General features: G+C 35.8%; 33 protein-coding genes (1 of these 33 running past the window's edge). 27 read left to right on the top strand and 6 right to left on the bottom strand.

The features are described from left to right. From BLR27_RS01315 to BLR27_RS01345, 6 genes are all read left to right on the top strand, one after another. Positions 1 to 1,458 carry the 3' portion of a TonB-dependent receptor gene (locus BLR27_RS01315; protein WP_090698150.1) on the top strand. 1,320 nt of this gene lie to the left of the window's left edge, so 1,458 of the gene's 2,778 nt are visible here — the last part of the coding sequence; its start codon lies off the left edge, out of view; its stop codon occupies positions 1,456 to 1,458. 4 nt (positions 1,459 to 1,462) lie between these two features. Next, positions 1,463 to 2,602 (top strand): DUF4249 domain-containing protein, encoded by a 1,140-nt coding sequence (locus tag BLR27_RS01320; RefSeq protein ID WP_176767574.1) that lies wholly within the window; start codon positions 1,463 to 1,465, stop codon positions 2,600 to 2,602. A 26-nt stretch (positions 2,603 to 2,628) separates the two neighbouring features. Next, on the top strand, positions 2,629 to 5,046 hold the full coding sequence (locus BLR27_RS01325) for a hypothetical protein (protein ID WP_090698159.1): 2,418 nt from the start codon (positions 2,629 to 2,631) through the stop codon (positions 5,044 to 5,046). Between the two features lie 82 nt (positions 5,047 to 5,128). Further along, a complete protein-coding gene (locus BLR27_RS01330; protein ID WP_090698163.1) occupies positions 5,129 to 7,684 on the top strand; it encodes a family 20 glycosylhydrolase in 2,556 nt (851 codons plus the stop codon). 269 nt (positions 7,685 to 7,953) lie between these two features. Continuing rightward, complete coding sequence (locus BLR27_RS01335) at positions 7,954 to 8,139, top strand: hypothetical protein (protein ID WP_090698166.1); 186 nt, start codon at positions 7,954 to 7,956, stop codon at positions 8,137 to 8,139. A 101-nt stretch (positions 8,140 to 8,240) separates the two neighbouring features. After that, entirely contained in the window at positions 8,241 to 8,795 is a 555-nt protein-coding gene (locus BLR27_RS01345) for a hypothetical protein (RefSeq protein ID WP_143007676.1), read from the top strand. Positions 8,796 to 8,808: 13 nt separating this feature from the next. Here BLR27_RS01345 and BLR27_RS01350 read toward each other — a convergent pair whose 3' ends face one another. The 3 genes from BLR27_RS01350 to BLR27_RS01360 form a co-directional block, all read right to left on the bottom strand. After that, complete coding sequence (locus tag BLR27_RS01350; protein WP_143007677.1) at positions 8,809 to 9,300, bottom strand: GNAT family N-acetyltransferase; 492 nt, start codon at positions 9,298 to 9,300, stop codon at positions 8,809 to 8,811. Between the two features lie 160 nt (positions 9,301 to 9,460). Further along, a complete protein-coding gene (locus BLR27_RS01355) occupies positions 9,461 to 11,653 on the bottom strand; it encodes a M28 family metallopeptidase (protein WP_090698181.1) in 2,193 nt (730 codons plus the stop codon). Positions 11,654 to 11,796: 143 nt separating this feature from the next. Continuing rightward, positions 11,797 to 12,210, bottom strand: coding sequence for an OsmC family protein (locus BLR27_RS01360; protein WP_090698184.1), 414 nt, complete (start codon positions 12,208 to 12,210; stop codon positions 11,797 to 11,799). 119 nt (positions 12,211 to 12,329) lie between these two features. Here BLR27_RS01360 and mnmE point away from each other — a divergent pair, with 119 nt between their 5' ends. The 11 genes from mnmE (at position 12,330) to BLR27_RS01415 (ending at position 22,229) form a co-directional block, all read left to right on the top strand. Beyond that, entirely contained in the window at positions 12,330 to 13,814 is a 1,485-nt protein-coding gene (mnmE, locus tag BLR27_RS01365; RefSeq protein WP_090698187.1) for a tRNA uridine-5-carboxymethylaminomethyl(34) synthesis GTPase MnmE, read from the top strand. Positions 13,815 to 14,361: 547 nt separating this feature from the next. After that, positions 14,362 to 15,468: a tyrosine-type recombinase/integrase gene (locus BLR27_RS01370; protein ID WP_090698191.1), complete on the top strand. Its 1,107-nt coding sequence runs from the start codon at positions 14,362 to 14,364 to the stop codon at positions 15,466 to 15,468. A gap of 130 nt (positions 15,469 to 15,598) precedes the next feature. After that, positions 15,599 to 16,417 carry a hypothetical protein gene (locus BLR27_RS01375; protein WP_143007678.1) on the top strand — a complete coding sequence of 273 codons (819 nt, stop codon included), beginning with the start codon at positions 15,599 to 15,601 and terminating at the stop codon, positions 16,415 to 16,417. Positions 16,418 to 16,588: 171 nt separating this feature from the next. Then, entirely contained in the window at positions 16,589 to 16,885 is a 297-nt protein-coding gene (locus tag BLR27_RS01380) for a helix-turn-helix domain-containing protein (protein ID WP_090698199.1), read from the top strand. Continuing rightward, positions 16,870 to 17,337: a hypothetical protein gene (locus BLR27_RS01385; RefSeq protein WP_090698201.1), complete on the top strand. Its 468-nt coding sequence runs from the start codon at positions 16,870 to 16,872 to the stop codon at positions 17,335 to 17,337. The genes BLR27_RS01380 and BLR27_RS01385 overlap by 16 nt, the downstream gene beginning before the upstream one ends. A gap of 82 nt (positions 17,338 to 17,419) precedes the next feature. Next, positions 17,420 to 18,418, top strand: coding sequence for a hypothetical protein (locus tag BLR27_RS01390; RefSeq protein ID WP_090698204.1), 999 nt, complete (start codon positions 17,420 to 17,422; stop codon positions 18,416 to 18,418). A 255-nt stretch (positions 18,419 to 18,673) separates the two neighbouring features. Next, positions 18,674 to 19,693 carry a hypothetical protein gene (locus BLR27_RS01395; RefSeq protein WP_090698208.1) on the top strand — a complete coding sequence of 340 codons (1,020 nt, stop codon included), beginning with the start codon at positions 18,674 to 18,676 and terminating at the stop codon, positions 19,691 to 19,693. Positions 19,694 to 19,870: 177 nt separating this feature from the next. Continuing rightward, positions 19,871 to 20,395 carry a hypothetical protein gene (locus tag BLR27_RS01400; RefSeq protein WP_090698214.1) on the top strand — a complete coding sequence of 175 codons (525 nt, stop codon included), beginning with the start codon at positions 19,871 to 19,873 and terminating at the stop codon, positions 20,393 to 20,395. A gap of 236 nt (positions 20,396 to 20,631) precedes the next feature. Next, positions 20,632 to 21,249 carry a hypothetical protein gene (locus tag BLR27_RS01405; protein WP_143007679.1) on the top strand — a complete coding sequence of 206 codons (618 nt, stop codon included), beginning with the start codon at positions 20,632 to 20,634 and terminating at the stop codon, positions 21,247 to 21,249. 102 nt (positions 21,250 to 21,351) lie between these two features. Beyond that, entirely contained in the window at positions 21,352 to 21,798 is a 447-nt protein-coding gene (locus tag BLR27_RS01410; protein ID WP_090698221.1) for a JAB domain-containing protein, read from the top strand. Between the two features lie 56 nt (positions 21,799 to 21,854). Beyond that, positions 21,855 to 22,229 (top strand): hypothetical protein, encoded by a 375-nt coding sequence (locus BLR27_RS01415; protein ID WP_090698224.1) that lies wholly within the window; start codon positions 21,855 to 21,857, stop codon positions 22,227 to 22,229. A 71-nt stretch (positions 22,230 to 22,300) separates the two neighbouring features. On the opposite strand, the gene BLR27_RS01420 is transcribed toward BLR27_RS01415, so the two are convergent. Continuing rightward, positions 22,301 to 22,546: a helix-turn-helix domain-containing protein gene (locus BLR27_RS01420; protein ID WP_090698229.1), complete on the bottom strand. Its 246-nt coding sequence runs from the start codon at positions 22,544 to 22,546 to the stop codon at positions 22,301 to 22,303. A 433-nt stretch (positions 22,547 to 22,979) separates the two neighbouring features. On the opposite strand from BLR27_RS01420, the gene BLR27_RS01425 reads away from it, so the two are divergent. Both BLR27_RS01425 and BLR27_RS01430 read left to right on the top strand, forming a co-directional pair. Then, a complete protein-coding gene (locus BLR27_RS01425) occupies positions 22,980 to 23,576 on the top strand; it encodes a hypothetical protein (protein WP_090698233.1) in 597 nt (198 codons plus the stop codon). A 99-nt stretch (positions 23,577 to 23,675) separates the two neighbouring features. Next, positions 23,676 to 24,566, top strand: coding sequence for an FKBP-type peptidyl-prolyl cis-trans isomerase (locus tag BLR27_RS01430; RefSeq protein WP_176767575.1), 891 nt, complete (start codon positions 23,676 to 23,678; stop codon positions 24,564 to 24,566). A 30-nt stretch (positions 24,567 to 24,596) separates the two neighbouring features. Here the strand turns inward: BLR27_RS01430 and BLR27_RS01435 are convergent, their stop codons facing one another. Next, positions 24,597 to 25,040 carry a JAB domain-containing protein gene (locus BLR27_RS01435; protein WP_090698239.1) on the bottom strand — a complete coding sequence of 148 codons (444 nt, stop codon included), beginning with the start codon at positions 25,038 to 25,040 and terminating at the stop codon, positions 24,597 to 24,599. Between the two features lie 96 nt (positions 25,041 to 25,136). Between BLR27_RS01435 and BLR27_RS01440 the strand changes: the two genes are divergently transcribed. The 8 genes from BLR27_RS01440 to BLR27_RS01475 all read left to right on the top strand — a co-directional run bounded on the left by BLR27_RS01440 (position 25,137) and on the right by BLR27_RS01475 (position 42,527). Beyond that, positions 25,137 to 26,330 (top strand): hypothetical protein, encoded by a 1,194-nt coding sequence (locus BLR27_RS01440; RefSeq protein WP_143007680.1) that lies wholly within the window; start codon positions 25,137 to 25,139, stop codon positions 26,328 to 26,330. A 625-nt stretch (positions 26,331 to 26,955) separates the two neighbouring features. Beyond that, entirely contained in the window at positions 26,956 to 27,555 is a 600-nt protein-coding gene (locus tag BLR27_RS01445) for a BrxA family protein (protein ID WP_176767576.1), read from the top strand. Between the two features lie 4 nt (positions 27,556 to 27,559). Continuing rightward, positions 27,560 to 28,147 (top strand): BREX protein BrxB domain-containing protein, encoded by a 588-nt coding sequence (locus BLR27_RS01450; protein ID WP_090698250.1) that lies wholly within the window; start codon positions 27,560 to 27,562, stop codon positions 28,145 to 28,147. Further along, a complete protein-coding gene (gene brxC, locus BLR27_RS01455; RefSeq protein ID WP_090698254.1) occupies positions 28,147 to 31,656 on the top strand; it encodes a BREX system P-loop protein BrxC in 3,510 nt (1,169 codons plus the stop codon). Before BLR27_RS01450 ends, brxC begins: the two co-directional genes overlap by 1 nt. Further along, a complete protein-coding gene (gene pglX, locus BLR27_RS01460) occupies positions 31,657 to 35,178 on the top strand; it encodes a BREX-1 system adenine-specific DNA-methyltransferase PglX (protein WP_090698258.1) in 3,522 nt (1,173 codons plus the stop codon). Position 35,179: 1 nt separating this feature from the next. After that, positions 35,180 to 37,720, top strand: a complete 2,541-nt coding sequence (pglZ, locus tag BLR27_RS01465) for a BREX-1 system phosphatase PglZ type A (protein ID WP_090698263.1) — start codon at positions 35,180 to 35,182, stop codon at positions 37,718 to 37,720. Further along, complete coding sequence (gene brxL / locus BLR27_RS01470; protein WP_090698266.1) at positions 37,720 to 39,729, top strand: BREX system Lon protease-like protein BrxL; 2,010 nt, start codon at positions 37,720 to 37,722, stop codon at positions 39,727 to 39,729. The genes pglZ and brxL overlap by 1 nt, the downstream gene beginning before the upstream one ends. 158 nt (positions 39,730 to 39,887) lie before the next feature. After that, positions 39,888 to 42,527, top strand: a complete 2,640-nt coding sequence (locus tag BLR27_RS01475; RefSeq protein WP_090698270.1) for an NB-ARC domain-containing protein — start codon at positions 39,888 to 39,890, stop codon at positions 42,525 to 42,527. Between the two features lie 312 nt (positions 42,528 to 42,839). Here BLR27_RS01475 and BLR27_RS01480 read toward each other — a convergent pair whose 3' ends face one another. Continuing rightward, the gene (locus BLR27_RS01480; protein WP_090698274.1) at positions 42,840 to 44,129 is read right to left on the bottom strand and encodes an AAA family ATPase; all 1,290 of its coding nucleotides are present in this window, start codon (positions 44,127 to 44,129) and stop codon (positions 42,840 to 42,842) included. Positions 44,130 to 44,324: the final 195 nt, after the last annotated feature.

The raw sequence follows: 44,324 nt of genomic DNA on the forward strand, positions 1-44,324 counted from the left end.
ATCAATGAAAAGAATAATCTGTACTTAACCGGATATATTAGCGATGATAACTCAAATTTAAGCAGTGATACTACTTATGCTTACAGCAACAAGAATATGTCCATGAAATGGAAGCATATTTTCAGCAATAAGCTGACTGCAGTATTTGTGGGAGGTTTTAGCAGGTATCAATATGATAATCAGAGCGATGCAAATCCTGTAAATGCTTATAAAATGGCTTTTGATATTAATCAGACCAATGGGAAAGCCAATTTTAATTATTATCTCAGCTCAAAACATACCATTGATTTTGGCTTGAGCACAACCCGTTACAACCTTCACCCGGGCTCATTTCAGCCATTAGGGTCTAAATCTCTGGTGAAGCCGGATGTACTGGCATCTGAACAGGCTCTTGAAAGTGCCGCTTATATCGGCGATCGCTTTGATCTGACATCAAACCTATCCCTTGATCTTGGTCTTCGATACTCTATGTATAATTACCTGGGACCAAACAGTGTTAATTTATATGCTCCCGGTTTGCCTAAGGAAGAAATCAATACTACTGGGACAAAATTATATGAAAAGGGAGATCTGATCAAAACGTATCATGGTCCTGAGCTTCGCTTATCAGCGCGTTATCAGATCAGTGAGGATCTTTCTGTGAAGACAGGGTACAATACCTTAAGGCAATATATTCACTTATTAACCAATAGTACAGCTATTTCACCAACCGATATCTGGAAACTCAGTGATCCGAATATCAAACCTCAGTATGGTGATCAGGTGTCTTTGGGTATTTATAAGAATTTTAAGTCGAATACCATAGAAACCTCCATTGAAGGATATTACAAGAGGTTGAAGGATTACCTGGATTATAAGAGCGGCGCTTCTCTGGTTCTTAACCATCATATTGAAACAGATGTGATCAATACAAAAGGTAAAGCCTATGGGGTTGAATTTTTGGTTAAGAAATTAAGTGGAAAGCTTAATGGCTGGTTAGGTTATACCTATTCCAGGACCTTATTGAAATCGGATGATCCAAATGCCGGGCAAATCGTTAATCAGGGAGATTATTATCCATCTAATTTTGATAAACCCCATGATTTCAGTTTAGTTGGCAACTACCGCTTTTCGCATAGAGTTAGTGCCTCACTTAACACAACATATAGCACTGGAAGGCCAATAACTGTACCTGTTGGTAAATACTATTACGCAGGATCATTGAGAGCAAGTTATTCCGGAAGAAATGAATTCCGGGCTCCCGATTATTTCAGAACCGATTTTTCACTCAATATTGAAGGCAACCATAAGATCCATCAGCTAACTCATAGTTCATGGACAATCGGAGTTTACAATGTTACTGGCAGGGATAATGCCTACTCAACGTATTTTGTTTCAGAAAAAGGGGTAATTAAGGGGTATCAGCTTTCCATTTTTGGAAATGCCATTCCTTTTGTTAACTATAATATCAGGTTTTAATGTGATGAAAAGAAATTATATAACAGCGGTATTTATTTTTGTTTTCCTCCTCAGTTTGGCTTGTAAAAAGCCTTTTGTACATGATGGGATAACAGAATCACCGAGTTTGCTTGTAGTTGAAGGGGTTATTAATACTGCCGGTCAGACAAATATCTATTTAAGCAGGACACTTAAACTGGCGGATAAGTTAAAGGCAAGCAGTGAAACAAAGGCAAAAGTACAGGTAGAGGGACAGAATAATGTTGTTTTCCCGCTTACTGAGAATATTGCTGGTACATATTCTGCTGCCCAGATGAATCTGAATCCTAATCAGCAATACCGACTGAGAATAAAGACGGCTACAGGCAAGGAATATCTATCTGATCTCATGACTGTACGTACCACACCTGCTATTGACAGTGTTAATTGGGAAAAAACAGCTGAAGGAGTTAAGATCTACGTCAATGCCCATGATAATACTAATAACACAAAATATTATCAATGGAACTATGAAGAGACCTGGGAGATCCGATCTTCCGCCTACTCTGAAAATATTTACAAGGATGGTGCGATGCAGGGAAGAAACCAGAATGAAATGCTTTCCATGTATACCTGCTATGTAAATGATAGATCGACCGGATTATTGATTGCTTCTACTGCAAAGCTTAGTTCAGATGTAGTGCATCGTTTTCCATTGGTAACTATTCAAAATCGTGCTGAAAAACTAGATGTGAGATACAGCATTCTTACCAGACAATATGCCATAGGAAAAGAGGCATTTGATTATTTGAGCATCATGAAGAAAAATTCTGAGCAGCTGGGTTCATTCTTTGATATTCAACCTTCAGAGATAAACGGTAATATTAAATGTTTGACAGACCCAAATGAATTGGTAATAGGGTTTATGACCATTTCCGGGATAGTGGAGAAACGAATTTTTATCAACTATACTCAGGTTCCCGGATGGAATTTTAATATGAATTGTACTACCCTTACGGTGCCAAATCGAAAAGACAGTTTAGATGCCTACTTCAAGGATGGAAAAAATCTGGTTACTATCTCTAATTTGGGTCTTAGCGGTTTAATAGAGTCTTACAGTGGAAGTACTGCAAATTGTCTTGATTGCAGATTAAAAGGGAGCAGTATTAAGCCTGCTTTTTGGTAGATCGAAAAAATTATCAGCTATAAAAAATGCGAAAACCAATAAATATTTCTTTCTCATTGACATTCAAAATCACATGGATAATTTTTTTGTTGGCTGTAATTTCTAATGTTCAGGCGCAACAGACAAATCCGGATAGCATTGCCTCCCGGTTTGAAGATTTTAATGCTAATAACCTTCAGGAAAAAATATTTGTTCACACAGATAAGGAAATGTACCTCGCAGGGGAGATCATTTGGTTTAAACTTTATTATACCTCAGCCGGCACAAATAAACTCTTAGACCTGAGTAAGATAGCCTATGTAGAGGTAATAGATAAAAATCAAAAGCCAGTTTTGCAGGCGAAGATTTCAATTGAAAAAGGCACAGGAAGTGGTTCATTGTATTTGCCAGTATCACTGACTTCCGGAAATTATCAATTCAGGGCCTATACTAACTGGATGAAAAATTTCAGTCCCGATTACTTTTTCAATAAAAACATAAGCATCATCAATTCATTGTTAAAACCTGAGAAACTTCAGTCGGATGCTGTTTCTGCCAAATACGATGTACAGTTCTTCCCGGAAGGAGGTCAGATCATCGAGAACCTTCCCGGAAAAGTTGCCTATAGGGCAATCGATGATCAGGGTAAAGGAGTCAATTTTACGGGTACTCTGGTTGATCAGGATAATACCGTCCTTGTGAGGTTTAAACCACTGAAATTTGGGATCGGTAGTTTTTCTTTCACCCCGGTAGCAGGAAAAACATACAGAGCAGTGGTTGAAATGCCTGGTGAAACTATCGTCAGGGAAATTCCAATTGCAAAAACAGGTTATGTTATTCAATTGTTGGATGATCAGGATGATAAATTAAGACTAAGTGTACAGTCAAATGGAGTTCCTGCCAATCAGGAGGTGCATCTTTTTGCACATACAAGGCAGATGACAAAAATTAAGGCATCCGCTAATCTGAGTATGGGAAAAACGGAGTTCCTGATTGATAAACGAACACTGGGTGAAGGGGTTTCTCATTTTACTGTTTTCAATGCCTCAGGACAGGCAGTTGCCGAGCGTTTGTTTTTTAAGAGACCTTCGGGCAAGCTCCTGATCAAGGCCAGTGCTGACCAGCAGAAGTATTCACCAAGGAAAAAGGTGACCATAAGTTTGGATGCAAAAGATGAAAAAGGTCTTTCTATGGCAGCAGATGCATCAGTATCTGTATACGCAGCCGATAGTCTGGAATCTGATAATGGAGATATTTTCAATTACTTATGGCTTAAATCAGATTTGAAAGGAAATGTTGAATCACCCGCTTATTATTTCACTAATAATGATGCCCTAACTAACGAAGCTCTGGATAACCTGATGCTGACACATGGCTGGAGGAGGTTTGTATGGCAGGAAATTATGAAGAATACAATGCCCTCATTTGAATTTCTTCCTGAAATTGAAGGTCATATAATCAACGGAAAAATAGTTGATACACGAACCAATGCACCGGCAAAAAATATTATGACTTATTTAGCTGTGCCGGGCAGAAAGCTTCATATTTACGGTTCAAAGAGCAATAGCTTTGGCCAGATAAGGTTTTATACCAGAGATATATTTGGACCCTCCGAAATAGTTGTACAAACTAAATTTCAGCAGGATTCAACATACAGAATAGATATTTCAAATCCATTTTTAGAAAAATACTCTTCCTCAGGACCATTTGAATTGAATTTGTCCGAAAAATCCAGATCCAGGATCCTTAACCAAAGTGTCAGCAGTCAGGTGCAGAATGTTTTTGCAGGTGATAAGCTCAGGACCTTTTATCCAGCATTGACAGACAGCAGTGCTTTTTACATTAAGTCCGACAAAACATACCTGCTTGACAATTTCGTGAGATTCAATACCATGGAAGAGGTTTTGAGAGAATATGTCACTGAAGTTCCTTTAATGCGTCAGAAGGATGATTATACCATATTGGTAAGAGTTAAGCCTCACCCCAATGATTTTCCCAGAAATGTTGAGCCACTGATACTTTTGGATGGAGTACCGGTTTTCGACCGTGGTAATAAGATCATTAAATATGATCCCAAGAAAGTGCGTGAACTGGAAGTGGTTGCAAAGAGGTATTACCTTGGACCGCTTATGTTCAATAGTATCATAAACTTTAAAACATTTAAAGGGAATCTTCCTGATTTTCAGCTTGATACCAGGGCAACTGTGATGGATTATGAAGGTATGCAATTGAAAAGAGAGTTCTATTCACCGCTATACGAGACTGAGGCGAGTGTTTCTGCCAGACTTCCTGATTTCAGAAATGTTCTATATTGGTCGCCTGATGTTAAAATTGACTCAAACGGAAAGAAAACGATCAGCTTCTATACCTCCGACCAGGAAAATAAATACACAGTTGTACTTCAGGGAATCAGTCCGGAAGGTAAAGTTGGTGCCTCTAAAATTGAGATCCTGGTAAAGAAGTAAAATTCCTGAATCTGTAAAGTTATTGGGGTATTTACCTGTGAGTATAAATTTGTAATTTCGGTTAGAATAAATAAATAATATCATGCGTTTAAAGCCCCTTAAAAAACAGCTAATTCTGTCAGTAATAGCTGTTATATTTAGTATTCTTACAGGTTTTTCTCAGGTTAAGGACTACAAGATCAGTGTTCAATGGCAGCCTGTTCAGAATAATTTTGAAGGCAAGAATCAATCATTATCGGTATTGACGATAATCAATGCATCTGAACATGACCTTCCGCCTCATGGATGGAGTTTATATTTCAACTATGGCGCAGATATTCCGAAGCCTGATAGCAGAGGCCTGACCATGTCATTCATTAATGGTGATCTGTATAAAATAGAGCCAAATGCAGCTTCTGACGGGATCTCAGCAGGAGCTAAGATCAATTTCCAGATGATCAAAACCGGGAGTACAGATAATGTTACCCAATCACCACAGGGGTTTTATATCGTATTTGACGATGCACCGAATAAGGCTGTACCTGTTAAGTGCATCTATCCGGAGCCTTCACCTGAATTTATAAACTCCCTTCCTGCATCAAAAACTTGGATGGATCCAGCCTTTGTCTATTCAAAAAACAGGGACATTCAGGATATTCCTGCTTCGAAATTACCACTGATATTCCCCAGTCCTTCAGAAATGAAGGTAACTAATGGAGAGTTTAGAATTACTCAGAGTACAGCCATTTCTGCAGATCCATTGTTTACGAAAGAGGCAAATTATCTGGCAGATGAACTTGCAAAAGTACTTACAGCTAAGCCTGCGATCAGTAAACAAGGCGGAATTGTTTTAAAAAGAGATTCTAAACTGGCTTTGGAAGAATATGAACTTCAGGTTACTGATAAAGGAGTTCAAATATCTGCCTCGAGCCCTACCGGTGCATTCTATGCAATTCAATCGCTGAAGAGTCTTATTCCCCCCTTAAGCTGGAAAACTAAGCAGGCATCTGTCACAGTTCAATCGGTAGAGGTTAAAGATCAGCCACGATTTGGCTACCGCAGTTTTATGCTGGATGTTGCCAGAAATTTTCAGACGAAAGAACAGATATTAAAGATTCTGGATCTGATGAGCTTGTATAAGCTGAACGTCTTTCATTTTCATTTTTCTGAAGATGAAGGCTGGCGGGTTGAAATCCAATCACTTCCGGAGTTAACTCAGGTTGGAAGTGTGAGAGGACATACTCAGGATAACAAAAATAATATTCAGCCCTCATTTGCCTCCGGAGGCGTTCCAAATCAATTGCCGGGAAGTGGTTTTTTGAGCAGAAAGGAATTTATTGAGGTTCTGAAATATGCCACAGCACGACATATACAGGTTATACCTGAGATCGAATCTCCGGGGCATGCCCGTGCAGCGATCAAAGCAATGGAAAACCGTTATGCCAAGTTAATGAAGGCCGGTAAAGCTGCGGAGGCTTCCAGATATCGTTTGATCGATCCTCAGGATAAATCCAAGTATCGTTCGGTTCAAGGCTGGGAAGATAATGTGATGGATGTAGCTCTGCCTTCTGTTTATAATTTTGTGGAAAAGGTGACTGATGATCTGATCCTGATGTATAAGGAGGCAGGAGCGCCCTTAAAAACCATTCATTATGGCGGTGATGAAGTCCCCGCAGGAGTTTGGGAAAAGTCGCCTGCCTATGAGAAACTAAAAAGATCTAACCCGGCAATAAAGAATACGGATGATCTCTGGTATTATTACTTCGGCCGTTTGAATGAAATGGCAAAAAAACGAGGACTATTTATTTCTGGATGGGAAGAAGCAGGGATGCGGAAGACCATGCTGGACGGCAAGCCAACTTATATTGCCAATCCTGATTTTGGAAACCAGCATTTTCAATTGCATGTTTGGAATAATGTGATCGGCTGGGGTGCTGAAGATCTGGCCTACAAATTAGCGAATGGCGGTTATAAAGTGGTTTTATCTCCGGTATCCAACCAATATTTCGATCTGGCCTATAATAGTTCTTATTTTGAGCCTGGTTTAAAGTGGGGAGGATTTGTAGATATTGATAAACCATTTTATTTTCTGCCTTTTGATTTTCTGAAAAATATAAAGGAAGATGGGCAAGGAAGGCCGATCAAAAATCTGGATCAGACTAAGATGATCAGACTGACAGATTATGGTAAATCCAATATCGTCGGATTACAGGGTTTATTATGGTCTGAAAACAATGTGACTTCCGAGCGTCTTGAATATATGATGCTTCCAAAATTATTGGGTTTAGCTGAGCGTGCCTGGGCAAAAGAGCCTGAATGGGCCATGGGAGAAGTTTCTGCACTGAATGGTCTGTATTACACAAATGCGTGGACAACTTTTGTAAATATTGTTGGAAAACGTGAATTACCCCGTTTGAATTATTATCATGGCGGATATACTTATCGCATTCCTGATATAGGTTTAAAGGCTGATAATGGTAAAGTTCATGCTAATATTCAGCTTCCCGGTTTAGACATAAGGTACACGGTTGATGGATCGGATCCAGTAGCCGGAAGCACAATTTATACCGGTCCGGTTTCAGAAAAAGGAAAATTAAGATTCGCGGCATTTGATGCGGCAGACAGGCGGGGAAAGATCATGGAGATTGTCAATAAATAGTGCCTTAACTCAATCGATATAAAATATCGATTGAGTTAATTTTCAATAATTTGAAGGAATCAGCTATTCTAAACTTGTTTAGTTTAGCGTTTGGCTGCCGGAAATTGTACAGATTTTTTTCTTTTGAATTCTTAAAAAAAATGTTTTTTCATTGAAAATCAATGATATAAGTCATTATTAATACTGATGAGTGTCAGTTCATGCGCTCCATTAATCTGTAATTTTATCCCTTTAGATTATCTATTAAAAAACCACTAATTTTTTTGATCATGGGAAGCGGTTTTAAAAAGAATGCGAGCAGCGAATCGGCTATTTATGGAATTGGATTTATAGGTGCACTGATTTATTTTATTCAACATGCTACAAGCTTTGGAATGGGTGTTTTAGGCTTCCTGAAAGCCTTGGTTTGGCCGGCAGTACTGGTTTATAAACTTCTTGAATTTCTAAAAATGTAAGTTGATGGAAATTATTCCGGGAAGCAGGAAAAAAAATAAATCTACCCTGTTTGCTTTTGCCAAAAATTATAAATTTGCCACATCTCAAAAATCCTATAAAAATGAAAACTATAAAATCCCTTTTTATATTATTTACCTGCTTCTTTTGTTTCAATTCAAATCTCTTTGCTCAGGAACATGCTACTCAAACTGCAGGATCGGAGCATTCTTTTAAGCATTTCAGGGCTAGTGCAGCCATGTATCATACCTATATCAATACAGAATCAGCAGAGGGAAAGAAATACCTTATTGTTCCTTCATTAGGCTTTGATCTTGAATATTGGTTTAATGAGAAGTTTGGCCTGGGATCGCATAATGACCTTGAATTGATCAGTTTTGAGGTTGAAAAGGAAGGCCATACCACACTGGAAAGAGAAAAACCTTTGTTATTAACTATGGATGCATTGTGGAAACCTTATAAAGGATTGGTATTGCTTTTGGGACCGGGGGTGGAATTTGAAAAAGCAGAGAATTTGTTTGTTGTGAGGGGCGGAATTGAATATGAATTTGAGTTAAAAAGTTCACATTGGGATATTTCTCCTACAATCTTTTATGATAGCAGAAGACATGCCTATGATACTTTTTCTTTTGGAATAGGTGTTGGAAAGCGATTTTAATTAAGCTGCTTATTTACTGCTGTTTTAATTTCTTTGACAGAAAATACCCGGTTTTTTCAAATCCTTCTTTCTCATAGAAACGATGTGCATCTTCCCTGTGGAAGGCTGATTCCAGCTCAAGAAATGGACAATTCTTATCTCTGGCAATTGATGTAACATCGTCCAGCATCAATTTACCAATACCTTTTCCACGATATTTTTCATCGATCACCAGTTCATCAATATTGGCCAGTGTACCCTGTGCATAAAGATTATTACGAAGGCTTAGCGCACATAAACCGATCACTTCATTTCCAGAACAAGCCAGGCGGATGATATGGCCTTCAATATCGAATGAGTTCAGAAAAGCCTTCCCAAATAATTCTTTATTAAGTTGACGATTAGGCCATAATTGCTGTAGTAGTGAAAAAACTTCATCCAGGTCTTCTGGTGTGCTATTTCTGATTAGTATTGAATCGGCATTGGCTTTTTTGGACATGGTTTGATGATGGAGTATTTTATCCAAATTTAAAAATTCCCTAAAACTTTCGACTTACGAAATCACCTCTGTGTTTATAAAGTAGATTTCGTTACCCGATAGCTATCGGGTCGCTTAGTTGGTATGTGACTGACGAATTTTCCGCGCATGATGCACGGAAAATTCGTAACCCGATAGTTATCGGGTCCTACTGAGCCAGTTTTGTTGTATTATTCAAATGTTCAGCCAGTCTGTTGATTGCATCAGCGGAAATTCTTATCTGATCCTGAGCTTCTTTCCAATCGCGTTGTTCGATCGCCTCACGCACTCCAGGCATCGTTTTTACACCATATCCGGTATAAAATCCGGGAGCATAAATGGTGTGTTTATACCAGGGACGGCGTGGCAGACCGTCTTTGGTCAGAAGGCTTTGTTCTGCCTGGTAAAGAGCTTCATTCAGCGCCTTCAAAGATGTGCCCGGTATGTTTCCTTTGGCTATCCTTTCTGATAAGGCTAATGCTGAAGACTCCAGTTTAACCAATGAATTTTGAAGCACTGAGAAATCAATGTAAGGTACTTCAGCTTTGGGTATTGGCAGCTTTTCTGGCTTTGCCGGATCAGCAGCAAGCTGATGATTATTCCCTGATATTACCTGGTTATACACCGCAGTTGATTCTCTCATCTGATCAGTCATACTGATCATTTCCGTCACATAGGAAGATATGGTTTTATGGAGATTTTTAAATTCGAAAGGGAGAGTGTCGGCATTGGCCATTCGCAGCACTGCACGGCCAATTGTTTGAGAAAGTGCACGACCATAATTGAATCCGGGATCACCAAATCTGCTGTAATAATCATAAGAATCATAGGCAGTATGATATTCGCCACCGGCATTCTCTCCGCCAAATCCTATGTTTAGTGATGGCACGCCTGCATGCTGCAGGAAGGCAGAATAATCAGAACCAGAGCCTAATGCACTGATGCTCATAGATTTTTTGGCCATATTATCTTTTCTCGCTTTATCAGAACCTGCTGAAACTATTTCTCTTGCTTTAAGTCGGTCGTAAATACTGACATTGGTTTGTGGGTCGATCACATCTTTTGCGATTCCGTCGACCATAGATTCCAGTCCGTGGGAGCCCCCGGCAGATAGAAAACCGCGTCCGTTTCCGTCAGAATTGATATAAACTACTGCTTTTTGCTTTAATTCGGCCACATGATCCTCCACCCATTCGGTAGATCCTATTAATCCCGGTTCTTCTGCATCCCATGCACAATAAACCAGTGTCCGTTTTGGTTTATAGCCATTCTTGACCAGCTCACCAATTGATTTTGCCTCCTCCATCATAGACGCGATACCACTGATCGGATCATTAGCGCCGGGGTTCCAGGCATCATGATGATTACCCCTGACTATCCACTGATCAGGGTAGTCTGTACCTTTGATCTTCGCGATCACATTATAGGCAGGCACTATTTTCCAGTCGAATTCCAGTTTTAAACGGACAGATGTTTTACCCGGACCGATATGATAGGTGAAAGGCAATGCTCCGCGCCAGTCTTCAGGTGCTACCGGTCCGCCTAAGGATTCAAGCAGCGGCTGTGCATCATGATAGCTGATAGGTAAAACAGGGATCTTTAATAAATTTTCAGCGTCCTCACGGGCTAATCGTTTAGCGTTTGGCGTCGCTCCGATGAATGGAGTCAATGGATCGCCGGGATAGATGACCATATCCATGATCGATCCCCGCTGAACACCAAATTCGTTTTTGAAACTTCCCTTGGGATAAACATCACCCTGATAGTATCCGTCTTCTTTAGGATCAGAGTAAATGATACACCCGATTGCTCCATGTTCCTGCGCTACTTTTGGTTTAATTCCCCTCCATGATCTGCCGTAACGAGCGATAACGATCTTACCTTTAACATCGATCCCTAATTTTTCCAGCGTTAAATAATCCTCTGGCAAGCCAAAATTCACGAAAACGAGTTCCGCACTCACATCACCATCTGCACTCCATGCATTATACGATGGAAGCTGATCAGGGTGACCCGAGGTGGCATCTTCTTTGTAAGCAGGCTCTTTCAGTACGGCCTTATATTTGGTGGGCGCTGTCATTTCAAGGATCCGAACTTTCGGACTTGGGAAAAGTACCTGATAGGTAGCGATCTCTGCATCCCAGCCATAGCTTTTGAATTTGGCCAGAAGATTTTCTGCAACTTCCTTACTTCCCGGAGAACCTAAATAATGAGGCCTTAATGTAAGCTCTTTGATAGTTTTGCCAATATTTTCACTGCTCAGATGGCTATCAAATGTTTTTTCGAGCTGCTGCTGGTTTTGTGCTGAAGCCGTACCAAGAACTATTAAAAAGGCAGATAGGGAAAGTAAGTGTTTTTTCATTATTTTTTTATGATTAGGTGGTTAGTAGTTAGGTGGTTAAGGGTTTTCTGTTATCTGTTATCAGTTATCAGTTATCAGTTGTCTGTTGTCAGTTTTCAGACTTCATACCTCATACCTCAGTCCTCAGTCCTCAGTCCTCATCCCTAATTATTCAATTTCGCCTCCACACTGATCGTTAAATTCAATGCTTTCGACACAGGGCAGTTTTTTTCAGCTTCAGCAACGGCTGCATCAAAAGCTTCCTGACCTATACCTGGGATCTTTGCCACTAAGGTTATGTGTGAGTTGGTAATCACTCCATTATCAAGCGTGATATCGCATTTACTGGTAAGTTCCTCTGCGGTAAATCCGGCAGCATCCACAAGGAAGGATAGCTTCATGGTAAAGCAACCTGCATGGGCTGCGGCAATGAGTTCTTCGGGATTGGTACCTGTACCTTCTTCGAAGCGTGACAAGTAAGAGTATTGCGTTTTACTGAGTATTCCACTTTGGGTGCTCAGATCACCTTTTCCTGTTTTTCCTGATCCTTGCCATACGGCTGTTGCACTTCTTTTCATAATTTGCTGTTTATGTTAATTGAGACAGAATAGCTGTTTTTACTTCTGTAAAGCAAGATAGTAAATTCTCTTTTATCCTGACCTGAGAATCACGATATTTGCACTAAAACCAATTCTCTATGTCTGATTCACCTGTATACAATTCCGATACGATCATTGCGCTGGCAACGCCTTCTGGAATAGGCGCAATTGGAGTGATCAGGCTCTCGGGTCCCGATGCGATCGCTTTGGTGAATGAAGTTTTTGGAGGGAAGGACCTTAGTATTCAGCATACCCATACCATTCATTTCGGTACGATTCGCGATGGGAATCTTATCATCGATGAGGTCTTGGTTTCCTTGTTTATCGGCCCTAAATCCTATACCCGCGAAAACGTGGTGGAGATCTCTACCCATGGTTCCGCATTTATTATTGAAAGTATCATCAAGCTGCTTATTCGTAAAGGTGCCAGACCTGCCAATCCCGGTGAATTTACCCTGAGGGCTTTTTTAAACGGACAACTGGACCTTTCACAGGCAGAGGCTGTTGCCGATCTGATCGCTTCCAATTCGCAGGCGTCGCACCAGGTTGCCATGCAGCAGATGCGGGGTGGATTTTCAGGAGAACTGCATCATTTGCGTGATCAGCTCATCCATTTTGCAGCCATGATCGAGCTGGAACTTGATTTTGGTGAGGAGGATGTAGAATTTGCAAATCGCGAAGATCTCAAAGGACTGATCTATCAGATCCAGCGAATATTACACCGCCTGATCCAATCATTTGAGCAGGGTAATGTGATGAAGAACGGGGTGCCTGTAGTGATTGCAGGTAAACCTAATGTGGGTAAATCAACCCTGCTGAATGCCCTTCTGAATGAAGAACGTGCCATTGTTTCAGAGATTGCCGGCACTACGCGTGATACGGTTGAGGACGAAATGATTATCGGCGGACTCCGTTTTCGGTTTATTGATACTGCAGGCATCCGTGAAACTGTGGATATCATCGAAGCAAAAGGAGTGGAGCGTACCCATGAAAAGATCAAACAAGCGAAATTGATCATCTATCTGGTTGATCCTGAGCAGGATGTGAAGGAAATACAGTCTCAGGTTAATTATTTAGAGCAGCTTAGTATTCCATTTCTGACTGTGGTTAATAAGAAGGATCTGGTTAACGATGATTTTATAGTACAACTGGAGGGTGTTAATTTGAAGTCTGAAGTCGGAAGTCGGAAGTCGGAAGTCGGAAGTCAGAAGTCTGACGATCGGACCTCAGACCTCAAACCTCAGACCTCGGACCTCAGAACTCAGTCCCCAAACCTTATTTTCATCTCTGCACGTGAAAAACAAGGAATTGACTTTCTAAAACAAGAAATTCTACGCAAAGTAAATCTGCACAATATCAACACGGATGATGTGCTGATATCAAATATCCGTCACCTGGAGGCTTTGCAAAAGACCGAAGAATCCCTGAACCGGGTACTTGTAAATATTGATAATCCCATTACTTCAGATTTCCTGGCTTCTGATATCAAGCAGGCTCTTTATTATCTTGGTGAGATCACCGGGCAGGTTACTACTGATGATTTGCTGGAGACGATATTTAGTAAGTTTTGTATTGGAAAATAACCTCATTGCTCATAGAAGCAGAATCCCGGTTCTTTATAGCATAAACGCAGTTTTCGTTTCTCTTAGAAGTTGATAAAAGCCTATGTTAGCCACCTTTTTCCTACGATTTTCAGACTATTTATTTTTAGTATGAAATTGTATTAAAAAAATCTCGAATTTTTACTCCACTCCACACCCGGTTATCCGTTAGATGATTTTGGAAATTCTTTTCTCCAGTAACTAAATATACTTCGTTTAAATACGCATATCCTTTGATCTAACACATGATCTCATGTTGAGAAGGTAAATGTTCAGGGTTGTAGTTTATAACTTTTTATAACTTGTTTTTACAGTTTGGAGAAGGGGTAAAAAACAGCGTATTTCCAACCTCGTTTTTGAGTGTTTTTCCAGAGTTTTCATACAATTTTCCCAACTAATTGCTTTTGACTGCCTTTTGATTTCTTTTGCCGGAATTTTTAAAAAAACTGTGACAAAGGTTTGACCCCTGAGAAGTAATTATAATTTTTAGTAAGAATTAAATTTGTAATCAACTAAACAACAAATCGTTATGGGCGTAAAAGTCAGGGAGACAACACTAAAAAATGACCGTGTAAGATTATCACTTGATATCTATAAAGACGGTAAAAGCAGGTTTGAAAACTTACAGCTTTATCTTTTCGGGAAGCCGAAAACTATTGTTGAAAAGGATCACAACAAACGAACAAGACAGATAGCGGAGAACATCCGTTTGAAGCGAGAGGAGGAAATGCAGGATGACAAATTCAATATTTACACGGGTTTTAAGAGTCAGGGGAGCTTCATCGACTACTTTAAAAAGATGACTCGTGAAAAGCGGGGAAGTGGTGGAAACTACGGAAACTGGTATTCAACATGCAAGCATCTGGTCAATTTTGTAAATGGTAAGGAATTAACTTTTGAACAATGCGATGATAAGTTTCTCAATCTCTTTAAAAACTACTTATTGACTGGAAACATCACCAAAGGCCATCTGACTCTGTCAAAAGCTTCTGCATCGTCATACTTAAACAAAATCAAGGCAGCTCTTACGCAAGCTCACATTGATAATATCATATCAGATAATCCGGGAAGGAAAGTACGGGGTATTAAGGTAGAAGAAAGCAGGAGAGAATATTTACTACTTGAAGAGATTAAACTTCTAACAAAAGAGGAATGTAAGATTCCAATAATGAAGAACGCTTTCCTATTTAGTTGTCTGACCGGACTGAGATGGTCTGATATCAATAAGCTAACATGGGGCGAGATTACATTTTCGGAGGCGGAAAGTAAGTGGAAAATCCTATTCAGTCAGCAAAAGACTAAACAACTTCAATGGCATCCGATATCAGAACAGGCTTATAGCATCCTAGGGAAAAGGGGAGAGAATGACGAACGTGTTTTTAAAGGACTGAAGTATTCCGCATGGCATAATTTTATTCTGGCGGAATGGGTGTTACTGGCTGGTATTAAGAAACATATCACATTTCACTCAGGGCGACACACATACGCTACGTTATTATTGACTCATGGTGCTGATATATTCACAGTATCAAAACTTTTGGGTCACAAGGATATTGCCACAACACAGATTTATGGAAAGATAATTGATAGTCGGAAGAATGAGGTAATTGAACTCTTGCCAGATATTGGCATTTAAATGTATTTTTGAATTTGACACGAATTTTTCTTACTGAATACTATGGTAATTTTGTATACCAATGGACGAATGCCTTAAAGAAATAGATCTTGCTTTCATGTATAGCATTAGGAAAGTTAAGTCCTTTTCAATGCGCGAAAATATAGAAGGTTTGTACTGGCCAATACCAGATATCGAAGCCGACGGGCGTTGTAATTTTTCAGAAACAATATTAATTTCACAATTATACCGGAGGTGTGTAGCATATTTAACCTTAAAGCAGGAGATAAATTCCAATATCTTAGAACGGAATGTAGGTTACTTTGACTTGCTTAGGCATATATTCGAAGTGCATTTTTTTAGTCTGATAAAAGTATTTAATGATATTATTCCAGATTATTTTATTCAGAATAATCTGGATAGGGATATAAAAGTAGCGCTTCGAAATTCAAATCTTACTGTCGCTGAAGCACAAAAAGTTGTAATTCTAACTCTAATTCACCACTTTTTTTTATTTGAGGAGTTACTGGAAAGTTGTTACCCAAAATATGACAGGCTTCTGAAAACGGACCATTATGATAGTAACCTTTTGGATCTTGAATCAAATTTTATTAAATTAAAATACACAAATAATGTTATTGAAATCATCTATTCTGCTCTAAAAGATAGCCAGTTCATAAATTTAACTTTTTTTGAGTTCAAGAGTTACTTCGGCCCTCGGAACTCAGTTGAGAAAATTTTCTGGTATGGTAGTGAGGTTGCTATAGTCATCCTGTTTATGGGGCATGAAAACGTTAAGGGTCTTAATGTTTTATCAAAAGATTCACTACAGCTAATTCCACGATACTTTTTAAAAGCTGATGGAACTGAATTTAAAATTACACAATTGAGGGTTGTTTATCAAAAGGTCCGACAGAAACCCCGTGGAACCCAATCCATTCTGAAACTTCTTTCGACATTAAACAGTTAATATTAGTTATTAATAGTTTTCATTAACGCAATATTATTAAAAGTATTCTCAATTGGGGCTATTTCTGGATTAACTAATAGACTAACCTTTACAAACCATTCCCCATTTTGGTTAATATAGTTTTGTATAACGCTTCTGATCAGGGCATTTTACAAATTAAATATTAATCAGATGAACAAAATCTACATGATCCTGGAGCGGATCGAGCAGCTCTTACTGAGCAATAAAACAACTTTTACCGTAGCTGAATTCTCAGCGTATTCTGGTCTAAGTAAATCAGCAATTCATAAACTTACCCAACGAAAACGGATCCGGTATAGCCGGCCTAATGGGAAACTCATCTATATTTCTAAGGAGGCCGCTGACGCTTATCTCCAAAGTAATCCGGTTATTCCCGATGCGGATATCGAAAAGATGGCTATTGATTATACTATTAATAATCCAAGAAAACGGTGGGACGCAGCTTAATATCCGCATATTATAAATTTCAACTCATCAAGGAGGAGTTTGGAATTATTAAACTGAAACCTTTATTCCGGTATTTGAACGAAGATTCTTTCAACCTCATTTTTGAAAGCCCCGATGCGTGTAAAATATCCGTAATTGGTCCATGCCCTGAGGTAAATGGTTACATCTGTTATTCCTTTAAGTTCAAAGATTATGATCAGAACGATGGTATGATATTATTGAGTACTTCTGCTGGCTTGCTGCCTCTGGGTGTTGGTCGGGCTCTGGAATCAAACGACTGCTTTATTTGGCGTATGACTGAGGAAAATATTTTTGAAGTCTTCGTCTGCATGGGGATGTGTGACCAATCTTATCAGTTGCTTTCGAGTGTACAGGATGGAACGGGGGGTACCCGTGAGGAAATAGATTGGCTGTTTGAGCGAATTGAGGCGCTTGATATTGAGAACGATTAGTGTCTGGGGAGGAGGTTCGCCTCTTCCCTTCTCTTAACCTAAATCCTTTTTAACCTAAAAAAATATAAAAGAACCTTATAAAATGATCGATACAATAAAACTAATACTCTTCATAATACACATCTCTAACCTAGATCAACTTATCACACATCTCAAAAGTACACTTGAAAACATAACTGAGATCCACAACATAAAAAGAGGAACAACTTACAAAGGAAAATTAAAAAATATGACAGTGAGTGTATCCAGTGGATGCATAATGATAGAAGGTTCAATTACAAAATATTGGAAGGAAAACAATCAGGTAAACTTAAGAGCTTCAGAATTTATGGAAGCAATTCAAGATATAGGTGAAAAACTTCAAATTCCAATCCTTTTGGCTAAGGTAGTTCGATTAGATCTTGGAGTCAACATTACGTTTCTACGTCCTGAACTTGAATACTATGATGTATTGGGATACTTGAGAGGTTTTAATCGTCATCAGCAGAAATTTGGATTGAATTATCTGAACATAAGTAAAGGAGGGAAAAAATACATCTCTATTTATGAAAAGTTGAGGAACATAATAAGTCCTGAAGAAGTGACGAGATTGTTTATGGGTCAATATGTTTTGAGACTCGAGTATAGATTTCAGAAGCCGTCAGACCTTACCGGATTTCTCAAGGTGGATTTTGTAACACCATTGGAGATTTACAATGGATACTCTCAATTAATAAAAAAGTGGGAAGAGGTGTTCCTTTCGATTGAGAAAAAGAGTGACCTGATTGAATTTGCTCCCGAGGCCTTTAAAGAACGGGGTGCATTTGATAACCAACTAAAGTTAATGGGGTTGAACGCCCTTGGCGGTATGGAAGGGCTAATACGGATGTTAAACAAAGCCAAAAAGAGTAAGGTATTTACTTACCCGAACCAGTCTTCAAATATTCTTGCTAAGTATAGGAAATTGACTCAGACTCCTGATATGACCATTAAGACTGAATTAGCGGTGGAGTTTGAGAGAAAGGTGAGGTTGATGGCTGAATTAATGATGAATGAACAAATGGAAGATAAAATTTTAGAAGAGGAGGTAGAGCAAAAATAACTTTAAAAAGTACCAAACGTGATCCAGGATCATTTTTGGAATGATTAATAATGGGTAGGAAGCTTATGATTACTATGTTTTCTCATTTCTCCTGCATTCTTTACCTGTTGTTAGCTCTTCATACCTTCCGAATAAAATAATGCGGGAGAAATTAATTAATTAACATGATAATAAGTCTTTAATCAATCTCAGGAATGGGGCAGGAAGACTTTAGTACTTACTTCACCATTTATAGGTGATCAAAAAACAAAGAAAATGAAAAATGACGAAAATTTAAAAAGTAGCATAATGAAGTATGCCAAAATTCGCGTGGAAAAAGATTCTTACACAGACAAATGTTATCCAATTGTACTCTGCAATTATGGCGATCATGAATTGTTAGATTCTATCTTATCACGCATGGGAACTATTGAATTTACCGTAGATGAGGGTTATCCTTCTTATTGGATCACACTTAAAAACCAGAATAAATTCATTCAAATTGATCAAAGAGACCAATTTGGTTTTATTTATAAGTCATTACAAGGTGTTGACCAGCTTCCAATAGTAGATAGTATCCTTGTATTTGTAGAAGCCCATTTTAAGGTTTTACATTTCTTTGTAATCGAAGGTGCGTATCATAATACATCGGTACTGTTCGAAGATTTTAGAACCAACCAACTTAATGAAGCCATCGCATTATTTCTGGGTCAGGATCAGGATGTAATCTGTAAGATTCAACACGCTGTCCTTGATGAAAAGGAGTCTGAAAGAATAGAGAAATTCAAATTGTTCAATCACTATTTAAAGCTTGCTCCAATTGCTTCTGGACCAAATTTATATACCAACGGCTTGGATTCAGAAGGGGACGGTTTTATGGGTCGATTCTTTGGTAGGGAAAGTTGTGGATTTTCATATAAGAAAGAACACCCATATTCAATGGATTATACTTTACTGCTTTCGAATCACTCAACGATATGCGAATTTACAATGAAAGGGGTTTACGGAATACTTTCCGATATAGAACCTAAAGTTGATTACAATGGAACTGTCCTCGTTTATCATAGTCTTTCAGAAAATACTTTCGAATTTTTTAGCACTAGGGATCTCACTTATGAGAGTTCTCAAAACTTATTAGACCAGTTTGAAAAGGGGAATTTAAGTATGGAAGTCGATAGGATAATGCAGAAAGAAGGTTCCAGACGCTTCAATAGTTGGAATGACCAATATTTCCAATTGTTAAAAAAGGCCAGAGAAACTACAACCTACCATGAAAATTGTAGCCTGGAGTTATAAGTTTTCCATGTCTCATTCATCCATTTTAGTCGTTTTTTTTGGTCTAAAAGCTAGGAATATGGGACCACTCAACTAATTAACAATCACGATTACAGTCTTTTAAAAAAATCTCAGAGATGAGACTGGAAGACTATTGCCTTTACATTCCGAAATAGGCGCGGACTAAACTAATAAAAAATGAAAAAATCAACAAGAAACAATGCAGACATGTTTAAGGCATATTATAAATTCCTTATTACTGTACGGGACGACAATGGATACATGATAGATGGGGTAAGAGCAACCAGTCTGGTGCCTTTTCTAATTGAGCATATCGGAAGGGACAAAGTTTTTAATATTCTATCCAGGCAGAAAGTTAGTTCTGTTTGGCGAACAACTAAGCAAGGAGGCAGATTAGAGAAATTTATAGTGTATAATGTTTACGGTCCTGAGACGACGCCTCTGGAACTAGAGTTTAAACCTCCATATAAAGATTGGCCATTAGTAAGTGTTGCAGTATGCCAGAGATCAAAAAGAGCAATCGTCGTATTGCAATTTGATTGTGAGAATCATGTATTCGTATCAACCTTAAGGAGGCCTCAAGCTGATAAGTTGATATCTGATCTATTAAAAGGGAAACTAACTAACGAATTGACACAGCTGTTGGGACCGGGACATGACTTCTTGAGTCAATTACGAATCTACACAGCACCTGAGGAATAAATGGAGACGCAAGTGAGCGGAATCGTAATTCGGGCGGGACCCGATATAGGTTAAAGTACTGTTGAAAAAAGCCCGAGGTAGATTAATCTCCGCTTTATGTAAACCAAGGAGGGCGCTGTGCGATAATGATACGAACCTGTTATCGCACCGCACTTTCATTTAATTCACAAATAATAAATAGAAACTTTTATGCTTTTAGTAATTATATATAAAGGCATATTCAATAACCAATTTAAATGACAAGAGATTATACAAGTATGAAGGAGCTTCGGGAAAGCTATATGCTCGATGCTTTAAATAAGCTTGAGGAAAAGATGAAAAAAATGAAGCATTACCTCAAGCTTGAATTTGGACTAGATATTACAGATTTCGCGGAAATTGAAGTCCTATCCAGTTTTTGTAGCGAGTTGTATATGCACAAGCTTCCGATTTCCGATGAGGTAGTGAGAATATTACTAAGGAAGCTCAGGAAATGTCAGGATATCTTACGCAAATTGAGGGAAGTAAGTGCACAAAAGAAAGAGGATTTAGCCTTTATAAGTGTTCAGTTAAATACTATATCCGAGGCACTAACCAATATTAAGAAAAATGCTACTCATTTGAAGTATTTAACCAAAGACGTGTGTGCAATCGTTAGTGTATCTCAAAGTGCTAATTTGCCTGATTTAATGGTATTTGATTCAGCAACGTTGAATCAACTTCTTCTAGAGGAAGAAACAACTGATCAAGAAGATGAAGAAATTGTGAACCCAGATATCTACTTGGAGGCTGAGCCAATAGAAGATTGGGGCAAAATGGAAAACTTTCATTTTCTTGACTTCACACCGTTACCTCCTCGGCCTGAATCAACCTAATTGACTTTGACGTCGACAGGGAAGATTTTTTAAATCTTCCCTGTTTTTAAGTTGATTGTCTAATATTTTTTTATTAATATTAGATTGAAAATCAATTAGTTAATGAAAAAAGTATCAGATATAAAGATTATTTACACTCCCAAAATAAAACATTCAAAACTTCCTGAGATTTTTAGTGCCCATGAAGCACATTTGCTGTTTAGAAAATCATGGGATATTGGTAAACTCTACCTTGTGGAACAGTTTAAAGCGATGTACCTGAATAGTAACGGTAAAGTGTTGGGCATTTATGAGATATCAAGCGGAGGATTGACATATACTCAGGTGGATACCAGGCTCATCTTCCTTGGAGCAATTAAGTGCTGTGCGACATCTATCATTTTAGCTCACAATCATCCAAGCGGGAATCGGGAACCAAGTGATAGTGATTTGAGAATTACAAGGCGTCTAAAGGAAGCAGGCAGGTTACTGGAGATAAATATATGGGATCACTTGATCATTACCCCAGAAGGGTATACAAGTATGAGAGTAAGTAAAATTATTCGTTAACATGAGTGCAGTTGACCCTCTGCCAGTAATTTATTATTTTAAGGTAAATTCTAAAGATGATTACACTAAAAGAAAAAGATGCTATTCAGCACCAAATATTAAACGCCCTTGAAACTGCGTACTGTAAAATAGATGAAGCCATTTTGTGGTTTAATGGTGCTAGTGGGAAAGAAATAAGCCGTCTCTGTGATGTCAGAGACTTAAGTAGGGTATGTAAGGAGCTTTTCCTTTACAATTCCCGTTCTACTAAATTGATACTTCCGCTGTTGATAACAGAGTTGGAGCAGAGTCCGGAAGATATTGTTAAAATTCAGACTTCTGAAGGAGCAAAGCCGAAGATCCCTGATGTAATTAAGGAGTTGTTGAGTAAACTGAAAAATCAAACCCAAATACTGAAGAACCTATCAGTAAAGTATGAAAGATATCAGTAAAAGATGCCTACATTAATGTAGGGGACAATCAATAATATTTTGAATGTGCAAAAGAGTAAGCTAATTGATACTTAATTAAATGGCTTTTCAGGAAAGAAATCACTGAAGTTGCAATTAAATACCTTTGCTAATTTATTCAAGTGGTTAACATTGTATTTAGCTCTGTGATTTGGACTTTCAACATTACCAACGAATCCGATAGAAATATCCATTTTAATGGCCAACTGAGATTGTGACAGACCAGATTGTATGCGCATCTCCTTCACTCTATTTATTATGAATAGCTCAATTTCTGTTTTATTAACTCGCTTCGCCATTGTGTTGACAATAACGAGATAGAAAAAATTAAAAACACCTGCACATGTATATGTAAATTTTTATATATTTAGGAAATGTATTTTATGTTAGAAGAAAATAAAACCAATTCGAATTCTGGATTAATCATTACCGGCTATTTGTTTTCTGTCTTATCAATTGCATTCTTTCCTTTATTGTTTGCTATGGTTGGAGTAATAATAGGGGTTATAAATATTACGAAGAACAATATTGGCATGGCATTTTCCAGATAATATTCTCAGCTGTTTTTGGATTTTTAGGGGCAATTATAGGATTTCGGGTTGGTTTAGGATTATCACCATTTTGACTTTATTAGACTTATAAAATCTCAATATCATTTAACCATATTTCTTCTGGTATTTTAATTAGTTAAATGCAAATAACTTATTGTAACACATTAAAATATAACCATAGATGAAAATAAAATTTCTGCATCAAGGATTAATTATTCTTACTGTTACATTATGTAGCTGTACATCAAAAGTAAACTTCAATTTTAATTCTAAAGAAACGATAAAGAGCAAAATATTTGATAAGAATCCAACAGAAGCTGCTAAAGGTGCCGTTGAATTGTCGTATCAGATATTCAATATAATTGATGAGTACTGCGAAAGACCTATTGGAGATGAATTCTACAGAATGCAGATTTACAATGTTAGTTCAGATGGGAGTACTAAAGAATATTCGGTTATTGGTGAAATCAAGCTCCATATGATTAACGGTAAAACCAAAATTCTGACAGTAGAGGGTGACTTTCCCATTCCCTACTTTATGAAGAATAGTAAGGATGTTGGTCAGTACAAAAATAAAATCATAAAGGAGTTTGAAGTTGATGGAGAAATTTGGTTTGGGATTTATTCTGCTAAAGAAAATACCATAATCGATTATACTGATTGCTCAAACGTGAAGGTGTCAAATAGCATTCTAACATCTCGGATGGCAGTAACAAATAGTAAGGAAGCCTTAAATACATTGATTAACGATAATATAACAGCCTTAATGTTTTTATAAGAATTTATGATTAAATATTTTAAAGTCACAATTACAATTTCAATCTTTTCTTTCACCCTGAATGCATGTTCATCAAATGGGACTTCTAAAAAAAGTAATTTGGAAACCTCAACTGAAATTTTGAAAGATACTACACCTGTATTTCAAAAGGGAGAAGGTGACATGTTGTATATAATTCATACTGACAAATTAGGCGAAACGATTAAAGAAGGTGATTTTTTATCGTTTAAATCTATTGAAAGGACTGAAGGTGATTCAGTATTGTACAGTTCATACGATTATGACCGTCCCTCATTATTGGTAAAAGAAAAATCTGTCTTCAAAGGAGATCTTTTTGCTGCTCTTGGTCTTTTAAGTGAAGGGGATAGTGCAACATTTAAAATTAACCTCGATTCAATGGTTCAAAAAATGGGCCGTCCTCAACCCTCAGATACCCAAAGTAAATATCTTATTTACACAATTAAAATTGACAAAGTACTTCCAAAAGGTAAATTGACCGAAAGCCTTTTCCGCGGAAAGATCGATCAGTTCCTGAAGGCTGAAATGGAAGTAGCTAAGACTGGTGAAGTAAAGAAGGTAAAAGCTTATATTTCGGCAAAAACTTTAAAACCAACAGTAACAGCATCAGGCTTGAACTATGTTATTACCACTCAGGGAAGTGGTCCAAGAGCTAATCCAGGTGATACTGTAATAGTAAATTACACAGGAATGTTCTTAAGCGGTAAAGTTTTTGACAGTAGCCTGGCAGATGTAGCTAAAAAGAATGGAACATATAATCCACAGCGTCCTTATGAGCCACTTAAACTTCCGGTTGGAATGAATGGTTCTATCGCAGGATTTGAAGAAGGATTAATGTTATTACCAAAAGGTGCTAAAGCCACTTTGATCTTACCTTCAAGCCTGGCTTATGGTGAGCAGGGAAATCAGGGAATTCCTCCATTTACTCCTCTTATTTTTGAAATAGAGTTGATTGATATAATTAATAATTAAATTAGAAGTCTTCAGCTATAAAAATATTTCTTACAACAAACCTTCTTCCGCAAAGCTTAAATATCCATCTTCTGTTACTATAAGGTGATCCACCACAGGGAGATCAAGTATACGTCCAGCTTCAATCAGCCGTTTTGTAATACTGATATCAGATTGACTGGGCTTTAAATTCCCACTTGGGTGATTATGAGCCAAGATTATTGTACTGGCACATCCTTTCAATGCTGCAATAAAGATGATTTTCGGATCAACTACTGTTCCAGCAAACCCTCCTTTTGAAACTTCATATATTCCAAGGAGCTTGTTACTTCGACTTAATAAGAGTACATAAAAATGCTCAATTAGATTGATGGTTTTCATATCCCAATGCTCCAATAATACATTATAAGCATCTCGGGCTTCAGAAATTATTGGCAGTTCTGATCGTTTGAATTTGGGAGTATAGCTTAATTGGACTTCACTGATACAAAACATTGTAATTGAGGCTTCTATCTAATTATAATGAATATTCAGCGGCTTCAATGATTTTTATTTTAATTGATGTTAAATTTACTGAAAACAGCTTTTAAGATGAACAGAATTACTTTTACCCGGGAACAACTTTATGACTTAATATGGTCTGAATCACTTTTGACTCTTTCGAAAAAATACAACATATCTGATGTTGGATTACGCAAAATTTGTATTCGGATGGATATTCCATTACCAATGGTTGGTTACTGGAATAAAGTAAAAGCAGGTAAATCGGTTGAGGTGAAAAAGCTGTCCAGCGTTTATAAGGGAGAGAAGGAAATTTCTTTAACACTGAGAGTTGAGGGTGAAAATCAAATTGAGGATGGACTTTCCCCTCAAATGGCACTGCAAAAGGAGATTGAAATTGATCCAAATACTAATTTAAGAATTCCTAATGTGCTTTCAGATCCAGATCCAATCGTAGAAAATGCACAGAAGGTTCTAAATGAAATTTTAAAAAGGACGAAGGAGGAAAAGTTAGAGGTTGTAAGTCTAAATGCTTACATTAAAGTGACCCTAAAGAATATGAACAGATCTTTATTGATCATGGATACTTTTGTAAAGGCTATGAGAAAGAGGGGGCATGAGTTCAATATTGAAAATGGCGAATGTTATGTTCTTCTGAATGGAAAGGAAAGGATGAAGATGACATTAAAAGAAAATCAGACTATTGTTGAATCACAAGATCGATGGAGAAGCCGGGAATATATACCTACAGGAATATTATCATTTATGTTCGAACACTATGGAACTACTGCAAGCTGTAAGGATGGCAAAGAGATTATTGAAAACCAATTAGCTAAAATCATTGCTAAACTGGAAATATTGAGTAAACGTCTTGAAAAGGAAAGACTTGCTAATGAAGAGTGGCACAGAAAGTATAAGGAAGAACGAAAAAAGCAACAGGAGTTTGAAGAACGTAAGCAATTGGAATTGAAAACTTTCAAACAAACACTGAGTGAGGCTGAGCGATATCATGAGGCAACTTTAGTTCGTATATATGCTGACCAAATTGAGCAGAAGGCAATAAATGATGGAAAGTTAACTGAAGAGGTAACTATACGGCTTAATTGGATTAGAAGAAAGGCAGACTGGTATGATCCCTTAATGAATGGTCATGATGATTGGTTGGATGCAGGAGATATAAGGAAAATGCATCAAAATGATACTAATTCATATCAAACCTCATATTATCAAAGAACCGCTGAAGTAAATGAGTGGCCCTTAGCTCCATGGTACATTAAAAAGTAGAATTAACACAAAAAGGAACCGAAATTTTTCTCTAAGAAAGGAAGCGATTTTACCACGAAATTAACCTGAAAACAACCATTTTCATATTGGTTTTCTTACTAATCTTGGTTTAAATGGTCAAAAACCTTGATAATTACTTTTTACTTGTAAAAGTAACCATAAAAATAGGCACTTAATAAAATTAATATTTCCATTCAAAAGTCGTTTTGGGTAAAAATAATGGTAAAAATGTTCGAGTGTATTTATAATTATTTACCCTAATTTGAATGGTCGATGTTCTGGTTAGCCTCCATGTTTGACAGAAATTCTTAACTTCATAAATTATTATCTTTTATTTTAAGCCTTTTTTTAGGGGGATGTACTTATTGATTAGTTGAAATTCTTTTTAGGGAGATATCACTATTTAATTAAATCTATGTATAAGATTTAATTGTTTGTCTTGAGTCGCCTATTACCTGATTTTATTTAGTTTGATATTAAATGGCCGAATATTTTACATATTGGCCGAGAGTGGTTTTAAACCTTGAAAGAGGATAAAGATTAGTAGAAATTAATATTGATTAGAATATTTTAAAATAAGCAATTGAACTTGATTTTTAATATAATATGTATATAGATGTTGATCATGATGAAAGTAGAATCTAAAACATATGATGCAAATTTCACTGCCGGGGGCTTACTTCTTAATGAATTCAAAGCGTTAGAGTCTATAATATTAGGAACTGAGTTTGAAAGTAGATTACAAGAAGAAGTAGAAAGCAATAGTGTAATTGGAATTGCTACTATGTCTGCTCGTAAACGAATTATACCACAAATAAAGCGCAGACACTCCATTGCACCTATTGGTTTTTGGGATCATTTTTTTCAATGGAATCAGCAGGAAATGAAATTCGGATTATTGTATTTGTGCTTTAAAACTTACGCGATAGTCTTAGATATACATATTGAGGTTGCACTGAAAAAATTCAAAACGGGAAATACATTGAACGCATATGATGTTCAAATGCGTTTGGATGAAATTGCATCTAAAGATGATCACGTTTCTAAATGGTCAGTTAGCACCATGGTAAAAATCAATGCTCAATATAGAAGGGTATTAAAAGATGTTGGCTTATATGATGGTACTCATCTAATGCGACCCCTTAAAATATCTTCAACATTTTGGCAATACTTCGAAGACATAAATGAAAGCTGGTTTCTTACTGCTTGTTTTATAAAAAACTAGGGAAATGACAATAACTGAATTATACGATCAATTATCTGATAAAGGATTTCAAGATCACCAAACAGGTAATTTATTTTTTCCTGCTTACATGTTCATGTACAATCCAGAGCTGGAGTATGAAGTGGAAAAAGAAATTTTGGATATCAAGAATAGATTACACAGACCAAACAATTATTTGGATGTGATGGTGCTTGATATTTTTGAAGAGTTTATCAGTTTTTTGAAAAATGAAAAATTTGGCAACTCAACGAAATATAATTTCTATTTAGAGCATGAATCCAATAAGAAAGATGCTGTTGATAAAGCGCTCAAACAAGATGCTTACACAGAAAAATTCATGAATTATTTACGAGATAAAATTGCTGACCATCAAAATGATGCAGACTATGAAATTGCTTATGTTTTTATTAAAGGATTTGGCAATTCATACCCTTATATAAGAGCCAGTAGATTCATGAGTAATTTCGAAAAACATATAAAAGGATACAAATTAATTATGTTCTACCCTGGAGTTGCAAAAGGATACTACAGTTTGTTTGGACTTTTACAAGACGAAAACCTATATAGAGCTATTAAACTAATAAACGAATAATGATGAAATTAAATGAAATTTTCGCAAGAGACATTTATAGGGATATTAACCCTGCAGTAGTTGTTAGTGCAAAAGACCCTAAAACAATTGAGGCAGAGATAAAGGAATACGTTTTTACTCCTGAGATTATAGAAAAGTTGTTTACTATAATCGATACTATAATTAATAAGAAATCAGGCAAAAGTGGTATTTGGATTAATGGCTATTATGGCTCTGGAAAGTCGCATTTTATAAAATTTGTTCATTATTTAATGAACAGAGAAACTTCTGCTGATGCTTTTGAAGCATTGGAAAATGGAGTGAATGATAATTATGACAATACCAAACCAAATACCAATGATAAAATCACAATAAGTAATTTGAGACTCTTGAAAAAGAAAATTACTGATACACAATGTGATGATATCATGTTTAATGTTGAAGATGAAACTGATGACGGAAGTCAGGAACGTTTAACGCGTATTTTCCTCAACATGTTCAACAAGTTTAGAGGTTATAATTCTAATGATATTCCATTGGCAATATTGTTAGAAAAAACAATTGACGAAAAAGGGAAATTTGCTGAGTTTAAAAAATTAATAGAATCTGAATTAGGATTCAATTGGGATACAGATGCTGCAAAAGTAGCTTCATTTTCTTTAGACAGTGTATTGGATATTGCAAAAAAAGTTTGTCCCGATATTGATATAGTTTCACTTCATTCTAAACTATCAAATCCGGAAAGCTATAAAGTTGGAATTAATGCAGTTCTAATTCCAGAGTTAAAAGAATATCTCAAAGGCAAGGATAAAGATTATCGCCTATTATTTTTAGTGGATGAAGTTTCGCAGTATGTTGGTTCAAACAAAGAAATTCTTTTAAACTTTCAAAATATCATTGAAAGAATCAGCGAAGATTGTAATAACCAAGTTTGGATTGCTTGTACAGCGCAGCAAACATTGGATGAAGTTTCCTTTGGTGCTGATGGTGTTCAGGATGTTCAGGAGGAATTCGGGAAAATCCTTGGTCGCTTTGATACTAGAATATCACTTCAAAGCAATGATGCTTCTTACATCACTCAACGCAGGGTATTGGATAAAAACAGTAATGGTGTTGCTGAATTATCGAAGATATATACTGCAAATAAAGATTACATCGAGAACCAATTTAAAATCAGTCATGATTTATATAAGGGTTATAAAAATGAAGGGGAGTTTCTATTTGGATATCCGTTTGTTCCTTATCAGTTTAAATTGATTGCACATGTTTTTGAAGCATTTCAACAATTGAAATTTGTTATTAAGGAAGTAAAAGACAACGAACGTTCAGTATTAGGAATCACACACTTTACGGCTAAACAACATGCAAATGATGAAGTTGGTGGTTTTATACCATTTGATGGGTTTTATAATCAACAATTCCACACGAACCTCACAAACAGAGGTGCAAAGGCAATTGAAAATGGTTTAGAATTACCTTATGTCAAAAGTAATCCATTTGCAGCTAGAGTTGTAAAAGTGTTGTTTATGATTTCAAATCTCCTTGAAAACAGAAGACAAACCTTTCCTTCAACTGTAGATAATTTAACCGTGCTTTTAATGGATAAACTGGATCAAAATAAGATGCAGTTGCAAAAAGAGATCACTGATGTTTTAACTAAATTAATTGAAGGAAGTATTATTCGTGAAGAAAAAGGAAGTTACTTCTTCTTCAATGAAGACGAAATGGATGTTCAAAACATCATCAAGAACCAAATTATTGGTTTGGATGATCGATTGACTGCATTTGATGACTTTTTTAGACCAATTATTAAATTACAACCTAAGGTGGCTTTTGGTCAAAATGATTTCAAAATCAGTTATAACATTGAATCTAAAGAATTCTTGAGAGGTGGTGATATTAATCTTGTTGTTTTACTTACGGATAAAACACCAATCATTCAAAAAATGCTTGACGTAGGTTCAAAAGATTTAGTCATTTGTATTAATGAATGGTATAACAATGATGCTGCATTAAGGCATGATTTTGAATGGTATTGTAAAACTAATAAATACCTGCTTAATGGATCTGGCAGTGCCTCTGGTGAAAGAGCTAAGACTAATGAGAACTTCAAGATTAGAAATAGACAGCTAAGTGAAGATATTATCAGAGTAATAGAAAGAAAATTTATTGAAAGTAGGTTTATTGCTCAAAATGCAATCCTGGAGGCTGATCAAATTAATGGTATAAGCCCATCTGATAGAGTAAAAAATCTTATTGAATATCACTTAGGTAATATTTATAGATTCCATAAGCTATCCGATGGATATGCTCGTAACCAAATTGAATTGAAGAATGCCGCTGCCAGCACTCAAACAGAAATGCCTCATCTTACACCTGCCGAGCAATCTGTTAACGATTTTATTACCAGTAACAATAATCAAATAACCATTACTGATTTAATCAAACAATATGGTGATGCCCCATTTGGTTGGCGCTTTGAAGCAGTTTTAGAAGTCGCTTTAAAATTAGTCAAAAAGAAAAAAAGAGAATTCAAATACAAAGGTGCTCCTAGATACCCTATTGTTGATTTTATCAATAAAGCAGTTTCTACAGCCGAAAGAATGTCTTGCGAAATTGTAACTGGTGAAGATATAGATCAAGTTTTATTAGATGATGTGGTTTCTACTTACAAATTTGTATTCAATGAAAATATTGCCACGACATCTGATGGGAATGAAATGTTTGAAACACTTTCTAATGTGCTTTCAACTAAAATGAGATGTATGCAGCCATTTGAATCGGACTATTTTGGAAAATATCCTTTTGGTGGTAGTTTTCAAAAGTCAATTCATCAATTGACTACTTGGACAACCATTAGAGATCCGAAAAGATTATTTCAGGATTTCATTGGTTCAAAAGATTTTGCCAAAGAATTATTTGATATTGAAAAAGGAATTGAGGACTTTATCAATAACAACTTTAAGGATTATGCAACCTTGAGTTCATTTTGCGAGAATAACAAAGAAAATTTCAAAGAATTTTCAGTCGACAATCAAGATAAAGCAAAAATAGTAACGGACTTTCTATTGCTTGAAGACCCAAGAAAGGACTTTAGACATGCTAAAAAAGCACACGAAGAATTAAGTCAGGCACTAAAAGATTTAACTGCGGAATTAAAGAAAGAAGTGAAATTAACTTACAGTTTCATTTTTGACGAATTAGAACAGGAAGCAATAAAATTGAATGTAAGCATTTCAGTTTTTGACAGTCGCGATACAGTATTGAACGCCATTGATGCAAATAATTCAATTGCACTATTGAAAAACAAAAAGCTGAGTGCTGCAAATTTCAAGAGTGATCAATTAGAAAAAATAATTGCTGCAATACCAGTTCCACCAGGAGGTAGCGGTGCAACTTCGGCATCATATCATATTACCAAAGGTGTTTCAACTATTTCAAATGAAGCAGAAATGGATACTTTTTTGAAAAAGGTAAAAGATGACATGCTAAAACTATTAAACGCAAATAAGACCATAATTTTGAAATAGATGAATACAAAAACATTTGCACAACAATCACGTGTCCTATTAATGGATGGAGTTGCCAATAAATTAATGTATTGGGGCTTTAATGCTGAGGGTTCTACTATTGAGGAACCTAACCCAGTTGCAGGTGGTTACATTTTTAGAGGCAAAGTATTTGATGATGAAACAGTGCCTAAATTATGGAAGTCTTTACAGCAGGCAGTTAAGGCAAAGGGAATTGATTTAGTAAAAGAGGAAGCAGCATATACCTGGTTTAACAGGATGATGGCACTTCAAATAATGGCTAAAAACGAATATCTAGATGCTCAATTAGCCTATGTGCCGGGTATGGCAAATACACCTCAGATTTTGCAAAAAGCAAGGCAAGGTCAATATATATTTTTAAACAGCAAAGAACAGGAACGGTTAAAAAGGATTGTCACTGATTTTAGCAAAGAACAAGAAACCTTTGCATTGTTGTTGGTAGGTTATTGCCACAGCAACGAAATGCTGAATAATGTTTTTGGCAAACTAGACGATTATACTGAATTGCTTCTGCCCGACAACATGCTTCAGGACACTGGATTTTTACACTTGCTCAATACAACTGATGCAATATCTGATGAACAATATAAAGAGGTAGAATTAATAGGCTGGTTGTATCAGTTTTATATATCTGAACGAAAGGATGAAGTGTTTGCTTCTTTCAAGAAAAAGAAGAAAGCAGAAGCAAAGGATATTCCTGCTGCTACCCAAATTTTTACCCCCAACTGGATTGTTAAGTACATGGTGCAAAACACTGTGGGTAAAATCTGGTTGGATAAAAATCCTAATAGTAAAATAAGACCGAGTTTAAAATACTTGGTGGATAATGAATATGACTCTAAATCTGAACCAATTATATCAGAAATAAATCAATTAACATTGATAGATCCTGCGGTAGGTTCTGGTCATATATTGGTTGAGGGATTTGATCTTCTCTATCAAATGTATATGGAAGAGTACTATACACCTGAGGAAGCTGTTGAATCTATATTAATGAATAACCTTTTTGGTTTGGATCTTGACGACCGAGCGGCACAGCTTGCTACTTTTGCTATACTTCTAAAAGCAGCAAAAAAATACCGAGATGTTTTTGCCAAAGGCTGGTTGCCAAATGTTTATGCGATGCCTGGGTATGCCACGTTTAATAGTCAAGAAATAAAGGACTTTATGGGTACTGACGGAACAGCTTTTGAAATGGAGTTGGAAGCTGCGTTGCATGTAATGGAACAAGCCAAAAATTTAGGTTCAGTTATGAAGTTGAGTTTGAGTGATGATGCCAGAACCTTTATTAAGAAACGATTTTTTAACCTTAAAAATACTGACTACAGAGATATTAATACGGAGCTCGTTTTCCAAAAGATTAAATCTTTTATTTCTGTATTGCTTATTCTTTCAAACAAATACACTTCAGTTGCTGCGAATCCTCCATACATGGGTAAGAAAAACATGAATTCTAAGTTGAAAGATTATTTGTGTGAAGTTTACCCTGATTCTTGGAATGATTTGATGACTACTTTCATGGATGTGAATTATGGGTTATTACTGGAAAATGGACTTTCTAGTATGATTAATATTCCATCATGGATGTTTTTAAGTACTAATGAGTCTTTAAGAATTAAATTCTTAAAAACAACATATTTAAGTTCTGTCTTGCATTTTGGCAGAGGTATTTTTGGATCCGATTTTGGATCAGTGGCTTTTTGTTTTAAAAAATCTTTAAGTGAAGTCAATCGAATTGGAATCTATAGAGGGTTGTATGATAAAATAGGAAATGTAGAATCAAATGATATAAAAGAAAAATATTTTTTTGATAAAAACTTCAAAAGTTTTGATCATTCTCAATCAGAATTTTTGAATATACCCCAAAAAACTATTTCTTATTGGCTTTCTTCACATGCGTTAAATGTTTTTTCTAATAATGAGAGTATCAAAGATTTGTGCCCACCAGTAGTAGGGATGATGACTGCAGATAATGATAAGTTTGTTAGAAATTGGCAAGAAGTATCATTAAAAACAATCGGATTTGATTTTGGTAACAAAGAACAGGCAATAATAAGCTCTTATAAATGGTTTCCGTATAATAAAGGAGGTGATTTAAGGAGGTGGTATGGTAACAATGAATATATCGTAAATTGGAAAAATGGGGGGTATGAAATATACAAGAGTGGTATGACTAGTTTTCGTGGGAAAAATTACTATTTTAAGAAGGGAATTACTTGGTCATTTTTCGGTTTTAACGCTTTTGGAGTAAGATATAAGCCAGAGGGCTTTATCTTTGATATTTCAGGAATGTCATGCTTTCCAAAAGAAGATAAAATTTACTATTACACTTCATTATTAAATTCTAAAGTTGGATTTCTTTTTTTGCAAGCAGTAGCTCCTACGGTAAATTTCCAAGCTAATGACATTGGTGCAGTACCAGTTATTTTTCCAGATGATTTAGTAGGTATTAATCATATTGCAAGAAACAATATTCAAATCTCAAAAGTTGACTGGGATTCAAAAGAAATTTCTTGGGATTTTATAAAAAGTCCATTGTTGAATAATGAATGTTCTATAAAGGATGCATATAATAAATGGCTAAAAAATGTAAGCTTTGATTTTTTTCAATTGCATAAAAACGAAGAAGAGCTAAACCGTATTTTTATTGATATTTATTCTTTAAGAAATGATTTAGAACCTGAGACATCTTTGAAGGACATTACTATATTACAACAAGAATTAAAGAAAAATGATCTTGAAGAATTAGAAGATAAATTCAGAACCAATGGTAAAGATGCTGTAGAACTGCCTATTAACCGTGACGAAGTGATCAGTCAATTCGTCAGCTATGCAATAGGATTATTTATGGGTCGTTACCGCTTGGATATACCAGGTTTAAATATTGCACATCCAAATCCTACCAAAGAGGAATTAGCCAGGTACTCATACAATCATGGAGAAGTAAGCATTGATCAAGATGCCATTCTGCCTTTAATGGGTAAAAATTGCAATTTTACCGATGATGTGGTGAAGCAATTTAACCAATTGCTCGATACCATTTGGGGGCATGATCAGCGAACAGAAAACATCAACTTTATTCAGGAGTGTTTGGATAAGGAATTGGACAAATTCCTGGTCAATGATTTTTGGAGCTACCACTGTAGTATGTATAAAAAAATACCAATTTATTGGTTGTTTAGTTCAAAGAAAGGATCATTCCAGGTATTGGTGTACATGCATCGTATGAATGAGTTTACGGTTGAAAAAATTAGAGCTAATTATTTATTGGAGCACTTGAAATATCTAAGATCCGAAATCGCCCAAAAAGAAGCAAATGCAAGCAGCTTAAGTACAACCGAAGCAAAGCAATTAGACAAACTAAGAGCCGACTTAATTGAATGTGAGCAATATGATATGGCTTTAAAAAATGTAGCAGACCAACAAATCAAATTTGATTTAGATGATGGAGTTGCCAAGAATTTCGAATTGTTTGAAACAGTAGTTGCAAAAATAAAATAGAATGATTCAAGAAAAAGTAAGCAGTTATTTTGAACGATATCCTGATTTGAAAATTCTTTTTTTCTTTGATGAAAATCAGGAATTTTTAGAAGAGGTAAAATCGCTGGCTATACCTCATATACATTTAGAATTTTATACTGATAGTGCATTTACCACTAAATGTAAATTACTCAACGAATTAATAGATACTAAAGTGCTACTGTACTTGCCAATGGCACATCCAAATACACAGGATGAATACCATCGATTTCCATTGTTAGGTCTATTGCTTGCCAATAAAGAATTGAAACTAGATAATGTTGGGGAGTTTATGGAGAATTATGGTTTGCAACGCCACCAAAAAGCGTTAGTTACCAAGTACATGAAGGAACTAAAGTATTCGGGTGTTCAAATGGTTTGCGATCCAATTTTAACCCCTTATGGATTTGAAGAACCAGCATTACAAAGAGGACTCATTTCTTCATTTTTGAAATTAAAAATTATCGAGAGTTGGACCCTGATCATTTCTAAAATATTAACGCTGCTTGTTGCAAAAGATGATTCAGAATTAAACAAAGTGCTTGCAAAAATTGCTGATTTGAAAATGCAGGATATCATTATTCAGCAAGTTTTTGAAAATACTAGCTATGCGATGAAATCTCTAAGCCGTCAAGAGTTAATGCAAGCTGCAAGATGTATTTTCTACAACAAAATAACACAAACCATTACCACCGTGTCCAATCTTGACCCTTATGTATCATTTAAAATTAAGGATCAAACGCAAATAGTTCGCTTGAATCAATTGTTAAACGAAACAGAAATAAATACCCATTTAAGCAGTTCGTTTAATGATGTTTTGAAATTGGTCAGCAACGATATCAAAGGCGATAAGCTTATTGATATTTATGGTTTAGATGCCAACTTTGCTGAATTTAGTCCATCAATGATTTGGGCAGTAATAAACAGTTTACAGAACCAAATCGCTGATGCACCTGAAGCAGTGATTAAGAAGTTGGATAACATTAGCATTCAGCAAACATTGGATGAAGGAATGCGGAATTTTTTGAAGTATTTAACTCATTTGGCAAAACTTCATCAAATGGTAAATGGCATATCCAGCTACATTCTTAATAGCCCAGAAGACTATTTAAAGGCCTATTCAGAAGAATTTTATCTTATCGATACTTTGTATCGTAAGGCTATCAAGGCATACAAATTAATTGATTATTCTGAGCTAAATTCTAACATTTTATTGGATGATTTGCATCTTGCTTTGAATAATCGATACGAGGCACATACAGATAAGTTGAACAGGGAATGGCTAAAGTGCTTAGATCAATTTGAGTTTGATTATTCCAAAATTCCAGTTGCAAAGCAATTTGACTTTTTCCAAAATGAAATAGAATCATTAAATCAGAAAGTAGTTGTTTTCATATCCGATGCGCTTCGTTATGAAGTAGCTCATGAATTATTGTCAGAATTGCACGGGGATGTAAATAATACGGCTAAAATGAAGTATATGATTGCTTCTATTCCATCAAAAACAAATATTGGTATGGCACAGCTTTTACCAGCTGGTGAACTTGTTTATAATAATGGCGATATCAGTAATTCAACTATTTCAACGGAGGGTTTACCTAACAGAAATACTATTCTTCAAAAGTTTAAGACAGATTCTTTGGCAGTTCAATACTCAGACATCATTGGTAATTCACAAGAGAAAAATAGAGCAATATTTAAAAACTCCGTTGTTTATCTATATCACGACATCATTGATTCTACAGGAGATAAAAGAGCCTCTGAGAGAAGGATATTTGATGCAGTTACTGATGCTATAGATGAAATTAAACGTTTAGTAAAAAAATTGCACGGAAGCCTGAACGTTGCAAAAGTTATTATTACAGCTGATCACGGCTTTTTGTATAATGACAGAGAAATTGAAGATAAAGACCTTGAGTCAATTTCAGAACCTATTCCATTAACCTCACATAATAGGTATTTTATTACACCAACAAAATCTCAGCAAGCGCTTAGTTATTCAATTCCGCTTTCAAAAACAACTTCATTTAAAGATGATGTATTTGTGACTATACCTTATTCAGTAAATAGATATCGTAAGCAAGGAGTAGGGCATCAGTTTGTACATGGTGGTGGGAGTCTTCAAGAGGTTGTTGTCCCTATAATAGAGAGCTCAAGAAAGCGAGAGGAAGTTGTAAGCAAGGTAAGGCCTTCACTGATAAATAAAGGCGATTTAAAAGTTGTTTCAAATATTTTGCGTTTGAACATATTGCAAGATACCAAAGTATCTAGAATGGAAAAAGAGTTGAGCATATCGACCGGTTTATACAACAACAACCTTTTGGTAAGTAATGAAATAATATCAATACTTAATTCTACTTCAGACTCTCCAAGTGAGAGAGCCGTAAGAGTAGAATTAACTTTATCCTCTGACACACCAAAGAATGCTTTTCTGAAATTAAAGATTTTTGATGTGGATGATAAATTAAATCCGCTTATTGAGGAACGAGTTCAAAATAATACGCTTATTCAATCCGATTTCTAATGACATTAAAAGAGAAAATAATTCACCATTTTGAAGGTAAAGTAGTTAGGAAAGACCTTACTTCTTTGGTGAAAGGAAGTAATCCTGTTCCTGTATATGTGTTAGAATATTTATTGGGGCAGTATTGTGCTATTGACGATGAAATGGTGATTCAAGCGGGCATAGAAAAAGTAAGGAATGTAATTCGGGAAAATTATGTTCATAGATCAGATTCTGAAATTGTAAAAAATAAAATTAGAAGCACTGGCAGTTATAAAATTATAGATAAGATTAATGTTTCTCTGAATGATAGGGCAAATATTTACGAAGCTGAGTTTGCGAATATGGGGCTAACAAAAGTTCCAATTTCAGATGCAATTGTTGATGCTAATAAAAAATTACTCAGTGGAGGTGGAGTTTGGTCAATTATTGAAATGGGATACTCCCATGAAGACGGAATTGCTGTAAGGTGGGTTATTAATGATTTAAAGCCAATTCAAGTTTCTAATGTTGATTTAGAAGAATACATTCAATTGCGGAAAGAATTCACATCAGACGAGTGGATAGATTTAATGATGCACAGCATTGGCTTAAATCCTGAATACTTTAGTAAGCGAGATAAATTCATACAGCTTTCAAGGCTAATACCACATGTAGAAAACAATTATAATTTTATTGAACTCGGACCAAAAGGAACAGGTAAATCACATATATTTTCTGAATTGTCGCCTCACGGAGTTTTGGTTTCGGGTGGTGATGTTTCTAAAGCACGATTATTTGTAAACAATACAGGGAACAAAATTGGTTTAGTTGGTTACTGGGACGTTGTTGCCCTGGATGAATTTGAACAAGAAAAAGGCGGTAAAAAGACAGATGGAGACTTGGTTAAAATCATGCAAAATTTCATGGCCAACCAAAGTTTTAATAGAGGAAAAGAAACATATCAAGCGACAGCTTCAATGGCATTTGTTGGTAATACCAAACACAATGTGCCTTATATGCTTAAAAACTCACATTTATTTGAATCAATTCCTGATGGCTATATAAAGGGAGCATTCTTAGACCGCATCCATATGTATATTCCTGGTTGGGAAGTGCGCATTCTTAAAAGTGCTGTATTCTCAAAAGAGTATGGTTTTATAGTTGACTACCTCGCTGAATTATTAAGAGAATTAAGAAAATCAGATTTTTCTCCAATTCTTGATAGTAAAATTTCATTAGATGGCTCATTAACATCTAGGGACAGGGTTGCAATAAGAAAATCATTCTCAGGAATGGTGAAATTAATTTATCCTCACCAGGAATTATCTGAGTCTGAAACTATTGAATTACTTGATTTTTGTATTGAGGGCAGAAAAAGAGTGAAAGATCAATTATATATTATTGATGAAACATTTAAGTCAGAGCCTGTAGAATTCAAATACCGTGTATTATCAAGTGGACAGGAATTTGCACCTGAAACATTGGAAAAACAAAACTATTTCGCAGCAGTTGAAGCCAGGCAGGAAACAGAATATTCAGAAGAGGAATCTGAAAAATTGGTTCCTTCATTTGTTGATTTAAAGCCACATCAATTTATTTTAAAGGATAATCAAACAGGTATTTCTTTTAAAAAATTATTTGGCAATTATTTAAAAGGGGCTACTCATATTACACTTCAGGACCCATACATTCGAATGCCATACCAATTTAAGAATTTACTCGAATTTTGTATGATGCTCGGAAATAACAAAGATCCTGAAGCGGAAATTGATTTTGAAGTTATAACTTGGAACACAGAGGAATTTATGCCTGACTCAATTGTCTTCTTTGAAGAGCTTCAAGAAAACGTTTTGGATTTAGGGATTAATTTGGTTTATAAATTCGAAAACCATCATGACAGGTATATAGTTGGAAATAATGGTTGGAAAATTACACTAGGTAGAGGCCTTGATATTTTCGAAAAAACTGAAGGGCGTTTCAATGTTGCAGACATGGATCAATCTAGAAGAAAATGTAAGGCTTGTGAACTCACATATTTGAATAAATAGGCGGATTTGTATATTTTAATCAATACATTAAGTATTAAAATTGAATCTAAATTCCACATAATAACAGACACTTCATTATGATAGAATGAATTTATCAGTAATTATATGTTTAAATGATTTTTAAAAAAATATTTAATATTTTAACCTAAAAGAAACTTATGATATTGCCGATAAAAAGAATTAATGAAAGAGTAGAAATTGCCAAACAGGACTCTGACACGTCTTTATTTTTTAACCTTATGTATGCTGGCGAGCAGCTCTTAAAGCTGATTACCGTTTCGATGGTTTCCGGTATTAAAGATAGTAAGGGAAATAAGGATAATGATCAATATTCACAATATTATGAGTTGGTACATGCTGATAGTATTGGTGTTTGGTCTAATGTACTTGATAATATTCTAACCGGGCCAGCATATCATTTCTTATTAGATCAATATCGTCCTTTTTGGAGTGAATTAATGGAAAAATCAACAAATCCTTCCTGGCAATACGGGTCATTAACCGCTCTAAACAACTGTCTGAAGGTATTAAATGAAAGGCATGAGGATCTTCCAACCAAGTACGCCCTAAAAAATTGGTTTAAGCTTTTTGTTCAACTGAGAAATGACGCACGGGCTCACGGAGTGATAAATGCCGTTGAAATAGCAAAGATTTGCCCCAATCTTGAGACATCTATAAAATTAATATCTGATAATTTTTCATTATTTAAGGTAAACTGGGTTTATATAAAGCAAAATATTTCCGGTTCATACAGGACTACAAATTTAAATGAAGGAGAGAAGCAAGAGCTTCTGGGCGAAGCTGCAAATAATCTTGTTCTAAAGGATGGGGTGTATTTAATTTTAGATGAGCCGCATCATATAAATGTTTTATACTCTACAGTTGAGGCAACGGATTTTTATTTCCCCAACGGTAACTTTACTGAGAAAAGCTACGAGTGCCTATCATACATCACTGGAAAAAAACTTTATCAAGATTCTACTCAGTTTTTAAAGCTACCTGGTCAACTTCCATCTAGTGAGACTGAAGGTAAAGGCAAGTTAGACTTGATTCACACTACCTTTACCAATTTACCCTTTGTACAAAGCATATATATTAATAGAAGTGAATTAGAAAGCGAATTGGAAACAGTTCTTCTGCTTGATGATACTTATCCTATTATAACTCTAAATGGAAGAGGTGGTATAGGCAAAACCTCATTAACACTTTTCCTGTTAAGGAAAATTTGTAAAACAGATCGTTTTGATGCTATAATTTGGTTAAGTGCGCGGGATATTGACCTTCTCGAAGAGGGCCCAAAGATTGTTAAGCCACAGATTCTTGATGAAACTGATATTGGTAATGAATTTACATCATTATTAGAGCCTTCGGGTTTTTTAACAAAAGGATATAATTCAAGGAAGTTTATAGAAGACGAATTAAGAAATTCTGGGCCTGGTACAAATGGAAGGATTCTCGTTGTAATGGATAACTTTGAAACTTTGAAGAATCCCACTCAGGTTTACAAGTGGTTAGTTACTCACGTCAGAAATCCAAATAAAATTCTTATAACTTCTAGGCTTAGAGATTTCAAGGCGGATTACCCAATAACTGTTCAAGGGATGAATCGTCAAGAATTTAATGAGCTCGTAGAACGGGTATCTATTGAGTTGGACATCCAAAAACTGCTAAATAAACGTTTTCTAGATGAACTTTATAGCGAATCTGATGGCCACCCATATGTAGTTAAAGTAATGTTAGGAGAAGTTTCTATTCATAAAGAATTACGAAATGTAAAAAGGGTTATTGCGGGGAAAGACGAAATCCTAACGGCACTTTTCGAACGAACTTATTCAAATCTTTCAATTTCTTCTAAGAGAGTATTTCTAACCCTGTGCAGTTGGAGAAACATTTTCCCAGAAATAGCTATCGAAGCGGTTTTGAAGAGGGAAGACAATGAATTGATAAACGTTGAAGATGGAATTGAAGAATTATTTCGCTATTCTTTCATTGAGCTTATTAAATCCAATTTTGACGATTCTGATTTTATTTCAGTACCACTTGCGGCTTTTGAATTTGGAAGGAAGAAATTAAGTGTTAATCCACTGAAAAGTAAAATCTTATTGGATATTCAAATTCTCCAGTTTTTCGGTGTTACACAATTTACCGATATTAATAAAGGACTTAGGCCAAAGGTTGAGCAATTTTTTAAGAATATCGCCATCAGTATTCGCAAAGATAATTCGCTAATAAGTAAATATTTACCGCTATTGGAATTTGTCTGTCGTAAATATCCCGAGGGATGGAAACTATTGTCTAATTTATATTACGAACTAAATAATCTTCCCAGTTCAATTGATGCTCTACAAAAATACCTAGCAGATCACCGTCCTGATGTGAAATCTAAAATTCGTGCATGGGAATTTCTATCCAAATTATACGCGCTTAACAAGGATTATACTGGTGAGGCACATTCATTAACAGAGATGTCCAAAATCGATGAGGTAGATTTTAACGATCTTAGTAATGCAATCAACAGCTTAAATAATTTGTTTAAAGAACAAAAGACGAAGTTTAAAAAAGAGGAAATCTATATACTGTTAATATCGGTGGCTGAAAAAATGAACAATAGAATAAAGATGGGGGAGGGTTCTCCAAGTAATTACACCAATTTAGCATGGGTTTATATAAACTTAAGTAAGAAAGATACAGCTAAGACACTAGTCAAAAGGGCACTCGAAAAAGAACCGACACATTTTCATGCTTTAAATTTAGCCAAGGTTTTGAAAATTGACATACGACCCTACTATGCTGACTAGTAAAAATACTTGTGATTATCATCAAATTTCAATATTTTAATTATTTAGGAAAATTCGCTGCATAGCCATTGTTGCTGATGTGGTAAAGCTTCTTTTAAAATGTCGATAACTCAGTCTCAATGTGATTTCAAACTTTTATAACTAACTTAACTTTATTTGATTATCATACAGTTTTGGATATGCTGGAAGGAGCTGCTCGGATTAATGAGCAATTTGTCAACATGTTTCTTTAAAGTATTATTTTATTGTATTAACTAGACAGACCCTTGATAAGGGTAGGAATTTTAAATAATCATATTAAGTAACAATCAGTTACACCACACCATAAATCTTTGCACGTCTGTTAAAGGCTTCTTTTGCGCCTTCAAGAATATTACATGCAATATCTCTTGTTTTCACATCATCGATAGATCCATTAGAAACGATCGAACATTTATCATTTGTACTCTTAAGTATTATTATTTGTTCCGCATCACCTAGGATGGCAATATTTGCGTTATGAGTGACAATAATTATTTGACGTCTTTCTTTTGCTAACCTAAGTACAGGTACTAAACTATGGTAGATAAATTCACCATCTAAATTATCTTCAGGTTGATCAATAATCAACGGGGCATCACTTTTTGAAGAAAGAAGTAAAGCTAAAAGCACTGATTGTTGTTGCCCAAGTGACAACTTAGAGAAATCGCGATTTGCATAAGTAGGTTTGCCCGTAGCATCAGGTATAGTTCGAGTAACAATTAAATTTGGCAAATCATAAACTTCACATCGTTCTAGCGCAAATCTAATTGCAGGATCAGAAAGTAATGATATAATTCTGTCCGCTTCCGTCTTATCAAAAATTAGAGTCTTTTCTTTCGTAACAACTTTCATTATAGTTGCTGAATCTTTTGCGTCAATTGCTTTTAATAAAGTCGGCATCGTCAATTGAGATATTAACATGTTAGCTTTTGCGAATTGAGTATTTCGCCAGTTTAATGTCTGTTTTATCAACTCTTCTGCAGTAGGAGAGTACGCATGGGGCGTAAATTTGAGGGTTACAGTTAAATCAGTCAATACAGATTTAAGGGTGGATGAAGCATCTTTCGCATATGCTATTCTTGTCATAGCTATCTTCTCCCTTGCCGCCCACCGCCTTAATAATGCCTCTTTATACAATTTCTTCTGTTGGACTAAGTGAGGTTGCCATGATTTTAAATTAGTTACATTAGTTTTAGCTTGAGCTTCCGCCTCGGCTAATTTCTGTATATAAATAAGATCTAATGGTATATTCTGATCGGCTAATTCCTTTTTCTTTGCTTCTATAATTTTTTGGGATTCCGCTTCCTTTGTTTTCCATTCAGCTATACCCTGATTAACAAGCCCCTCTAATTTCCTAAATCCAGTTTTAGTTTGCTCTTGTGTAGCAGTAGATTCGATTTCAAAAGTTCTTGAATACTCAACTATACTTTTAAATTCTTCACCTCCAATTGTTAATTTTTTGGGGTCGGCTAAGTTGGCAATTTCATCAATTGAAGCTTTTGTCGAAAGCTCATAAATGCTATGCTTAATACCGGAAATTTTTTCAGAGATTTTATTTCTTATTTCTCTTTCATTAGCCAATTGCCTTGATAACTCGATTACTTCCTTTGCATTTGCTTTTTGTAAAGCTGCAAGTTGCTGTTGGGTTACTTTAAGAGTTTGTTCATATTCCGGTATTAAATTAACGTGAGTTCGATATAAGGCTTATTCAAGTTAAAAAGAAAGTTGTAGGGATTTGGTTTGATCAAACTCAAACTGTGATTTGATGGAAGGCTT

Source organism: Daejeonella rubra (assembly GCF_900103545.1).
Lineage (GTDB): Bacteria > Bacteroidota > Bacteroidia > Sphingobacteriales > Sphingobacteriaceae > Daejeonella > Daejeonella rubra.

Bases quoted from the DNA above. Each gene is read 5' to 3' on its own strand.
- BLR27_RS01320 (WP_176767574.1), top strand. From the start codon at position 1,463: ATGAAAAGAAATTATATAACAGCGGTATTTATTTTTGTTTTCCTCCTC.
- BLR27_RS01325 (WP_090698159.1), top strand. From the start codon at position 2,629: ATGCGAAAACCAATAAATATTTCTTTCTCATTGACATTCAAAATCACA.
- BLR27_RS01330 (WP_090698163.1), top strand. From the start codon at position 5,129: ATGCGTTTAAAGCCCCTTAAAAAACAGCTAATTCTGTCAGTAATAGCT.
- BLR27_RS01335 (WP_090698166.1), top strand. From the start codon at position 7,954: ATGGGAAGCGGTTTTAAAAAGAATGCGAGCAGCGAATCGGCTATTTAT.
- BLR27_RS01345 (WP_143007676.1), top strand. From the start codon at position 8,241: ATGAAAACTATAAAATCCCTTTTTATATTATTTACCTGCTTCTTTTGT.
- BLR27_RS01355 (WP_090698181.1), bottom strand. From the start codon at position 11,653: ATGAAAAAACACTTACTTTCCCTATCTGCCTTTTTAATAGTTCTTGGT.
- BLR27_RS01360 (WP_090698184.1), bottom strand. From the start codon at position 12,210: ATGAAAAGAAGTGCAACAGCCGTATGGCAAGGATCAGGAAAAACAGGA.
- mnmE (WP_090698187.1), top strand. From the start codon at position 12,330: ATGTCTGATTCACCTGTATACAATTCCGATACGATCATTGCGCTGGCA.
- BLR27_RS01370 (WP_090698191.1), top strand. From the start codon at position 14,362: ATGGGCGTAAAAGTCAGGGAGACAACACTAAAAAATGACCGTGTAAGA.
- BLR27_RS01375 (WP_143007678.1), top strand. From the start codon at position 15,599: ATGCGCGAAAATATAGAAGGTTTGTACTGGCCAATACCAGATATCGAA.
- BLR27_RS01380 (WP_090698199.1), top strand. From the start codon at position 16,589: ATGAACAAAATCTACATGATCCTGGAGCGGATCGAGCAGCTCTTACTG.
- BLR27_RS01390 (WP_090698204.1), top strand. From the start codon at position 17,420: ATGATCGATACAATAAAACTAATACTCTTCATAATACACATCTCTAAC.
- BLR27_RS01395 (WP_090698208.1), top strand. From the start codon at position 18,674: ATGAAAAATGACGAAAATTTAAAAAGTAGCATAATGAAGTATGCCAAA.
- BLR27_RS01400 (WP_090698214.1), top strand. From the start codon at position 19,871: ATGAAAAAATCAACAAGAAACAATGCAGACATGTTTAAGGCATATTAT.
- BLR27_RS01405 (WP_143007679.1), top strand. From the start codon at position 20,632: ATGACAAGAGATTATACAAGTATGAAGGAGCTTCGGGAAAGCTATATG.
- BLR27_RS01410 (WP_090698221.1), top strand. From the start codon at position 21,352: ATGAAAAAAGTATCAGATATAAAGATTATTTACACTCCCAAAATAAAA.
- BLR27_RS01415 (WP_090698224.1), top strand. From the start codon at position 21,855: ATGATTACACTAAAAGAAAAAGATGCTATTCAGCACCAAATATTAAAC.
- BLR27_RS01420 (WP_090698229.1), bottom strand. From the start codon at position 22,546: ATGGCGAAGCGAGTTAATAAAACAGAAATTGAGCTATTCATAATAAAT.
- BLR27_RS01425 (WP_090698233.1), top strand. From the start codon at position 22,980: ATGAAAATAAAATTTCTGCATCAAGGATTAATTATTCTTACTGTTACA.
- BLR27_RS01435 (WP_090698239.1), bottom strand. From the start codon at position 25,040: ATGTTTTGTATCAGTGAAGTCCAATTAAGCTATACTCCCAAATTCAAA.
- BLR27_RS01440 (WP_143007680.1), top strand. From the start codon at position 25,137: ATGAACAGAATTACTTTTACCCGGGAACAACTTTATGACTTAATATGG.
- BLR27_RS01445 (WP_176767576.1), top strand. From the start codon at position 26,956: ATGATGAAAGTAGAATCTAAAACATATGATGCAAATTTCACTGCCGGG.
- BLR27_RS01450 (WP_090698250.1), top strand. From the start codon at position 27,560: ATGACAATAACTGAATTATACGATCAATTATCTGATAAAGGATTTCAA.
- brxC (WP_090698254.1), top strand. From the start codon at position 28,147: ATGATGAAATTAAATGAAATTTTCGCAAGAGACATTTATAGGGATATT.
- pglX (WP_090698258.1), top strand. From the start codon at position 31,657: ATGAATACAAAAACATTTGCACAACAATCACGTGTCCTATTAATGGAT.
- pglZ (WP_090698263.1), top strand. From the start codon at position 35,180: ATGATTCAAGAAAAAGTAAGCAGTTATTTTGAACGATATCCTGATTTG.
- brxL (WP_090698266.1), top strand. From the start codon at position 37,720: ATGACATTAAAAGAGAAAATAATTCACCATTTTGAAGGTAAAGTAGTT.
- BLR27_RS01475 (WP_090698270.1), top strand. From the start codon at position 39,888: ATGATATTGCCGATAAAAAGAATTAATGAAAGAGTAGAAATTGCCAAA.